This is a genomic window from Alloprevotella tannerae ATCC 51259 (genome assembly GCF_000159995.1).
GTDB lineage: Bacteria > Bacteroidota > Bacteroidia > Bacteroidales > Bacteroidaceae > Alloprevotella > Alloprevotella tannerae.
Genome location: NZ_GG700642.1, coordinates 637738 through 695074, shown reverse-complemented (window position 1 = coordinate 695074; position 57337 = coordinate 637738). Strand labels below are relative to the sequence as shown.

The window sequence follows — 57337 nt, the reverse complement described above, 5'->3', positions numbered from 1 at the left end:
AGGCAACGTCGAACGCGTCTCGTATTCGCCCTACGCGGCCGGCATCTTCGGCTATCCCTCATCGACAAAGCAGGGGACAGTGACGTTTAATATGTCGAACAACTTAGAGATGAAAGTCAGAAGCGACAAGGATTCGACCGGCGTGAAGAAGATTAGTCTTATTGACGAACTGGGCGCCTCGCTCTCTTACAATCTGGCGGCGAAAGAGCGCCCGTGGAGCGACCTCTCAACTCGTATCCGCTTAAAGTTGACCAAGAGTTATACGCTTTCGCTCGCAGCCGTTTTTGCCACGTATGCATATGTGTTCAACTCCCAAGGGCAAGTCGTTACGGGCAATCGAACAGAATGGAGCTACGGTCGCTTCGGGCGCTTCCAAGGTATGAGTCAGAACCTCTCTTACACTTTCGACAACAACACTTGGAAAAAGCTTAAATCCCTTTTCCGCAAAGGTGGGAGCAACGATTTCGCATCAGGCAACGATAAGCGCGAGGAAGAGAAAAGCGAGAAACCGAGTGACGCCAACATCGATCCGACACTGCGCGACTTAGATAAGAAGGGGCAAAAAGTAAAGCAGAATGCAAAGGTCGATCGCGACGGTTATATGGCCTTTTCGATGCCTTGGTCGCTAACGATCTCTTACGGCGTAACGATGTACGAAAACCGCAAGCGCCCGATCAACACGCGCCGGATGCGCTATCCCTATGGTTTTACGCAGACGCTCAATGCTTCGGGCTTCTTGCGCATAGCCGACGGCTGGAATATCTCATTCTCGACCGGCTACGACTTCAATTTCCACCAACTATCTATGACAACGGCTTCCATCTCGCGCGATCTGCACTGCTTCGAGATGAGTTGTAGCGTCGTCTTGCGCCCTTATTCTTCGTTCAACTTCACCATCCGCGCCAAGGCCAACGAGCTGGCCGACGCCTTGAAGTGGGATAAGCGCAGTTCTTATTCGACCAACGTCGAATGGTATTAAGCCCCTCGCCCGCTTTCTTCAGTTGACGTATTTTCCGATCTTATGCAGCGTCGTAAAGGCCTATACCGTGCGCCTCGCAACGCCAACTACCAATACACATCCCTATGCCACTGATCTCTAAGGTGCACCACGTTGCCATTATTTGCAGCGATTATGCCCGCTCGCTCCGTTTCTATACGCAGGTCTTAGGTTTAGAAGTGCTGGCCGAGCATTATCGCGCTGCGCGCCATTCGTATAAGACCGACTTGGCCTTAAACGGAGAATACGTCATCGAACTTTTCTCCTTTCCCTCTCCACCTCCTCGCCCCTCTTATCCCGAAGCCGCCGGCCTTCGCCATTTGGCTTTTGAAGTGACAGACCTTGATGCGGCCATTCGTAGGCTCGACGCTTTCAATGTGTCCCATGAGCCGGTGCGCATCGATGAGTTTACGGGCCGCGCTTTCGTCTTTTTTGAAGACCCCGACCATCTTCCCATTGAGTTTTACGCCGCTGAGCAAACGTAAAACTCCAATCGTAATCTCCTTATCTGTATGAAATACGCCGCCGCCTGTTCAATTAAGGCGGCGCTCGCATTTTTAATAGATACCCTCAAGGCTCAACCGCCTGCAAGTGCTTTCTCAACAAACGAGTAGAGGAGCGGGCGGTAGCACATACTGACTATTGACGGCAAACCCTTAGGGATGCGTGGCAAACAATAGAGAAACAAAGGCTGCCGGCGCAACTCCTCATTGTTTGCTGCCACCAAACAATCGTTTGCTGCCACCAAACTATCGTTTGCTGCCGCCAAACTATGGTTTGCTGGGAACAAACTATCGTTTGCTGCCACCAAACCAACCGCTGATGCAGGCAAAGTAGACCGAAAACAGCCCTCGTGCGCTAAATCCTTGTCAAAGTATAAGATGCAATGTGCCGCAGACGAAAAGTAGAGCGGAGCAGGTCTCCGCTTTTGCGGGAAAAGCATCTCGCTCGCTACTTTTATACGGAAAAAACTGCGTGCTTCTTTCCATAATTGCCAAAGAACGTGTATATTTGTCGTGTACTTGGCCGCTCACAGCAAGAGTTTTGCGGCCAAAGCTTGCGTATGGCGCGGCACAGCTTGCCTCCCGACGCAAGAAAAGCGTACCCTCGTACGCGCATCCCTTGCCGGAACGAATCCAAAATAACATTATAAGTATGACACTTATTAAATCCATCGCCGGTTTTCGCGGAACGATCGGCGGAGAAACGGGCGATACGCTCAATCCGCTTGACATCGTAAAATCCGTGACGGCTTTCGCAATGCTTCGTCGCCCCTTGGTGGGACAATATGAAAATAAAATCGTCGTAGGGCGCGATGCGCGCATCTCCGGAGAAATGGTCAGCCACTGCGTTTGCGGCGCGCTGCTCGGTATGGGCTTCGACGTCGTTAATATCGGCCTCGCCACAACACCTACGACCGAACTGGCCATCACGGCAGAGCACGCTGCGGGCGGCATTATTATTACGGCGAGTCATAATCCGCGCCACTGGAACGCGCTGAAGTTTATGGATGAAAACGGCGAATACATTGCGCCCGAAATTGCCCACGAACTGATTGCTTTAGTGGATCAAACGGACAAATTTGTCTATGCTGACGTGGACCACGTAGGCCATTATTATGAGAAAAACGACTACAACCAATATCATATCGACCTGATCAAGCGCTTGAAGTTGGTGGATGTCGACGCTATTCGCAAGGCCAATTTCCGCGTTTGCTTGGATACGGTCAACTCTGTGGGAGGTATTATCCTGCCGCAACTGCTGGAGCAACTCGGCGTGAAGGATGTGACGATCTTAAACGGGGAGCCGACGGGCGATTTTGCGCACAACCCCGAGCCTTTGAAGCAACACCTCGGCGAAATCTGCGGCTTGATGGCCAAAGGCGGCTATGACATTGGCCTCGTCTGCGATCCTGACGTCGACCGCTTGGTCTTCATCCAAGAAGATGGCGAGATGTATGGTGAAGAATACACACTTGTGACCTGCGCCGACTGGGTTTTGCAGCACACGCCGGGCAATACGGTCTCCAATCTTTCATCTACGCGTGCCCTGCGTGACGTTACGCGCCAATATGGTGGCACATACGGCACCGCTCCCGTGGGCGAAGTCAACGTCGTTATGAAGATGAAGGAGATCAATGCCGTCGTTGGCGGCGAAGGCAATGGAGGTGTGATTTATCCGGAAGCACATTATGGACGCGATGCTTTAGTGGGCATCGGTTTGATGTTGACTTATATGGCTAAAACCGGCAAGAAGGTTTCTGAAATCAGGAAGCAATTTCCCGAATATTTTATTTCGAAGAGTCGCATAGACCTCCAACCCACCACAGACGTAGACGCTATTCTTGAAAAGGTGAAAGAGATGTATAAAGATCAAGAGATCACCGACACTGACGGCGTCAAAATCGATTTCCCAACGGAATGGGTGCACCTGCGCAAGAGCAATACGGAGCCGATTATCCGTGTTTTCTCGGAAGCAGCTACGCCCGAAGCAGCCGAAGCGTTGGGCAAGAAGATCGTAGAAGTAGTTTTGGCGATGGCGAAGTAAATTTGCCGTCCGCTATGCTGCGCCGCGCGCTTCACTGATAAAGTGCCGCCGGCTGCGGAATAGGAATGGCTAAAAAATAGGCCGAAGAAAGTAGTGCAAACGCTGCACCCGGCTTTCTTCGGCTTTGTTATTATATAATGTGTGCCCGCCTTCGCAAGGCGGATCTGAACGATCGGCGCGCTTAGTCGATGCTGAGCGTTTGTAAAGGCGTACCGTCGAGCAAATGGATCGTCACTTGTCCGTGCTCATACGAGGCGTAGGTCTTCGGATTTCCGCCCTTCGGAAACGTCGGACTGCCGGCGTTGCAAATCAGTCGGCCCTCCGCATCTTTCTTCAAAACCTGCAGGTGCGTATGCCCATAGAAAAAGGCCTCAAAACCACATCGCGGTAGTTTCCCCTCATTATATATATGTCCGTGCGTAAGAAATAGTCGCTTCCCTTCGTCGACAAGTAGCACGTAATCGGACATCAGCGGAAAATCTAAAAGCATCTGATCAACCTCACTATCGCAATTGCCGCGCAAAGCCACGATGCGGTCGGCCAAAGGATTGAGTCGCTCGACGATGGCTTGCGGGTTAAGCCCCTCCGGCAAGCCGTTGCGCGGCCCGTAATTGAGTATGTCGCCCATCAAGCAGAGCATATCGTAGCGGCCCGCGTCAAACTGCTGCAATACGGCTTCCAAAGCCGGCAGCGAACCGTGAATATCGGAAACAATCAAGTATTTCATAATTGCAAAGATAGAGATAGAAGGCGGATTAAGCGGCTTCAGCCAAGCGGAAAAAGCGTGGAATACTTTTTCGATCAATGCCGCGCAAAAGAAAAAAGAAGCGCATAAACCGTAAGTTTGCTATAAAAATGAAGCTATCGGAGGCGAGCTTCACGCCCGTTGTTGTATTTTTGCAGATAGTTATGGAATTTCGCACGCCGGTAGACTTACCACTCCAAAAATTAGCGCTGACGCCTCGCAATCGCGTCCTGCTGCTGGGTTCTTGCTTCTCCGATGAAATCGGTAGGCGCTTGGCGGCTGAAATGGATGAGGGTTGTGTGCTGATTAACCCCTTCGGGACGCTCTATAATCCGACTTCCATACTGCAAGCCTTGCGCGCGCTGCAAACCAACCGACTTCCGGAAGGCCATCTCTTTAAGGGGCGTGACGGACGTTGGCGCAGTTGGGCTTTCGGCGGTAAATGGGCGGCCGATACACAAGCCGAATGCGAAGCGAAAACAAGAAAAGCGCTGCAGCAAGCCGTAGCTTTTTGGCAACAAGCCGATACCGTATTTATTACCTTCGGCACGAACCACGTCTATCATTTGAAGGCCGATGGGCGCAGCGTGGCCAACTGCCATAAAGAATTGAGTTCGGCTTTTGAAGAGCGTTTGCTCTCCGTCGAAGATGTGGTCAAGGCGTGGCAAACTTTCTTCCGCGCTTTGCCGAGTGCGACGCCCCGCCGCTTTGTCTTTACCCTGAGTCCGTATCGCTATATCAAATACGGCCTGCACACCGATAAATTGAGCAAAGCCACGCTTCTCTTAGCCATAGATCGCCTCTGCTCGCCCGCGAATGACGCCGCGCCGACCGCCGCGCCGTGCTTTTATTTTCCCGCTTACGAGATTGTGAACGATGAATTGCGAGATTATCGCTTCTACGCGCCGGATATGCAGCACCCTTCGGAGCAAACGGCCGATTATATCTGGGAAAGATTGAAGGATTGGAGCTTTGCACCCGCCGACTTTGACCGGATGCGCCAAAACCTCAAAGCGTATAAAGCAGCTTTGCATCGGCCGCAAACGAAATAACGATTTGAAGAAGACTTTACTGAACAAGATAATACCCAAGCATTATGCACTATACCTCGGAACAGATCACAGCGCTCATTGACGCGCATCGGTTTGGAGCCAACTCCGACAAAAATATTGATTGGCTTTTGACGGATAGCCGCTCTTTGGCCTTTCCTGAAGCTACGCTTTTCTTCGCTTTGCGCTCTCAGCGCAATGATGGCCACAAATACGTGGCAGATCTTTACCGCCGCGGTGTGCGTGATTTTGTGGTGAGCGCTTTGCCCGACGATTATGCGAGTCGCTTCCCCGCTGCCACCTTTTATGTGGTTGCAGATCCCTTGAAAGCGCTCCAGCATTTGGCCGAATGCCACCGCCGCCGCTTTGATATTCCCGTCGTAGGCATTACAGGCTCCAACGGAAAGACCATTGTCAAAGAATGGCTGTACCAACTGCTATCACCTCAATTGGTTGTCACGCGCTCACCGCGCTCTTACAACTCGCAAGTGGGCGTTCCGCTATCCGTTTGTCTGCTCAACGCGCAAACTCAATTGGGCATTTTTGAAGCCGGCATCTCTCAGCCCGGCGAAATGTCCGCTTTGCGCCCCATTATTCAGCCCCGCATCGGCGTAATGACCAATACTGGCCAAGCGCATCAAGAGAATTTTACCTCCCTCGAAGAAAAATGCGCGGAGAAGTTAAGCTTGTTCAAAGACGCCGACGTACTTATTTACGATGCCGACGATCCTGTCGTTGCCGAAGGCGTGCGCCAAGCCTCTTTTGCCGGCGATCAGCTCGCTTGGTCTCGCACGAAAGATGAAGGCCCGCTCGTTATTCGCAAAGTAGCGCACGAAAGCGAGCGCACACACATCACTTACGCCTACCTACAACAAGAAAGCGACTTCTTTATCCCCTTTACCGACGAGGCTTCCGTGCAAAATGCCATCCATTGCTTGGCCGTTTGCCTCTACTTGCACGTAGATGCCGCCGTTATTGCTCAGCGTATGGCCCGTTTGGAGCCGGTTGCGATGCGCTTGGAGGTGAAACAAGGCGTTCGCGGCTGCATTCTCATCAACGACAGTTATAATTCCGACGTCAACTCCTTGGATATTGCGCTCGATTTTATGCAGCGCCGTCCCGACAGAGTTGGTATGCGAAAGACTTTAATCTTAAGCGATATCAGCCAGAGCGGCATGCCGCGCGAGCAACTTTATGCGCAAGTGGCCGAGATGGTAAATCGCCGCCGCGTGGACCGACTTATCGGCGTCGGCCCCGACCTTTCGGCGATGCAGGACTTGTTTAAGATCGACGCCGTCTTTTATCCGACGACGAAAGCCCTGTTAGAGAGCGGAAAAGTCGGCCGTTTACGCAATGAAATGGTACTGCTCAAGGGCGCGAGAGCTTATAATTTTGAGGCGCTTACCGAACTCCTTTCGCTCAAGGTGCACGAAACGATCCTCGAAGTCGACTTAGCGGCCATCGCGGCCAACCTTAATTACTTCCGAAGCTTTATGAAGCCCGAGACGAAGATAGTTTGCATGGTCAAAGCTTCCGCTTACGGCGCCGGAAGTGTGGAAATCGCGAAAACCCTACAAGATCGCGGCGTCGATTATCTGGCTGTCGCCGTAGCCGATGAGGGCGCCGACCTGCGCAAGGCCGGTATTACGAGTAATATCATCATCATGAATCCCGAGATGTCCTCGTTCAATACCCTCTTTGCCTACGATTTAGAGCCCGAAGTCTATGATTTCAGTTTGTTGGAAGCCCTCATCCGCGCCGCCAAACAGCAAGGCATCACCAATTTTCCGATCCACATCAAGCTCGATACGGGTATGAAGCGCCTCGGCTTTGATCCACTCCACGATATGCCGGCCTTGATCGATCGCCTCCACCATCAAGCCGCCTTGATCCCGCGCTCCGTCTTCTCTCATTTTGTGGGCAGCGACAGTCCCGCGTTCGACGCTTTCTCCGATCATCAATTTGAACTCTTCGACAAAGCCTCGCAGCAGTTGCAGGCTGCTTTTTCGCATAAGATCTTGCGCCATATCTGCAACAGCGCCGGCATCGAGCGCTTTCCGCAGCGCCACCTCGACATGGTCCGCCTTGGCCTTGGCTTGTACGGGGTAGATCCTATCGACAATCATATTATCAATAATGTGACGACGCTTAAAACGACCATTCTCCAAATCCGTGATGTGCAGGCCGGCGAGACCGTCGGCTATAGTCGAAAGGGCGTCCTCGAGCGCAATTCCCGCATCGCCGCCATCCCTATCGGGTATGCCGACGGACTGAATCGCCATTTAGGCAATCGGCGTGCCTACTGCTTGGTCAATGGCCGGAAGGCCTATTACGTAGGAAATATTTGTATGGACGTTTGTATGATCGACGTCACCGACATTCCCTGCAAGGAGGGCGATAGTGTGGAAGTTTTCGGCCCACATTTGCCCATCACGGTCTTGAGTGATGCCCTCGAAACGATACCTTACGAGATACTGACGAGCGTTAGCAATCGCGTAAAGCGCATCTATTATCAAGAATGATTGCATGTTTGACTTGACAAAATCGAAATGCTCTTTTTAAATAACGCAAACAAACGGAAGGAAAACGTATCTTATGGCGCACAAATGCGTCGTTTCGCCGTATCTTTGCATTACACAAGAACTAAATATAGAGATAAAAAATTGATTCAACCGCATGTTTGCTTAACCATAGCAGATATGCGGTTAATCATTTTCTGTGCTGAACCGGCGCAGGTGCCTTGCGAACCGACAAAAAGCGATCAAGGCGTCGCAAACGCTGACAATGCATTTCCTTTAACCAATTATCAACGAAACCATACTGAAAATGCACATTCATCCAACTGAAATACGACTCTCCGACTTGCGTTTTCGCGCTTATCATGGCGTGTTGCCGCAAGAGCGCGTTGTGGGCAACGACTACTGCGTCAATCTTTCTCTGACGTTGAGTGCCGTAGCCGATGCTACCTACACGGATCAACTCGAGGGGACGGTCAATTACGCCGAAGCCTACCAAATCGTACAGGCCGAGATGGCCGCTCCGTCAGCCTTGCTCGAGCACGTGGCGCAGCGCATCCTGACGCGCCTTTTCAATCGTTTTGATCTGGTGGAGAAAGCCGCCGTCGAAGTGATCAAAATCAATCCTCCGTTCTCTGCCGACGGCGCTAAAGCAGCCGTTTGTCTCACTGCCACGCGATGAATCCCTTAGACATTATATATAAGTACTATCCGGCCGACGACCCCTTGCGACGTTTGCTTTTGAAGCACAGTCGGCAGGTGGCTGATAAGGCTTTAGCCGTTTGCGAGCGCCACCCAGAGTTGCAGCTCGACCGACAATTGGTCTATGAAGGGGCTATGCTCCACGATGTGGGTATATTTCTGACCGACGCACCCGGCATTTTTTGCCACGGCAGCGAGCCTTATCTCTTGCACGGACGTCTTGGCGCCGAACTGATGCGTAAGGAGGGACGCGAAGATTTGGCGCGCATCTGCGAACGTCACACCGGCACGGGGTTAACGGCTGAAGACATACGTCGTCAGGGGCTGCCACTACCACTTGAAGACTTCCGGCCGGAGACGGAAGCGGAAAAAGTGATCTGCTATGCCGATAAATTTTTCTCGAAAAGTCACCCCGACGCGGAGAAGACCGCAGCCCAAGTCGTGAAGAGCTTGGCTAAGTTTGGCCCAAAAAGTCCGGCCATCTTCCAGGCGTGGGACGAGCGCTACGGCTGACGCTCTTTCGCTGGCTTCCGGCTTCAACGGCGTTGATGCAGCGGCATTTCGGTGGCGATCAGCGCTTCCATGCCGTCTGCAAACCTTCGCAGCATGAAGTTGCCATCCGACTGGTGGCCTGCAAAAAACCGAGTGGCGACATCACGTCCCCACTCGGCCATACCCTAAAATTATTATCGTATAAAAATATGTTGCCTGCGTGCGTCAGTTTTCCTTTATCTGACGCGGCATTTTTATTTTGCTCTTCTTTCGTGCAGCGCCGCCTTGATCTGCTCTTCTATTTCTTCCGTCAACTCAATGTTGTCGGCCAGCAAGCGCTTGAGTGCATCGCGTCCTTGGCAGAGTCGGGTTTCCCCATAGCTGAACCACGAACCACTCTTTTTGATGATTTCCAATTCGACGCCCAGATCGACGATCTCACCGATGTGAGAAATGCCCTCACCAAACGTAATTTCAAATTCTACCTTGCGGAACGGCGGTGCTACCTTGTTCTTTACGACCTTCACGCGTACAAGATTGCCGTAGACGTGGTCGCCATCTTTTAAGCTGGTCGCTTTGCGAATGTCTAAGCGCACGCTGGAGTAGAACTTTAAGGCATTGCCGCCCGTCGTCGTCTCCGGATTGCCAAAGGTGATGCCGATCTTCTCGCGCAACTGGTTGATAAAGATGCACGTCGTGTTGGTCTTGCTGATCGTAGAGGTGAGTTTGCGTAGCGCCTGACTCATCAAGCGGGCCTGCAAGCCTACCTTGTTGTCGCCCATGTCGCCTTCTATTTCCGCTTTCGGCGTCAGCGCCGCCACGGAGTCGATCACGATGATGTCAATGGCTGAAGAGCGAATCAGTTGGTCGGCGATCTCAAGCGCCTGTTCGCCGTTGTCCGGCTGCGAGATCAGCAATTCACTCAGATTGACGCCCAATTTTTCCGCGTAGAAGCGATCAAAGGCGTGTTCAGCGTCGATAAAGGCCGCGATGCCGCCCCGCCGCTGCGCTTCGGCTATGGCGTGGATGGCCAGCGTCGTCTTTCCGGAGCCTTCAGGACCATAGATTTCGATGATGCGGCCCTTGGGATAACCGCCCACGCCGAGAGCGTCGTTGAGGGCTATGCTACCCGTCGGGATGACTTCAATATCTTCGACTTCCTCGTCGTCTAATTTCATAATAGAGCCTTTGCCAAAATCTTTCTCAATCTTGGCCATTGCGGCCTGCAAGGCTTTGAGTTTCTCGCTCGCACCTTGGTTTGCTGTATCTTCTTTTTTAGCCATTGTCGGTTGATTTGCTGATGGTAAATGCCTGATTTTATCTTTAGATAATGCGGCAAAAATATTTCGCAAATTTAAGCTTTTTCCCTTAGTCGGCCAAATGTATTTGCCCTTTGCGCTGTTAAAAATGCCGCCCTTTTGTTTTCCTTTTCTTCTCTTTTTTCCAGCTGCCGCCTGCTTTGTCCGCCCGTTTCCCCGCGCCTATTGGCGTCATAGCGAGTGGCCTTTTGCGCCCGTCTTTGTCCGGATTTTGCGTGCGCGCGCTTCGCTTGCAAAGGGCTTTGCTTTGCTGTTTTTGGTTTTTCATCACGATAAAAAGTACTTTTCATCGTGAGCGTACACCTTTGCGCTCGTGATGAAAAAGGTCTACGCTCACGATGGTACAAACGTTTGATGCGACTTGGGGGTGGCGCAGTGGGAGCGGGTGCGACCAAATTCGATAGCGGAAACTCGGAAAGTGGTTCTCTTGTCGTTTAGAGATAGGGGGAGGCTGTGTGCGGCGGGACTTAGGCTGAGGGGGTACGGAGGTAGGGCGGGAAATGTAGAAACAACCGGTCAACAATGGACATTTCTCTTTTTCTCTCTTGCTGCGTGGGCAAACGAATTTGATATTTATTGGATGCTAACTGCCAATTTGTCAGGCTTATTACGTGCGGCATAAAGTTTGGACAGAGGGTAGTAAAACTAAAAAAGAAAGACGATATGAAATTTGATAACTTTACAATAAAAGCGCAAGAGGCCGTTCAGCAGGCGCTGAACAAGGCCGAGCGTGGTGGGCAACAGGCTGTCGGCACGATACACTTGCTGCTCGGCGTGTTGGAGGTCGGCGAAAACGTGACGCAATTTCTCTTCGGAAAAATGGGCGTTAATCTTCAGCAGGTCGCTCAGAATGCTACGCAAGAGGCAGCGCGTCTGCCACGCGTCAGTGGCGGAGAGCCTTATTTAGATAGAGAAGCCAACGCGGCTTTGACCAAGGCCGTAGACATTGCGAAGCAGATGGGCGATAGCTTTGTGGGCCTTGAGCCTATGCTGTTGGCGCTGCTCATAACGCCGAGCAGTACGGCGCAATTGTTGCGCGATGCCGGCTTGACGGAGGACGGACTGAAAAAAGCGATTGGCGAACTGCGCGGTGGGCGGAAGGCTACGTCAGCTTCGAGCGAGGAGACGTATCAAGCATTGGCCAAATTTGCACGCAACTTGGTCGAAGAAGCGCGCAGCGGAAAGTTGGACCCCGTGATAGGGCGAGATGAAGAAATTCGGCGCGTATTGCAGATTCTGAGTCGGCGTACAAAGAATAATCCCATCTTGATTGGTGAGCCGGGAACGGGAAAGACGGCCATCGTTGAAGGCATTGCAGAACGCATTGTCAGAGGTGATGTGCCTGAAAACTTGCGCGAGAAGCAACTCTTCTCGCTCGATATGGGCGCATTGCTGGCCGGCGCTAAATATAAGGGCGAGTTTGAAGAGCGCTTGAAGAGTGTGGTCAATGAAGTCGTTGGCTCGGATGGCCGTATCATTCTCTTTATCGACGAAATCCACACGCTTGTGGGCGCCGGTAAAGGAGAAGGAGCGATGGATGCCGCAAATATTTTGAAGCCGGCGCTATCAAGGGGCGAGATTCGTACGATCGGCGCGACGACACTTGAGGAGTATCAAAAATATTTTGAGAAGGACAAGGCGCTTGAAAGGCGTTTCCAAACGGTAACTGTGGACGAACCAAGCACAGAAGATGCGATCTCGATTCTGCGTGGACTCAAGGAGCGCTACGAAAACCACCACAAGGTGCGCATTCAGGACGACGCCATCATTGCTGCCGTGCAACTTTCGCACCGTTACATCTCGGATCGTTTCTTGCCGGATAAGGCGATTGATTTAATGGATGAGGCGGCTGCCAAACTGCGTATGGAGCGCGATTCACAACCGGAAGAGTTGGATGAAATCACACGCCGCTTGCGCCAATTGGAGATTGAGCGCGAGGCCATCAAACGCGAGAATGATGAAAATAAGTTGGCGCAACTCAATAAAGAGATTGCGACGCTTGAAGAACGCGAGAAAAATTTCCGGGCAAAATGGGAAGGTGAGCGCGAACTCCTGAATAAGATCCAAGAAAATAAGAAGGAGATGGAGCGCCTTAAGTTTGAAGCCGACCGCGCTGAGCGCGAAGGTAATTATGAACGCGTGGCCGAAATTCGCTATGGCAAGTTGCAGGCGCTACAAGCAGAGATCGATAAAATCCAGGAAGACTTGAAGCAGCGACAAGGCAATGAGGCTCTGGTGAAAGAAGAGGTGACGGCCGACGACATAGCCGACGTTGTCAGCCGATGGACCGGCATTCCCGTCAGTCGAATGCTGCAAAGCGAGCGCGAAAAGCTTGTGCACCTCGAAGCCGAACTGCATCAGCGCGTAATCGGACAAGATGAAGCGATAACGGCCGTTGCTGACGCCGTTCGTCGTAGTCGGGCGGGCTTGCAAGACCCTAAGCGTCCGATTGGTTCGTTCATCTTTTTGGGTACTACGGGCGTGGGAAAAACTGAGTTGGCTAAGGCTTTGGCAGAATACCTCTTTAATGACGAATCGCTGATGACGCGGATTGATATGAGCGAGTATCAGGAAAAATTCAGCGTCTCGCGTTTGGTCGGAGCGCCTCCGGGATATGTAGGCTACGAAGAGGGCGGCCAGTTGACCGAAGCTGTGCGCCGCAAACCTTATAGCGTAGTTCTTTTCGATGAGATCGAGAAAGCCCATCCCGACGTCTTCAATATTTTGCTCCAAGTGCTTGACGACGGCCGCTTGACCGACAATAAAGGACGCGTGGTCAACTTTAAAAATACCATCATCATCATGACTTCAAACCTTGGGTCGGGGTTTATCCAAAGCAAGTTTGATGAAATGCGCGGGAAGTCGGAAAGCGAGCAAGAACATCTGCTGGACGAGACAAAAGAAGGCGTTTTTGAGATGCTAAAGAAGACGATTCGGCCGGAATTCCTCAATCGTATCGACGACATCATTATGTTCCAGCCGCTGAAGAAAGAAGAAATCCGTCTTATCGTCCGTTTGCAGGTTGCCGCGATCGTAAATCGCTTAGCCGAACAAGGCATTTCGCTGCAAGTAGATGACGATGCTATCGCGCAAATTGCCGAAGCCGGCTTTGATCCGGAGTTTGGCGCGCGCCCTGTGAAGCGTTCGCTGCAGCGTTTGTTGCTCAATGATTTGAGTAAGTCTTTGCTGAGCGGCGCGATCGACAAGAGCCGCCCCATCCGCGTTCGGGCTGCGGGCGATGCCCTCTCTTTTAGCAACGACTAAGCCAACAATAAAGCGGCCGCGCCATTACGTTTCGACGTTTTGGCGCGGCTTTTTTTGTGCTTATCAAGCACTTGAACGCCTTTCGGAAGCGGAATTGACGCGCCTCGGGATTTATTATTCAAGCGGCGCATCGAGAAACGCCGGCGAAATGCGTAACTTTGGCTCCACTTATCGGCACAATGAAACTAAAAGATCGACTTCTTTTGAAGATACGCAACGGAGAGGAATTGCAGCGTTCAGCCCAATTTCGCCTGATCGCCCTCCTCGGTTTGCCGGCCATTTTAGCGCAGTTTTCTACGATTGTGATGCAATACATCGACGCTGCCATGGTCGGCCGCTTGGGCGCAGATCCGGCCGCCGCCGTCGGGATTGTGACCACTACGACTTGGCTTTTCGGCGGCCTATGCTTTTCTGCTGCGACGGGCTTTTCCGTTCAGGTTGCCCATCAGATTGGTGGCGGCGATTTTCGCGCTGCCCGCGACGTGCTGCGTACGGGTTTCAAATGCGTCCTGCTACTCAGCGCCGTCCTCTTGTTGGTGGGCTGCGCCATTAGTGGCGCTCTGCCGCGCTGGCTACGCGGCGACGCGTCGATTCATGCCGATGCCACGGCCTATTTTTTTATTTTTAGCCTCGGCGTTCCCTTTATTCAGCTCAATTTCTTGGCCTGCAACGCCTTGCGAGCCGCCGGCAACGTCGCGGTGCCCACTTTGCTCAACATTCTGATGTGCGTATGGGACGTATTGCTCAACTGGCTGCTGATTTTCCCTTCGCGCGAACTGACTTTCTTTGGTCTGCAAATCCACGTGCCCGGTGCTGATCTCGGCGTGACCGGCGCTGCTTTGGGTACGGCCATTGCCGAAGTGATTACGGCCCTTTCCATGACGTATTATTTGTGCTGTCGCTGCCCCGATTTGCATATTTTTAAGCGTAAGGAGCGCCCCGTCCTGACGGCCTCGCGCATCTTGAAGCGCGCCTTTCGCGTGAGTTTGCCGATGGCGCTGGAGCGCGCGGTGATGTGCGGTGCACAAATCCTTTCGACTGTGATTGTAGCCCCCTTGGGCAATGTGGCGATAGCTGCCAATTCGTTTGCCATCACGGCCGAAAGTCTTTGCTATCTGCCGGGCTATGGTGTAGGCGATGCCGCTATTACGCTCGTCGGACAAAGCGTGGGCGCCGGTCGCAAAGAGTTGACTTACAGTTTCGCCCACTTGACTACTTGGACCGGCATAGCCGTCATGACGCTGATGGGCGTTGTTCTTTACGCAGCTGCGCCGCTGATGATGGCCCTCTTTACGCCGGATATGGAAGTGCAAACTTTGGGCGTCAGCATTTTGCGCATAGAAGCCTTTGCCGAGCCTATGTTTGCGGCGTCCATCGTCGTGTATGGCGTCTTCGTAGGTCTTGGTCGCACGATCGTGCCGGCGGCTATGAACCTTTTTAGTATCTGGGCCGTCCGCCTAACGCTGGCTGCCCTGCTCGTAGACTCCTATGGGCTGCGCGGCGTGTGGATTGCGATGTGCGTAGAGTTGTGTTTCCGCGGACTCATCTTCCTCGGCTGGATGCGCCTGCGGGTAAAGAAAGTTTGACGCGCTACGCTACTGCCGACCTCCTCCACCTTGCCGCTCCTTTTGTCCTTGGCGGGAATGCTGCCGCCTATAGCGTTGCTTTTTAGCGCTCGATCTGTTTGCTCCCCGTCTGGATTTTAATAACGCACGGCGCATGTGTTTTGTAGCATATTCTTCTGAAATAGACGGATATGCTTCGCTTTTTATGATTTACTCGCCGTGGTAAATCATAATCTTTTGGTTACATTATTTTTCAACAAATTTCATTCATCTTTAAGGCCGGATTCGTTCGCTTGGAGCGGCCTTTTTCCTTGCCTTGTGCCCGTCCTTATTTCGTTTGCCGGGAGCAAACGATGGTTTGGTGGCAGCAAACGATAGTTTGGTGGGAGCATACTATTGTTTGGTGGCAGCAAACGATAATATGACGCGTTGGCAATGCGCAAACAATAAGTTTTATACCTTGAATATCAACTTGTATGCGTATTTGTGTGCGCCGCTGAAGGCGCAGTGAGGGTAGCGACGAAAGGGTAGATAAAGCAAAGCGACCCGCTGCAGATGCTTGGTCTGCAAGGGGTCGCTCCGGAAACGGTATAATTGCTTTATGCTTATCGTCTTACTTGACGTAGACTTTCTTGCCGTTGATGATGTAGAGGCCTTGTGCGGGCTGCGCGTTGGCCGGCAAGCGTTGACCGTTGAGCGTAAAGATTGTCGTCTTCATTGTCCGGCCTTGATTGATAGGAAGACTGATGCCCGTGAGGTCGTGCTCAGAGATGTTGGTAAATTCTTTCCACTGTTCGGCAGCTGCATATTGATCTTTGTAGCCGCGGGGCACCTTTAGTTCGCAAAGGTTTTTATCTACACCGTCAAAGACGCTAACGCCCATCGTCTCTCCTTGCACTAAAGGTTCGTTGCGCAAGCACGTGATGCTCTTGAGCGCCTTGCAGCGGTCGAAAGCGTGGGCACCGAGTTGCTCCAAACCTTCAGGAAGCGTGATCTCACTGAGCGATGTGCAACCATTGAAGGCTTCAGCATCGATGCCTTTCAGACCTTCGGGCAGCGTGATGGATTTCATCGGGGCACAATCGCTAAAGGCCCACGTGCGGATAAACTCGACAGAGGAGGGGATTGATACTTCCTTCAGCGAGGTGCAGCGGCTGAACATATATTGTTTGATCTCAGAAATGTCGGCCTTGATGATGGCCTTTTCCAGCGCAGTGCAGTTGTAGAAAGCATAGTCGCCAAGTTCCGTAACATTTTCCGGTACCGTTACTTCGCGCAACTTCAGGCAGTGGCCAAAGGCTACAAAGCCGATGCTTTTCAACGTGGAGGGAAACTTAACGGTCTCTACGGCATTGCAAAGGAAGAACGCAGCCGGTGTCACTTCAACCGTTCCCTCGGGCACTTCATAGTTTGCTGTGCGCATATTGGGAAATGATAGCAGCTTTTTTCCGCTCTTGTCGAAGAGAACGCCGTCGATGTCTTTCAGCATCGGGTTTTCGGGGTCGACCGTAATGCGCTGCAGTCCTGTGCAAGAGAGAAAGACTTGGTCGCCTAAGCGCCCTACGTTAGCCGGAATGGATACTGACGTGATCTTTCCGCATCCGCCGAAGGCGTTGTCGCGAATGGCACTCACGTAATATTGCTGTCCTTGGTGCTCCACCTTATTGGGGATCACGATGTCGCCTTCGAGCGGATTGTTGTAGAACGAGCCGTTGGTCTTTAAGAGTTCGTCGAGCTCGGGTGTAACTTCTACCGTATGCTTTCCGGCATCTGTAATTTTGTAAAAGAGCTTGCCTTCTTTGAAGTCATAGTTCTTTTGCTGCGCACATACCTGCATAATAGACAATAGCAGGAACGCAATGATGGGTAAAGTTCTTCTCATAGTGTGTTTGTTTGTACAGCTTGTGGCGGTGGTTGATTGTGGGTTAAATGAATACATTATTGTAGGGCGCCTATCAGCGGGGTTGCTCCGCTGCGGCGCGCGATTATTCAATAAGTTTGATGTCAAGACCCTGGCGCGCGAGCGACTCGACAACCTTTCGGACTGCTTCGTGATGAACCGGCGCAATGTCGAGCTTGCGCAAGTCGATTGTTGGCAGTGCATCAGCTGCGTGTAAGTCCTTTTCCGTAACCGGTGCGATGATCATACCAACGGCGGCGGTGCTGTTGGTGATCGGGTCGATCAAGATGAAAGAGCCAGTCGGCTTGTTGCTGTCGTAAGCATCAAAGAAGAGGGGTTTGGACGTCTGAATCGCGACGCGGGCGATCTCGTTGAGGTGCAGGGCCGTCACAGCGCTATGCTCCATCGTGTTGACGTCGATTTTGTAGTCGATATGATCAATGCGGCAGCGCGTCGTGTTAGTCGTCTGCTTCAGATAATACGACTTCTTGGGGTCGTTCATTGCTTCTTCGTCCATCCATACCAGCATTGTCGAGAACGTGCGGCCTACAAAAGGAAGATTATCGGGATGTACGAGCATCTCGCCGCGACTTACGTCGATCTCGTCTGTTAGAACGAGCGTCACACTTTGAGGCGGGAAGGCATAATCTACATACGCTTCTTTCGCACAGCCTTTGTCGATCGTCGGAACAGAGGGCGCGTAAGGCTTAACAATGCGCTTGATGCGCGAACGCTTGCCCGAAGGCAGCGCACATACTTCATCGCCGACGCGCACTACGCCCGAAACGACTTTTCCGCAGAAGCCGCGGAAGTCTAAGTTGGGGCGCGAGACGTATTGCACGGGAAAGCGAAAATCTTTTAGGTTATGGTCGTTGCCAATATGGACGTTTTCTAAGAATTCGAGCAAACTCGGGCCGTCGTACCACGGCGTGCGGTCGCTCTTTTCTACGACATTGTCGCCCTCTAAGGCGGAGAGCGGAATGCAGGTCACATCGTCTAAGCCCAAAGGCGTGGTAAAAGTGCGGAAATCAGCAACAATATCCTTAAAAACCTTTTCGTCGAAAGCGACCAAGTCCATCTTGTTGACCGCCAAGACAAGGTGGCGAATGCCTAAAAGGGAGGCGAGAAACGTATGGCGCCGCGTCTGCGTGATAACGCCGTTGCGCGCATCTACTAAAATGATTGCGAGGTTAGCCGTAGAGCCACCTGTGATCATATTGCGCGTATATTGTTCGTGCCCCGGTGTATCTGCTATGATAAACTTGCGCTTGTTGGTCGAGAAATAGCGATAAGCGACGTCGATCGTGATGCCTTCTTCGCGCTCAGCCTTGAGTCCGTCGAGCAGGAGTGCATAGTCGATGTGCTCGCCCGCGTTGCCGACGCGCTTGCTGTCGCGCCGGAGCGCGACGAGTTGGTCCTCGTATAATTTCTTGCTATCAAAGAGCAGGCGGCCTATGAGCGTAGATTTTCCATCATCGACAGAGCCGGCGGTCAATAGGCGCAGTTGGTCTTTGCGCTCGTCTTGATCGAGAAAAGCTTCGATAGAACTTTGTGTCTTGCTTATATTATTGGAAGGATTGCTGTGCATGGTGCTTCTGTTTGTTAGATTGTTGCGCTTGCGTCTTTGATTTAGAAGTAGCCTTCGCGCTTCTTCTGCTCCATCGACGCCTCTTGGTCGAAGTCGATCACACGCGTCGTGCGCTCACTCTTGTTGGTCGTCATCATTTCTTCTACGATCTTTTCTATCGTATCAGCTTCGCTCTCTATGGCTCCCGTCAGCGGCCAGCAGCCTAAAGTGCGGAAGCGCACCTTGCGCATCTCTATTTTATCGCGATACTTCTCCGGAAGACGCTCGTCGTCCGGCATAATCCATTGCCCATCTATGTTGACAACGGGGCGCTCTTTTGCGTAATACAAAGGCACGATAGGGATCTTCTCTAAGCGTATGTATTGCCATACATCCAGTTCCGTCCAATTGCTCAAAGGAAAGACGCGGATGCTTTCGCCTTTGTGGATACGCGTATTATAGATGTCCCAGAGCTCGGGCCGTTGATTCTTCGGATCCCACTGTTGAAACTCGTCGCGAAAAGAGAAGATACGCTCTTTGGCGCGCGATTTCTCCTCGTCGCGGCGGGCGCCGCCGAAGGCTGCGTCAAACTCGTATTCTTTCAAACCCTCCAGCAGCGCTTGGGTCTTCATTAAATCCGTATGAACTTTAGATCCGTGTGTAAAAGGACCTACGCCGGCTTGAAAGGCTTCGTCGTTGCTTTTGACAATTAGTTGCCAACCGTGCTCGCGAGCGTAGTTGTCGCGAAAACTAATCATCTCCTTAAACTTCCACTTTGAGTCAATGTGCATCAGCGGGAAGGGCGGACGGCCCGGATAAAAAGCCTTTTCTGCCAAGCGCGCCATAACGCCCGAGTCTTTCCCGATGCTGTAAAGCATTACCGGGTTTTCGAATTCGGCAGCTACTTCGCGGATAATGTGAATGGCTTCGGCCTCTAACTCTTGTAGGTGGCTGAGGCTGTAGGATGCTATAGTTTGGTCGTTCATCTTGTTCGTTCGTTTGTCGTGAGCACTTTCCGGTAGTCTTTCTCTTTAGTTGTGTTGTTATGCGTCCTTGTTGTTGCTTTCCGGCCCTGCTGTTGGCGGACAGGCCAAGTCGAGCAGACGTTGAAGGCAAGTAGAAAAGTCGAGGCGCGAAGTGTCTAAGGAGAGTGCCGGATGTAGCGGCGCTTCAAAAGGCGCAGAGATGCCCGTGAAGTTAGGAATCTCGCCGCGGCGAGCGCGAGCATATAAGCCTTTCACATCGCGCGCTTCGCAGACTTCCAATGGGGTTGAAATATAAACCTCTTTGAAATGCTCCCCGCCAATGATCTCTTCGGCCATAGCACGCATAGCCTGCGTCGGACTGATAAATGCTGCTATCGTAATAATGCCGGTATCGACGAAGAGTTTGCCAACTTCAGCGATACGGCGAATATTCTCGCGGCGGTCTTCGGCGCTAAAGCCTAAGTTGCTATTCAGTCCCGTGCGGATATTGTCGCCATCGAGTAGTCGGCAGAGGCGCCCCCGTTGTAAGAGTTCGCACTCTAAAGCCAAAGCCAGCGTAGTCTTACCCGATCCGCTTAGGCCCGTAAACCAAAGCATCACGCCGCGCTGTCCGAGTAAGGCCTCATAGGCAGAGCGGTCGGCCATCTTGTCGAAGACGGGATAAATATTCTTCGTTGCGTCCATATTGTAAGCGGATTGACGAGCTGTAGTTTTCGGCAAAGTTACAAATTTTAAGTACACAAGATACCAGCTTTGCGTAATAATTCTGAAGAAATAATGCACATAAACCTCGACTTGTGCTGACGGATTGCCGCGCTTTTCTTGGGCGCAATTATACAAATGCTGCGCTCGTGGCGGAAAATGGCGTCAAGCGGATTCTTTTTTTCGTTTTGTGGCGCTTGTCGTAGGCAAATAATTCGTATTTTTGCCGATGATTTATTATTATCATCATACAATTTATCTTATGCAACACACAGACAAGACGCTTTGGCAAGTCGTAAAAGGATGTTTCAACGCCTTGCCTTATAAAGAGAATGAGGAAGAAATCATACAGGACATTAGTAGAGGTGTCACGTTTTACGGCGCAAACCTTTGGATTCTCGTCTTTGCGGTCTTTATTGCTTCGCTGGGCTTGAATGTTAACTCGACGGCCGTTATTATCGGCGCCATGCTTATCTCTCCATTGATGGGCCCGATTGTCGGAATGGGACTCTCCGTAGGTATTAATGATTCAAGGCTCTTGAGTCGTTCGCTGAAGAATTATCTGGTAGCTACAACCATTAGTGTGATTACAGCGACCATTTATTTCTTGCTTACGCCGCTGACCGAGGCACAATCTGAACTGTTGGCGCGCACTTCGCCCACGCTCTACGATGTACTGATTGCGCTCTGTGGCGGGGCTGCCGGCATCTTGGCACTCTCTGTTGGAGAAAAGGGCAATGTAATTCCGGGTGTAGCCATTGCTACAGCGCTTATGCCGCCACTCTGCACGGCCGGTTATGGCTTGGCTATGGGCAACTTCTCTTTCTTCTTCGGCGCTTTTTATCTTTACTTTATCAATACGGTCTTCATCGCTTTGTCCACATTTGTCGGTGTGAGGATGCTGCGGTTTCGACGTAAGCAGTTTATTGACGCTGCTCGGTTTTCAAAGGTGAAGAGATACATCATAGGCATTGTCGTGCTTACGATGTTGCCCGCGGCCTATATGACGGTTCAGATCATTCGCGAGAGTGTGTTGGATAGCAATATGCGAAAGTTTACAAAGAACGAGTTAACTTTTAAGGGGACGCAAATACTTTCACGGAAAATAGATGAGAAGACTAAACAGCTCAATATCGTAGCCTTGGGCAGCCCCATTACTTCTGAAGCTATAAAGCGAGCACAAGCGCGCTTGGCTGACTACGAATTGGGAGCTTATCGCTTGCACATCATTCAAGGCGCTCATTCAGAGAGTTTGCTGTTGAGCCAAGCATTTCAGCAGGGCGCGGGTCGAAGCGATGTCGACAATCAGAAGTTGCTTATGCAGGCCGAGCAAATCAGTCGCTTAGAGGGACTACTGCAAGGCTATGCGAAGTATAGTCAATTGGGCATAGACATTCGCCACGAAGTAAAAGCCGTTTATCCCGCAGTAGCCAGCATCAGTTTGTCGCGTGTTACGGAAGCACGCACTGATACCTCTTCAGCTCGCCAATACGTCTTGGCCGTAGTGGGAAGTCCTAAAGGCTTGGATAAGACAGAGCGAAAGCAGTTGCAAAACTGGTTGAAAGTGCGCACAAAAGCCGACAGCCTGCGCCTGCTCATTACACCATAACGCTATAATAATACGTACAATGACGATGCGACGGTGCACTTTATGCCGCCCGCTTATTGTGCTGATGTTCTGCTTGGCGAGTCTGTCCGGCTTAGTTGCACAAGTTGCGCCGCCTACGCCTGCGGATACGATTCCAAGTGCGATTATGTATCGCATCTCGGGCAAGGGTTTGACGCAACCTTCCTATCTTTTCGGGGCGCTTCACGTCTTGCCCCACGAGTTTGTTACTCGCAGTCGTGCTTTTATGAACATTGCTTCCGGCGTTGATCGTATTGTTACGGAAGTCGACGTTCGTCAGTTGGAAGCGTTTAATCGGAAAAATGAAGCTGCGTCTAAAGCACTTATGGAGCAGTTGCTTCCGCACATTACGCTGCCTGCCGACAGTCAGTTACAAGTTGTCTCGCCCGAAGCTTTTCATCTGGTCGATTCGCTCATTCATCATTATCATTTGGAGCATTATATCAGTGGCGCTGACTCTTGTTGGTGGCGTTACGATCCGGGCGTCATAGCCTTGCCTATGCAGCAAATGGCCTTATATATGTTTAAGGCAATGGGCTACGGGCGGATGGGAATGTCGCCTGAGAGTAAGTCGCAAGTGATAGATCTTTATATGGGCACTTTGGCCGATAGCCTTCATAAAGAATATGCACAGTTGGAATCGCTCGAATATCAGAAAGAAATGCTGCCCTCGCTCATTATGGACTTTAGCGAGGTAAAGATCGATTCTACCTTTCTTAGTAATTTCCGCACCAATATAGCATCGATGGGTAATGTCGCGGAGCGGGCCAAACTATTACTTGTTGTTCTGAGCGCATTGGAGAATTCTTGCGCAGATTGGGAGCGTCTCTTGACGGCTTATATGGCGCAAGATAGCCGACGTGCAGTCGAAGTAATGGTGAAGAGTAATGGCGAGGCTATAGATCAGGCGGCAGAAAAGCTCCAAATCTCTCCTCGCAACAAAAGATGGCTGAAAGCGATGCGGCCGATGATGAAGCAGAAGTCTACGCTCTTTGTCGTCGGTCTCTTTCACCTTACGGGCGTTCCCTCCGATCAGGGCATCCTCGAAGCGCTCCATCAGGAAGGCTATACGATCGAAGCTGTGCGACTCTGAAAGATCCTCGTCGATTTGTAGCCTCTAAAAAAGATTTAGAGGTACATTAATGTTATCCCTTTGTCACTATTCTTTCAATAACTTCTCCGGGTGCTTTAACTCTTCTATAAGTTTGTCGACCATCGTGCAAGGTTTGTGGTTTGCGTAGTCTGTGCCTTTATATAATGTGCGTAGTTTCTTAGCATAACGTATGGCTAAGCCCTCACTGCCATGTTGTTGAAGTAAACGGTAAATGTTGGGGTTGCCTTTCTCATACTCGAAGTTTGTATCTCCCATTTTCTTTCTAAAGAACTTTTGAAGCTTTTCAATATAAGCGTTGCGTTCAATGCCTGTGTCAAGATACTCGAAATGTAGATTGTACCATAGTTCAAAAGCTTCATTGGTCCAGGCACATTGGAAGCCCAACTTCTTTGCTTTCCTTATGGCTTCGTTGAAATCATTAAAGTTATCCTTATCAAATACAAGCCACACGCGATCAAAAGCCATTGCGTTCTTACGTTCTAACTCTTGCTTTATTGCTTGTGCTCTGTCAACCAAGGCTACCGTTGCCCGACCTTCGCCTTCGATGGTTACTTCGCGAACAGTAGAGGTGTGGTCCTTAATAAGCGCTTCAAAATAATGTGGTTCTGTCTTCGTACCTTCACAGACGATTAAGAATCGTACAAGTTTCTTTCGCGTTTTCTCCCTGCGCTTTTGGGAGGCCTTAGCTTTTCGTCGTTCTCGCTTTAGCTTTGCGATTTCTTCCTTTCTCGAATATCCCATAGCAACTCCTATTTCCCGATAAAAGGAATAGCACCATAACGTCCGCGAATGTAATCGCGCTTAATGTCGCGATCGTTGCGAATCTTCTTTCCCTCTTCATCTTTGAACTCAACAAGTGAGTAGATGTCTGTAGACTCTACCTTATCCTTCTCTGCGAACCAAATTTGGTCGCGACGAATAATATCTAAGTCAAGTAGATTGGTGTCGTGTGTAGCAAAGATAAGCTGTGCGCCGTGCTTGTTCTTCTCCGGATCCATAAAAAGGAGTACGATATTTCGAGTCAAAAGCGGGTGAAGTTTCGCATCCAATTCATCTATGATGAGTATTTTCCCTTCTTTCAAGGTGTTGAAAATCGGGCCGGAAAGCTCTATTGCTTTCTTAGTCCCCTCCGATTCCATTTCATCTTTGTAGAATTTGCGTTCACCAATCACTTGTCCGTTCTCATCATAAATGTTGTGAGTGGTTGTCGATTCAATGATAGTGCCTTCTGCTAAGCCCTTTTCCAGCTCTGCTTTTATCGGATCCGGTGTATTATCCAATACCTCTTTAGGTATATTGGCTTTCTCTACCGAGAAACGAGAAAAACCTAGTTGCAATGTACTGAAGAAGTTCAAAGCCTCATCAGCTCCTTCTAAATGTTCTAAAAACATTTTTTTTGTAAAGTCTACATAGCGATCATTGTTTATTCCTGAGAGGGGATAACATTGTCCGAACCAGCCCATTATTGAGTTGGATTTCTCACCCTTTAGCTGGGCTACAAGTGAGAGGAATAATCGATTTGAGTTAGTCAAATCCTCTTTTCCCATACCCTCTGGAAATCTTGTTGGTGAGACTGCTATTGCATCTCGTGAACGTACAAAAAGCTCATACTCTTTTTCGCCAAACCGTTTTTCATACAACCATTCAGAGATAATAGTAGTGTCGTTATATTCAAAGCCGTAGCGATAAAGGGCTTCACCTTTAATGAATTGTATTTCAAATGATGTAGGCTGCGAATTAGAGTTCTCGTCCAAGGCAAAAGGATCATAGGGAAGTGTATCACCTACATTCAGACGCACGGAATGTTCGATGATGTATCGCATAAAGGCAATTGCTTGAATGAGGTTGCTCTTGCCGCTGGAGTTTGCGCCATAAAAAATAGTTAGGGGAAGTAAGTTGTATTTATTATTTCTGATCACAGATGCTTTATGCTCCTTTATGGAGCTTGCCTCCATGCTAAAAGTGCGTTCTTGCTTAAAAGAACGATAATTTTTGACGGTGAAGTTAACTAACATGCCTCAAATATTTTTTGCAAAGATATGATGGATTCTCTTCGCTGCCTATTAAATATGAGAAAAAAACTCATATTTGTGCACCCAGTTGTATTTTTTACCCAAAAAGGAGAGGGTACGTTAAATTGCACGTATTGAAAAGTGCTGTTCTCCTCAAGTTCGTGCAAATTAGGAATAGTGGAGACGGATTGTCAACTATGGCTGCTTGGCGAGTGGGGATGAGAATTGATGGGGAAATAAGGAGAGCAGGAGCGAACCTTAGGGGGGATGTCCACTTGTATGAGCATTGCTTGATGGCGGATAGCGGGAGAGTGCTTGCGGGAACGGAGCGAGCGCGGGCGAGGTGCGTGGGCGTAAAAATTAGGTGCGGTGATCGTTTTTGTTGCAAGCGGTTGGTGTAAAAAATCCAAGGTTGCGGATTTTAATTCTAAGGCTTGGGAGGTTTTTTTCAAGGCTTGGAAATTTTGTCCCAACGGTTCGGGCAAAGTTGGGACACGCTTTTCGCTGAAACAGATAGGTTTGTCGATTCTCTTGGAAGGCTTGCGTGGTGGGATGATAATACATATCTTTGCCTTTGCTAATAGGCCGATGGCGGGACGCATAGCCGTGGGGAGGCTGGGCCGCTTTATTCGTCAAAAGTGTGTGCTGCCTACGCGCTTACTGCTGTTTGGGCGGGCGCAGCAGACGCGCCGCTTGTGCGGTTTTTGCGGTGCGGGTGCATCAGGCCTATGAGCAGAAAGACAAAGTGTATATGTGAAATAATGAATTTGCAGTATATGAAAAAGTTTTATTTAAGTCTGGTTTTAGCAATGCTCTGTGTGTTGGGTTTGGAGGCACAGACGCCGGCAGAACTTCGTGTGCAGTTTGCTCAATTGATCCAAACCTATCAGAAAAAGTTGCCTAAGAAATATGATAACGGTGTGAAGATAACGCAAGTTGAGGTTACAGACAACGACTTCGTGATGTATATAGATGTGCCGGACGAGCAGGTAGGCGATTTTGAGCAGTTTAAGACCATGCTTTCGCTTTATAAGGGTAATTTTGTGAAGATGCTGTATGAAGCGAAGGATGCAGAGGTGGCGCTCTTTGCCAAAACGGGCTTGAATCTGAAGGTGAACATAAGAGCAATGCCCTCCAAAAAGGAGACTGTGTTTGCGATGACTGCCGCCGAATTGGAACTGGCGAAAGGCTTGTCTGTGAATCCTGATCAGCTTCCTTCGATCGTTGAAGAGATGAGGAAAACATTGCCTCAAGAATGGGGCGATGGGCTTTCGCTGACAGATCTGTATCTGGAAAAGGACAATCTGGTGTATAAGATTAAAACTGACGAATCCGTTTTAACGATCAATCTTTTGAATATGGTGGATGATAAAGACGGCGAGGATGTGATCAAAACTATGGTGCTGAATGAAATAACAATATCGGGAGATGATGGCGTGAATGCGTTTGCGAACACGCTGATCCGGGCCCACTTGGGTATAAAACTGGTGTTTTGGAGTGATCAGTCGGTCAAGCGGGTTACGTTTTTTATATCTCCTGAAGAGATTGAAAGCCAAGTGAATGCAATGCGTTGAGTCGGCGCTACTTGTTTTATTGCTACTGTGTGCGCTTTCTTGAACAAAGCCGCTTGATTTTCGAGGAGATTCAAGGATAAAAAATGCCTGCTTCCTTAAAGAAGCAGGCATTTTGCGTATGGGGTCGTGGGGTTATTGCACGACTTTAATCGTAGCCATATTATCCATATCTGTGGGGTCTGTGCCCGCATAGACACGTAAGGTTCTGCCGGTGCCGCCTTGCTTGGGTTGGGCAATCAGCGTGAACTTATGCTCTCCTTTTTTGGCTTTGATGGTAAGCCATTGATAGGTGACGTTCATTGAGTCGCCGTCTTGTTGAATCTGAGCAGCTTCGCCGTCTCCGTCATCGTCTGCTATACCTAACAGATAAGGGGAATCATTGCCTTTAATCTCTTTGCTGCCTCCGGCATTACTGAAGTTTACGTTGCTCGGATAGCCATAATTGCTTGTCTTTCCGCAGCCGGCAAAAAGTAGCGGCAGGGTGAGGAGTAAGGCGAGGAAGGCTCCTCTTGTTTGCTTATTGGGTTGATGCATAATGTTTGTTTTTTTAGAAACGAGGTCTCGTTTACTGTACAACTTTGATTTCAGCTTCACTATCCGTAATGGGGGCGTGAACGTAAAGCTTCCTACTTTTACCCGACTGTTTGGGAGTGGCAATAAGTTGGAGTTTGGTGTCGCCCTTCTTGGCTTTGATGGTAAGCCATTGGTAACTTACAATCATTGAATCGCCAGCGGCACCAAATACTTTACTTACTTCTCCACTCCCATTGTAATCGCGTATTTCGATAAGATAAGGGGCATCATTTCCTTTTACTTCTTTGCTGCCTCCGCTCTTGGTCAGAACAACTTTGCTTGGATAGCCATAGTTGCCCGTTTCGCCGCAACCGGTGAAAAGTAGCGGCAGGGTGAGGAGCAATGTATACAATGTCTTTTTCATATTATTAAGATTGATAGTTTGCCGTTTTGTCGGTTGTCTTTATTTGACTATTGCTCTTTTCTGTCTCGAGCAATGCGGGGCGTTATGAGCGTAAGGTGCTGCAAAGATAGGCTTAATGTTTACATTAAAGCGCTATTTCTTCCTTTTTTTGTGGTAGGGTTTATTTATTTAAGTGGAATGTTATCTCTCCTTATACATACTCTGATAGATAACAAGAGGTTAAAGGCTTAGGCAAAGCATAGTCCATAGCAATAGCTTAGCGCTTGTACGCTCAGGCGGGTGGCAAAGCATCTTCTCGGCCGTAAGTGCCGCGATACTGAGCCGGCAGAATGATCATCAAGTTGCGCGCCGTAAAGTGACGCTCCAACTGTTCAGGCATTCGCGCAAAGTAGTTTTGATAAGAAAGCGTCCCCGGCCGCGCAATGATAAAGACGGCCAAATGGCTTTCGCGCGTTTGTATGGCTAAGGGCAGGAAGTTGTCCCAATCGGTATACTCATTATACGTAGCCTGCAAGCTATAGCGCTGTTTTGCCCAGAAGATTTTCAACGCTCGCTGCGTATGCTTGCCGGCGTGCACGTTGATCCGACAGCTCAACTGCCCTGCCAATTGGGCAATGTGGGCGGCCCATTCCGCGAAGCCCGGTTCGTATTCCGCATTGTCCGGAACAAAGAGTTGCAAATGGCGAATCGTGTTGGGCGAAGACAGCGGACGATACACGATGATCTGCTTGTCGACGGCGCGGAAAAGGTCCGTGGCCAAGCGACCAAAGAACTTCTCAAATAAGTGCGCCTTGTGGTGAAGTCCGATCATCAGCGCATTGGCATCCGCCTCTTTCATCGAGTGAGAAAGCCCGCTGACGATGTTGACCGACCACCGACTGCGCGTCTGTACGTGCACATTGGCCGAGGCCGCTATCTGCGCCGCCCTTTCAAGGAGTTGCAGGCCTCTTTCCTGCGCATTGGGCTTGTCGTCTCTGATGATATTGACAGCCGTGATGAGCGTCCGTTTCTGCGTAGAGCGGAGTAGTAAAGCCATATTTATCAAAGGCTCGACCGTCGTCGGATTACTCAAGGCGATGAGCATATGCGGCTGCACCGTATCGGGGCGGGCGGGCGCTTCCTCCGTGTCTAAGGCCAACTTGCGCGCCGAGCGCTCCGTGACGAGCGAACTAATGAGGCAAGAAACCAAGATCAAGAGCATCGTCCCGTTTAAGACCTGCTCGTTGAGCAGTCGGCTGCCGTCGGGCAGATGTATCTCGTAGCCCACAATAACAATAGCCAAGGTGGCTGCGGCGCGCGCATTCGTCAGACCGAAGAGTAAAGCTCCTTCCGTTTTATGCAAGTGATAAACCCGCCGAACTACGCGTGCGGCCAGCCATTTGCCCAGTGTGCTGACGATGATCATAACGAGGGCGATCTTCACGGCCTCAATACTTTTCAGCGCGCCGACGTCTACAATCATTCCCACACCGATGAGAAAATAAGGAATGAACAAGGCATTGCCGACAAATTCGATGTGCGTCATCAGCGGACTCGTGGCCGGAATGTGTTTGTTGAGAGCCAAGCCGGCTAAGAAAGCACCCAAAATGCCTTCCATTCCGACAAACTCCATCAAGCCTGCACCTAAGAAGACGAGGCTTAAGACAAATATATATTGTATGACGCCCTCGTTGAAACTTCTAAAGAAAAGGCGGGCGAGCATCGGGAATAAGAAGACGATCGTGGCACCAATAGCTATCGTCTTTAAGACTAACCAAAGGAGAAAGAAGTCGGAATGCGCCTCTTTGAAAGATCCGCCTACGACGGCCAGCATTAAAAGCGTCAGCGTATCAGCTACGATCGTACTGCCTACCGCGAGATTGACGCTCTCGCGCCGCGAAAGGCCATAGCGCAAGATGATCGGATAAGAAACCAGCGTGTGAGAAGCATACATCGCCGACATCAAAACGCCTGCGACGACCGAAGCACCTAAGATGAGCGTATTGGCGCCGAAGCCTAAAGCTATCGGGATAATGAAGGACAGCAGGCCGAAGACCAAGGCTTTGTAGCGTATCTTCCACAGATCTTGCAAGTTCATTTCGAGCGCTGCGAGAAACATAATATAATATAGTCCCACTTTGCCGAAGAGCTCAAAACTGCTATCGCGAGCCAAGATGTTGAAGCCGTGCGGGCCGATCAATACGCCGGCCGCAATCATTCCCACAATGGCCGGTACGCGCAGGCGCTCCAAAATCATCGGCGCAATCAGAATGATGCCGAGGACAATGAAGAAAATCCACGTGGGGTCAGTGATGGGTAAAGGGATCATATATATAATGTATGGTCTGTGTCGCGAGAGGGGAAGCCCTAAGTTTGCTCGCTCACTTGGCGAGAGACTTGCCTGCTTGAGCTAAGTCCTATTCGCCCACTTGAAGCGAAGTGCATAGTTCTTTTTTTGTGTCTACTAAAATGCGCAGCGCACAGCCGAACCGCCAAAAGTTGCCGAAGCTTTCCTTTTGTTTGTCGGAAAGAACGCTCGCGGCCTGTTATTTTTTGCAAAGTAACGAATTTTCTTCCGCATAATAAGGTCTTTCGCCCTAAAATCTCTAATTTTGCCGACAATACGACGGAGCATTTATCCTTCCGTCTTCTGAATAGTAGCATTTCCTTTCAGAAAAGGACATAACAAATTAGCAAACGAACAATATGCGAGTAGCAATAGTAGGCGCCAGCGGCGCTGTCGGGCAAGAGTTTTTGCGAGTCTTGGCCGAGCGAAACTTCCCCGTAGACGAACTCCTTCTTTTTGGCTCACCAAACAGTGCGGGCCGAACCTATACTTTCAAAGGCCGCGATTATGAAGTGAAACTTCTGCAAGAGAATGACGATTTCCGCGGCGTGGATGTTGCCTTTGTCTCTGCCGGCGGCAGTGCTTCGAAGCGCTATGCCGAGACGATTACCAAGCACGGTGCCGTGATGATCGACAACTCCAGTGCCTTCCGTATGGAGGACGATGTTCCCTTGGTCGTGCCTGAATGTAACGCCGAAGACGCTTTGACTCGTCCACGCGGCATTATCGCCAATCCCAACTGCACTACCATTATTATGGTCGTGGCTTTGAAACCGATTCAAGCCCTATCGCCGATTAAGCGCATCCGCGTCTCTACCTATCAGGCCGCATCGGGCGCCGGAGCAGCTGCGATGCAAGAATTGCAAGAGCAGTGTCGTCAAGTGCTCGACGGGGAGGAAGTAAAGGTCGATAAGTTTCCCCATCAGTTGGCTTTCAATATGATTCCGCAAGTCGACGTCTTCACCGACAACGACTACACTAAGGAAGAAATGAAAATGTATTACGAGACGCGCAAGATTCTCCATTCCGACGTGAAGACCAGCGCTTCCTGCGTTCGCGTCCCCAGTCTGCGTTCTCACAGCGAGAATATTTGGATAGAGACCGAAGCGCCTGTCTCCGTCGAGGCTGTGCGTAGCGCTTTGTCCGCTGCGCCGGGCATCACCTTAGTCGATGATCCCGCTCACGGGCGCTATCCTATGCCGCTTGAAAGTGCCGGTCGCGACGACGTGTATGTGGGCCGCATCCGTCAAGACCTTGCTGATCCCTGCGGACTCACCTTGTGGCTCACGGGCGATCAGATTCGCAAAGGCGCAGCCCTCAATGCTGTGCAGATAGCCGAGTATTTGATTAAAGTAGGACAATTAAAATAATCCCTATCATAAGGATACAACAAAACGCCCACCGGAGCAGTTAGCTTTCGGTGGGCGTTTTGTTTTGCTTATACCGTAAATTGCCTAAAACGGCCAAAATATCGGCACGAGCAGAATCGTAATGACCAAAGCCAAGATATTGAGCGGGAGGCCTACGCGTGTAAAATCAGCAAACCGATAGCCGCCCAAGCCTTGCACGATCAAGTTTGTTTGATAGCCGATAGGCGTAGCGAAACTCGTAGATGCGGCGATGCAAATCGTGATAAAGAAAGGCGTCGGACTAACGCCCATCTTTTCGGCAATGGATAAAGAAATTGGAAAGATCAAGGCTGCTGCCGCGTTGTTGGTCATCAATTCTGTAAACAAGTCGGTGATGATAAAAATCACGGCCAGCAAGATTAAAGGCCCAAACCGATCGGTCAGCCCGATGGCAAACTGCGCGATGGCGCCGGCGAGTCCGGAGTTAAGCATTGCCTTGCTGATGGCAAAGGCCCCGGCTATGGTAATGAGAATATCCCAAGAGATAAATTTCGTATACTTCCTTGGCGGATAGATATGAAGCCAAGCCATTAAGCAGGCTACGACTGCGGCGAAGAAGAACATATCCGGCCGGAAACTGCCGCCGGCTTCCCCCTTATTCATCTCGCCCAGCGTTGCGCCGATGATCATTGTGATCAGCAAGCCCAGCGCCGTCCATCTCTTCCAACGCGCCATCTTTGGTTCCGTCTCCTGTTCGCCGGAGACCATTAAGAAGAAAGAAGAATCGCCCCAGTTCTCCATAAAGTTTCGGTCAGCCATCAATACGACCGTGTCCCCCTCACGATAATTCAACTTGCGCATATCCCGCATTAAGATCGTCTTACCTCCGCGCGATATTTCTATGGGAAAAGCCCCGTATTTCTTTTTGAAATCGAAGTCGAAGACCGATCGTCCGATTGCCGGAAAGCGCGCCGACAGAACCACCTCTATACGCTGAAGATCCTTGCCCTTGAAATTACCCGCGTCGGCCAAGTTAATCGGCTCGCGCGCTTCGGGAAGCAGTCGATCACTAAAGAGAATCAAGTAAAGCAATCCGAAAAAGGCGATAAAGATGCCCACCTTTCCAATCTCAAACATCGAAAAGCCCGGAAAACCTGCCTCCGTCACCAAACCATCTACCACCAAGTTGGTCGATGTTCCGATCAGCGTGCACATACCTCCCAGAATCGTGGCGTAAGAGAGCGGAATTAAAAATTTCGTAGCCGACAAATGCTTTTGTTCCGCCCAGCGTTTCAGCATCGGGGCGAAGATAACCACTACCGGCGTATTATTCAGAAAGGCTGAAATAAAGGCTACGAAAGGCAAGGATAAGAGTTGGGTGCGCTTAACCGAAGTATGGCGTTTGGGCAATATATGCCCCACAAACTTCTCCAAGAGTCCGGAGCGCCTCACCCCTTCACTGATAAGGAAGAGCAAGGCTACCGTCATCAAGCCCTTGTTGGCGAAGCCCTCCAAGAGTTCTTTCGTGGAGAGTAGTCCGCCACAGTAGAAGACGACAGCCCCTGAAGCCATCACCAATCCGGGGCGCAGGCGGTCCCGTACCAGCGTGGCAATGATGCCGACCAATACTAAGATGGCAAAGGCTATCGGGTGAGCCATATCAGCTCTTGCAAGTTACGATAAAATCAGGATTGCGCAGATCGGCCTTGTTATAGACGAGCGGCTGGTGGCGTTCCGTGTCGACCACCTCTCCGCCGGCGGCCCTTACGATCGCATCGCCGGCTGCCGTGTCCCATTCCATCGTAGGCGCGAAGCGCGGATAGACGTCGGCCGATCCCTCTGCCACGCGGCAGAGTTTCATCGAACTGCCCGCAGATATTAAAGACAAGTCCGGATGGTCTTTGCGCAGCAAGTCTATGTAAGCCTCCGTTTCGCCGGAGAGGTGAGAGCGCGACGCTACAACCACGAAACCCTCGTGTTGCTTTTCAATGGGCAAGCGTTGCGCTGCACGAATAAGTTCCTCTTCTGATTTAGCGACGGTCACGTCGCCCACTTTGAATGCCCCCATCCCCTCCATACCGAAATAAAGCGTATGTGTTACCGGCAAGTAGATGACGCCGGCCATCGGGCGTCCGTCTTGCACCCAGGCGATGTTGACTGTAAATTCGTCATTACGTTTTAGAAATTCCGAAGTCCCATCCAGCGGATCCACGACCCAAAGGCCCGGCCAATTCTTACGCTCTTCATAGTCGGGAAGTGGCCCTTCTTCGCTCAGAATGGGGTGTCCCGTGGCGTGCAAGTGTCGCATGATAATATCGTTGGCGCGTCGGTCGGCAAGCGTGAGTGGCGTATGGTCTGCTTTCTCTTCTATTTCCCAACCTTCAGTGGGTTGAGCATAAATCTCCAATATAGCTTTACCTGCTTCAAGCGCAGCCGGAAGAGCCGCGCGCAGGAAACCGGTCGGATTGTACATAATGAATGGTTTTTTGGTTCCGCAAAATTAACTCAAACTTAACAAAAAACCAAGCCAATGACGTGGTATTATCGCCCTTTCTCTGCTGATTCTTCGGCTTTTAACGGAAGATTTTCGCGCACAATGCGAAAACAGTAAATAAACATTAAAATATAAGGGTGCGTTACTTATGTTACGCTCAGCCGGTCGCGCAGCCAATACCTTTGCCGGCAAATAAAGATAAGGAGGTTAACAATGAAACAAAACATTTCCAAGTATGCTTCGCGAACGGTAGGCGAAATCGTGGCTGACAACTATGCTGCGGCTGACGTGTTTCATCATTTTGGAGTCGATTTCTGTTGTCACGGCGCTGACAACTATCTGGAGGCGGTCGGCAAGGCCAATGCCGATCCTGAGCGTGTAGCTGCCGCACTTGATGGCTTGCATGCGCAGCCGGGAACGTCCCCCGATTTTAAGCAATGGCCGACGGATTTATTGATAGATTACGTCTTGAAGATCCATCATCGCGGCATTCGTCGCGACGGCCCTGAGATGCTTTCGCTGATGCACAAGGTTGAGCAGGTTCATGCTGAAAATCATCCCGAGTTGCACGAAGTTGCGCGGCTGCTCGAAGGCTCTTTGGAAGCACTTGAGGAGCATTTGCAGAAAGAAGAGCAGGTATTGTTCCCCTACATGTATGAAATGTATGCAGCCATCGCGCGGGGCGAGCGCCCGATGCCTTTCCATTGCGGCTCGATAGCTATGCCTATCAACGTGATGGAGGCGGAACACGACGGCGAGGGTGAGCGTTATCGCCACATTGCGGCGCTGACGAACAACTATACCGCGCCGGCTGACGCGTGTGCCTCTTATCGGCTTTTGCTCGACAAGATTAAGACTTTCGAGGCCAATCTGCACGAGCACATCCATTTGGAAAACAACATCATTTTCCCGGATGCCATAGCCGTCGAGGCGGCATCTGTGGCCTGAATATACGGGCTTTCAGTCCTTTTCTTCGGAAAGGGGCAGAGGCGAACGGCGGAGTCTTGCAAGGTGCTCCGCCGTTTTTTTAATTGCGCGGCGAAAGGCGAAGGTGACGTCTTGAAAGGCACACTCCGATGTTGACTTTTTTACGGCGCGCCGTGCGCAACAAACGGCTCCCGGCGCAACAGCTGAGTTTTTTATCACGACAACAAAGGTTTGCGCTCGTGATAAAAAAGGCTTCATTTCGTGATAAAAAAGGTTTCACCTCACGAGCGTAAGCGCAATAGGCGGGATGGGCGCGCTTTTCGCCCACTTTTCGTTTCTCCAAAATCAAACGCCATGCCGTGCAACGCTGACCGAGATCGCGGCTCTTCGGCTTTTGCACCCACAGTTTCGCAATTTATCTGTATTTTTGCCCATTGTTAGCGTATGGTTACTGATCCTTTATACTTCCCATCCACGTTGCGCGGGAGCGTAGACTTGTCCGGCTCAAAGAGTTTGAGCAATCGGGCACTCATCATCGCGGCCTTGGCGGATGGAGATTATACGCTGCAGGGCCTTTCGCAAGCTGAAGATACGCGCCTGTTGGCGCAAGCACTGCAAACGTCGGCCGCGCAGGTCGACATACGAGGGGCAGGTACGGCGATGCGCTTCCTGACGGCTTATTATGCCGCCAGCGGCGGAGCGCACTGCCTTACGGGGAGCGAAAGAATGAAGCAACGGCCCATAGGTCCGCTTGTAGAGGCGCTCCGCAGCCTCGGTGCTGACATAGATTACACGGAAAAGGAAGGCTTTCCGCCCTTGCGAATTCGTGGGCGGCAGCTTCGCGGCGGCTGTTTGCACTTATCGGGTAGTGTAAGTTCGCAGTATGTTTCGGCACTCTTACTCATTGCCCCTTATTTATCAAGTTCGCTGCGCCTCCGCTTGGAGGGAACCATCGTATCGCGCCCCTACATCAATATGACTTTGGCCCTGATGCGCCACTTTGGCGCCCAAGCCGGATGGGAGGCGGAAGATACGCTCATCGTAGCGCCTGCGCCTTATCAATCGACGGCCCGGTATCGGGTGGAAATCGATTGGAGCAGTGCGGCTTGCTGGTACGAAACTGTCGCTTTAGCGACCGACCCCGCCGCCCGCCTGCTCTTGCGCGGTCTGCGCGAGGAGACGTGGCAGGGGGATGCGCGCGTGCAAGATTATTTCTTGCCCTTGGGCGTCAAAACGACCTTTTGCGCCGAGGGGGCTGTGTTGGAAAAAACGGAGATGCAGTCGGGCGCAATCGTATTTGACCTGAGCGGACAGCCCGACTTGGCGCAGTCGCTCGTGGTGGCGTGTGCCGCTTTGCAACGCCCGTTCCGCTTCACGGGTTTGCAGACCCTGCGCATCAAAGAGACCGACCGCTTAGCCGCTTTGGCGAGGGAGTTGGACAAACTGGGAATAACCGTGGCGGTAGAAAACGATGAATCCATCCGCTCCGTGACTTACGCTTCCGCGCCTGCACACTTGCAGCCCGTGGCTACGTATGAGGACCATCGCATGGCATTGGCCTTTGCCCCTTGCGCCTTGCGCTTTCCCGGTCTTCAGATTGCCGAGCCGGCAGTTGTGAACAAGTCTTACCCGGGCTTTTGGGAAGCCCTCCAATCTTTGTTGAAATGACCGTACTTCTATATGCTTTGCTGGCGCTCTTCGGTTTTGCGGCTTTGTTTGGCTTATATGATTATTACAAACAAAGGCGCGGGCGGAGCGAAAATGCACCTTCGGAGCCGAAAACGCAGCAGCCGCAGCGGGCGGCTTGCGGCTTGACGGATGTATGCACGATGAACTGTGCGCTCGCTGCGCCTCAGGAACCGGCAGAGTATTATGACGATGAGGAATTAGACGTTTTCAAAGGCATTCGTTCGGATCAATATACGGCTGAACAGACAGCTGCTTTTGCAGAAGTGCTGGATACGATGCTGAAAACGGACGTGCACGGCTGGCTACGCTCACTGCACAAACGCGGCATCCAATTGCCGGCAACCTTAAAACCAAAGGCGCTGGCTATTGTTCGCGAAGTAGGGCCCGCGCACGCTCGATGATCGTATCGTAACTGCGGGCGTAGTCGGCCGAACTTATGTCGACTTTGACGTCCGGACGGATGCCGCCTTCGGTCGATAGGCCTTCGGCATCATACATTGGGCAGGCGGAGAAGCGCAAATGCCACCCGTTGGGCAATTCTGCATTGAAAGGCAGTCCGGCGCCGCCCCCCGTCTGATCGCCTACAACCGTTACGTTCGGCAAACCTTTAAGAAAGGCTACAAAACTATTGGCGGCGCTGAACGTGCGTCGGTTGGTGAGGATGCAAACTTTCTTCTGCCAGCGCAGACCTGCGAAGGGGCGGATGGTGATGGGGCGCATCGCGGAGAAATCTTTGTGTCCTTTGCCCGTTTTGTGCTGTATAAAAGCGCGCACCATAGGCTCGTTGAAAAAAAGTGAAGCCAATTGCTCCGCCGAGGTCAGCATTCCGCCGCCGTTGCTGCGCACGTCTATGATCAATCCGCGGCAAGGGCCGAGCGTTTTCAACATTTCTGACAGATTTCCATTGCCAAAGGCGTAGTCGAACGTACTGCAGCGGACGTAACCTATGTTGTCGTCGAGCACACGATAGGCCAACGAACTGCCTACGTAGTACTCGTCGGCGCGCCCCAAGTATTTATGCAGCAGAGAATCGCTGAAGTTCATCGGAAAATTGTCGTACCAAGCGCCGTAGCGATTCACGTTGTGCGCCGCCGAGAGGTTGACGTGCCCATCGCGGAGTTCGTTGACCATTTTTCCCAACACTTCAAATAATTGGCGCGACGTCATTCGCTCATTGATCATCGGCGTGTAGCGGGCGTGGACCTCATTCCAATCCAAACCAAAGCTTTTTTGCTTCTCTTCAAAAAAGCAATAATGTTCATCCAACGTCTTCCAGCAGGATTCAAAGTTGCCGCGGCGCGTATCGGAAGGTACTTCCTCCGTAACGCAGCCCGCCGGCGTGAAAGCAAGTAAAAGCCACAATCCGGCGGAGGCGAGTGGGCGCAAACGGCGGCGGAGTAGGGCGCAAGGGGGAAAGAAATGGCGCAAACAAAGAGGTGTTTTCATTTGACTACGTATATATGGCGCGTATATCCGATTAAAAAACGGTGATTCCAGGCGTGATATTTCAAACCGTTGACGCGGCGTTGGTGAATGTCGGCCTCGTAACCGATGGATAAGCGGGCCTTGCGGAAAGGTAAGGATAGGGTGGTGGTCCATCGGACCTCCGGCGCGTTGCCCGGGAACGTGACGCGCACATTCTTGTCGTAGTGGCCGAGCGAAAAGATCTCATAATACGATTGCCCATAGTTGGGAGAAAACATCAAACCCACCAGCGGAAAATCTGCTTCCGTGCGGATGCGTATCGGTTTGTTGCCGACGCGGAGCGTGTACTCCGCGAGTCCCGTTGCGGCGAAGGCCACTGCAGCTCGTCCCTGCGCAGGATTATTTCCGTTGCGCGTGTTGTAAGTAAAGCCCGTTTGACCTTCCAATGCGCCGCCCGCGGCAAAGCGCCAACCCGTATAGAGCGAAAAATTGTAGAGAAGGGCGCCGCTTCCGCTAAGTAAGGCGTCCCATTCCTTGCCGTTGTCGGTGGGCGAAGCGAGATAGGCTGCGTGAAGCGAATATCGGGCGCGCACCGTCCAGCGTTGGGCGCCGAAATGCGTAAAGCGCTCGGTGCGAAAACTTGTGCCCATCGTCGTACCTTTATATGCCAAGGGCGAAAGATAAGTGTCGAGCAAGTTTTCACCGCCTATGCTAAACAGCCACTGATGTTCCGTCGTGCGCGGCGCAGAGAGGCAAATAAAGCTGCCGGAGAGTGCTTCCGCAATAGCGGAGTCGTACGGCGTTTGCGCCGAATCTGCTTGCACAGGATTTTGGGCTGAAGCGCCGAACGCCAAACTTGAAAGCCAGCCGATGATGATTGAAGCAGCCTTAATGCGCTGCGATTTTATCCTCATTTGATTTGTTTTTGCGCCGACGAGGTCCGGCGGCGGCCGTCCTTAGACGCATGTATATATGTCTGTAACTTAAAATGCCGGGCTTAATCCTCGTTCTCCTCTTCCTCGGCTTCGTTCTCGTCTTCTTGCGCCTCAGGCGTCTTCTTCCAGCCTTTGTAAACGAGGAAACAAACGATGAGAACGGCAGCCGTTAGTAGTACGTAGCCAATTTCGTGACTGTATTTCGTGGCCAAAGTAACGACATCCTCCGGCGTTTTGAGGTCCGTGAAGCGATAGATGGCCCATCCTATGATGGCCAAGATCGTATTCCAAGCCCCCGCACCTAAAGTCGTGTAGAGCAGGAAGGGGCGCAGCTTCATTCCGGCTAATCCGGCCGGAATGCTGATCAATTGGCGCACGGCCGGCACCAAGCGCCCGAAGAAGGTCGACGCCTTTCCGTGGCGGCGGAAGAAATCTTCCGCCTTCTTCACGCCGGCTTCGTCAATCAAGAGTATGTGGCCGAAGCGCGAGCGTGCAAATCGATAGACCAAAGGGCGCCCCAGCCATCGCGCCAGATAATAATTGATTAAAGCACCTATGTCTGCGCCGAGCGTAGCACTGATAACGACGCCCACGATGTTCATATCCGGATCCGTCATCGCCTTCCACGCAGCCGGCGGAACCACAACTTCCGACGGGAAAGGAATAAACGAGCTTTCGATGGCCATAAACAACGCCACGACCCAATAATTAAGGTGCGCCAACACCCAAGCAATGATTACTGAAGAGTCCATTTCTATAACTTTTCGTAGTTCCAATGTTCAACAATGTCGCCCCAGTGGCGATTAACGAGCGCTACCGTCTCCGGCTTATACGCATATTTATTCTTTTGATAGCCTTTCTTAGCGTCCGTGTATTGTTTGATAGCCGCCTGCGCTTCTTCCCAGCCCGGTATGCTCAGCTTTTGATAAAGCATCTCCGTCTGTGCATAGGCGTTGCTTTCAAAATCTTCAAAGCGGAGTTCCACTAAATTTCCCGCAGGTATGAACGCTTTTTCCGACTGATACTTTCTGTGCAACTTCTCGTAGACATAGAGAATATTATCGACCAATTCTGTTTCCGCGATGTCCTGCAACTGCAGCGGGCGTATCGTATTGGTGAAGAAAGAGCGTGTAGATTCAAAAACGGTGTAAGGGTTGCGCATCAGATAGATAAACTTCGCGTCGGGAAACATACGTACCAGTTCGCGAACGCGGCCCGTGTGCGGCGGATTCTTTGAAAGAAACTGCGTGCCGCCCGTATTCCAAAGACTGATCTTAATGATTTTCACGAACGTCTCCTCAAATGTGCGCAGCTCCTCCTCGCTAATATTTTCGAAGCACAAGAAGCGGTCGGCATATTCGCGCATTCGCTGCGGCAAAAACCAGAAGTTGTAATACGTATATGGCATCATGTTCGTCATCGTAAACTCCTCCTCTTGCGGCAAGTCGACTGCCAGTTCCATATTGTCTGTTGGCCGATGCGAAGGCATTAACCACGACATCGTTTGTTTGAAAAACGACTGCCCGAACATCATCAAATGCGGAAAGACCGTTTGATACGTCGTATTGTAGCCAAAATGTTTGTCGCACGAGAGTACGTTATGCACAAACGTAGTTCCGCTTCTCCAATGACCAAGGATGAAAACCGGCGCGTGTTCCAACGGCTTTTCGGCCAACTTCTTTTGGAAGCGCTTCTCCTGCAGCGGAGCCAGCAAAGAGAGGAGTCGGCAGACGGCTTTCGTCAACCGATATTTCGTGCGATAGTGCTTACCTATGTCTTGCCCGTTGGTGATTGCTTGAAAGGTTTTCCAATCTGCTCCAACAAGATTGTTGACCGGCAGTTTACTAAATTCGATAAGTCCCATATCAATGTTGTATATGCGATGCGTACATTAACGTTGCGAAAGTACAATATTCTTTTCGTTTTTTCCGTGTTTCGTATGCCATAATACGATGTCCGGCTTGGCTTTCTGCCCCTTTCGCGCGGCGCCGTCTTGGCCTGACTTCGGCAAGCGGCGGACGGTTTTTTCTTTCGTCCGCATAGTATGTTCTATTGTTTGGTCGGAGCAAACCATCGTTTGGTGGGAGCATACTATGGTTTGGCGGCAGCAAACTATCGTTTGGTGGGAGCAAACGATCGGCGTTTCTGTAAGATGAGATAAAAAGAGACGATATTGTTTGCTTGTTTTAGAGGAGAAGACGTTGATAAAGTGGTATTTAGCGGTGAGCTGTAGCCTTTGTCGGAAGGCGGGTAAAGACTTCGTGAAACTGCGCTAAGCACTGCGCGCACCAGCCTGTGCCGCTACCCATCTCTTTCGCGACCTACGCATTTTCCGTCCAACCAAATACGACTATGGCCGCACCGTTTGGCGCGCTTTTCGCGCACGCAGCATCAAACGGAGCGGCCGTAGCCTAAAAAAATAAATGAGTGGCCGACGATTTGTCGGTCGATAAAACACGCGAACTTACCCTTCGCGCTGCATTTCGGCTTCTACGCGATTCGTGAGGTCTACAAATTGCTCGACGGAGAGTTGTTCGGGGCGCATCGTCAGCGGGAGGAGAAAATCCGTGTGATCCAAAACCTTGTTTTGCTCGTTGTTCAATTGCGCAAACAAGGGTTTCAAACTCCCGCGCAGCATCTTGCGGCGCTGATTAAAACTCGTCTTGACCACTCGGCGCAAGAGTTGCTCGTTGCATCCGCAGTCGGTCACGTCGTTTCGCGTCATGCGCACCACCGCACTGCGCACTTTGGGCGGCGGATTAAAGACATGCGGCTCGACCGTAAAGAGATATTCGACACTGTACCAACGCTGCAGGAGTACGCTCAAGATGCCGTAAGCCTTCGTCCCCGGCGGGGCAGCGATGCGCTCGGCCGCCTCCTTCTGAATCATACCCGTGCAGCAAGGAATGTAGTCTTTGAAGTCGAGCATCTTAAAGAAAATCTGCGAAGAAATGTCGTAAGGGTAGTTGCCCGTCAATACAAAAGGCCGGCCACCAAAGACCTTGCTTAAATCCATCCGTAGAAAGTCCTCGCCTAATATGTTGTCGGCGAGCGCCGGCCAACGATTTAGCAAGTAGGCTACGCTCTCGCGATCTATTTCCACGACCTTCGTCTCCCGCCCCTTGGGTAGAAGAAACTGAGTCAGCATCCCCATACCCGGTCCTACCTCCAAGACGGGCAGATCCGGGCAGGCGTCGATCGTATCGGCAATGGCTTGCGCCGTAGGTAAGTCGGTCAGAAAATGTTGTCCAAGATTTTTTTTCGGTTTTACTGCGCGCATCTTGTAGTTTTTTGTTTATCTTCGCAATTGCAAAGATAGCGTAACGCGGGCAGTGGGCCAAACTTTGCCGAAACCTTTCTGCCGGCGCTTTTTGCTACGCCTTCGTGCCTTTAATAAAGAATATAAAAACAGCAGATCGCTTCCGTTGAAATTATTGCAAAACATATTGAAGATCGTTTTGCCCTTCTTGTTTGCGCTGGGCATCCTTTGGTGGATGTATCGCGGGACAGATTGGCAGGCCTTTCTGTCTTCCGTTTTGCATGATATGAAGTGGGGCTGGATGCTCTTCTCCTTCGTGTTCGGCATCTTGGCGCAGCTCGTCCGCGCTTGGCGCTGGCGTATGCTTTTAGCCCCCATCGGTGAACGGGCACGGCGCCGCAGTTGTGAAGATGCCGTCTTTGTCAGTTATGCTGCGAGTCTCGTCGTTCCCCGTTCGGGCGAAGTGTTGCGCTGCGGCCTGCTGAAGCGCGCAGACGGCGTCTCCTTCTCCAAAGCCTTGGGCACCGTCTTTACTGAGCGCGTGGTCGACTCTCTATTGATTGTCCTTTTGACCGTCGCGGCCTTCTTTTGGCAAGTGCCGGCCTTTAAGAGATTTCTCGATGAGACAGGTATGGACCTGCGAAGCTTTCTCGGGCGCTTCACGGAGACGGGCTATCTCGTCACGATCGCGTGCATCGTAGCCGCCGTTGCGTTGGTACTGACGCTCGTGGCCCGCTATATGAAAAAAGGCAAGAAAGTGCTCAAGAATCTGTGGGCCGGCGTGAGTTCGCTGCGCAAGCTAAGCAACCTGCCGCTGTTCCTCTTTTGGAGTTTAATGATCTGGGCCTGCTATTTTCTCCACTTTTATCTGGCCTTTTTCTGCTTCGACTTTACCGCAAACATACCGCCGGCAGCCGCCTTCCTGATCTTTTGCATCAGTACGTTTGCCGTGCTCGTCCCGACGCCTAACGGCGCCGGCCCTTGGCACTTTGCCGTTAAAACAAGTTTGGTCCTTTATGGCGTGGCTGCAGGCAATGCGATTCTCTTTGCGCTCGCAGTGCATACGATTCAAACCGGGCTGGTCGTCGTCTTAGGACTTTGGGGCTGGCTCTCTACGACTTACTTACAAAAGAAACGAATACAATCAAATAAACCCTCTAACGCTTAAACACAATAGATTATGAGTGAAATTAAGAACCTGGCGCCAAAAGCAATTTGGCATAACTTCTATCTTCTGACGCAAGTGCCGCGCCCCTCGGGCCACTTGGAAAAAATTCAAAAGTTCCTTCTCGATTGGGCAAAAGAACGCAATATTGAGGCTTTCCAAGATAAAGCCGGCAATATCATTATGCGCAAGCCCGCTACTCCGGGTATGGAGGATCGCAAGATCGTTACGATGCAGGGCCATATGGATATGGTGCCGCAGAAGGCTAAAGACTCTAAGCACGATTTCTTGAACGATCCGATCGAAACTTGGATTGACGGCGAATGGGTCAAGACAAAAGGAACGACACTCGGCGCAGATGATGGTATGGCTGTAGCGGCAATTATGGCCGTTATGGAGGACGATACGATTCCGCACGGCCCTATCGAAGGCTTCATTACTGCCGATGAAGAAACGACAATGTATGGCGTAGACCATATGGATACGGATACGCTGACGGGCGAGATCCTTCTCAATCTTGACGATGAGACGGAAGGCGAAATGATTATCGGTTCGGCCGGTGGCGTAAACCAAACGGCAAGAATGGAGTATCAGGAGGTAGACGTAGATCCTGAAGACGCAGCAGTGAGCGTTAATATTCACGGCTTGCTTGGTGGCCACTCAGGCTTGGAGATTAACCTGGGCCGCGCGAATGCTAATAAATTGATGGCGCGCCTCGTGCAAGACGCGATTGCTAATTATGCAGCACGCTTGGCTACTTGGTATGGCGGCAATATGCGCAACGCGATCCCGAATGAGGCTGAGGTCGTATTGACTTTGCCGAAGGAGAACGTGGAGGCCTTTAAGGAGGAATGCGTTGCCGAATGGCGCGATACGTTTAAAGCTGAATACGGTTTCGTTGAAGAGAAACTCGACGTAGAAGTCTTTGATCATGAGTTGCCGAGTAAACTTGTTCCGGAAGAAATACAAGATAATCTTGTAGACGCCATTTATGGTTGCCACAACGGCGTGTTCCGTTTCATTCCGGAGACGCCGCATATTGTGGAAACTTCTTCTAACTTGGCTATCATTGAGATTGGCGGCGGTAAAGTATTCTTCAAGATCTTGATTCGCTCAAGCCGCGACTCTATGAAAGAATGCTTGGCAGAAACCTTAGGCAGTATCTTCTCAATGGCCGACTTGAAGGTCGAACTTGATGGCGATTACCCTGCTTGGCAGCCTAATATGAAGAGCGAGATTGTAGAGTTGATGAGAAAGATCTACAAGGAGCTTTTTGGCAATGACAACAATGTAGAGGTAATTCACGCCGGCTTGGAGTGTGGCATTATCGGTAGCAAATATCCTAAGATGGATATGGTCAGCTTTGGGCCTACGCTTCGCTCGCCGCACACCGCTAACGAGCGTTGCCACATACCGAGTGTAGATAAGTATTGGGTGTTCTTGAAGGAAATCCTTGCACAGACGCCTAAGAAATAACCCTGTTGATGCATTGTGCCTCCTCTTCGGCTTTCGGCGAAGAGGAGGCGTTTTTGCCTTTTGGGGGTATAAGAATTTGTAGAACCGATACTCATTGTTTTTGATATAGTGAAAGAGGAACGAAAATCAACTGCCGTCGACGACGCTATGGAGTTGGATACTGAACAAATGCTTCCGCCTTTTGATACGCAAAACCTTGCCGATGAAAAGCAGAAGTTAAGCGCGAAAACTTCGAATCTTGTTGCTGATAAACAGAACTCGCGCAAAAAATGGCTAAGGCTGGGCAGCGGAATACTCGTGGTTGCTATCGCTTTGGCGCTTTATTATTTTGATCCTGCACGCTATGAACTGGCCCCCAAATGCTTTGTAAAATGGGCAACAGGCTATAGTTGCCCCGGGTGCGGCCTTCAGCGCGCGGCGCACGCAGCCTTTCATGGGCATTTTTCAGAGGCCCTGCATTATAACTTCTTCTTTCTTTTTTCTCTTCCTTATTTGATGCTTGTCATCCTGAGTGATTGGATTTTGCGTGGGGAATCAAAGCGAAAATTGCAACGTCTGACGCATAATCCTAATTGGCTTAGGCTTTATATCGTGCTGTTTTTTGCGTGGTGGATTCTGCGCAACATTTTCGGCATCTAAGCTCAATATACGGAAGCCCCTTAACAGTTGTCTGCGAGCATAGTTTTTCTTTATGATTGACTATAAAGTAGTCATAAAATGACATTTACTTCTATGATAGCTGCATATTTGGTGGGTCTTGTAAGTGTTTTATGAGAGTTGAAAAAGCATACTTTGCAAGTACAACTAAAGGGCATCGCCATCGTTCTTCCCGTGTGCAATTAAATTTGCCTTTTCCAACAGGCAAGTAAGATAACAACTTATCAATTAAAAACGTACAACAACAAGCTCTTAGGCTTGATGTTTTCTCGGACGAGTTTATAAGATTTGATCATAACGCGCAAAACATCCCCAACAAGCCCTTAGGCTTGGCCCTTCAGGGTTTCCGCCGGCGGGCGTTGGCTTGTTTTGAAAGACCAACCCTAAGGGGTTGACAATACTGCTACTTGCTGATGCAGAGTTGACGCTTTGCGTCAACACTGCCCTACCAAAGGACTAACCCCGATGGGGTTATTGGTGGACGAAACCATGCGGAGTTTAGGTAGATTTAGGTAGAAATTCACCACATTCATAAGTGCGGACGACGGCGATGGGGTTATTTGGTAGGAGAGGTTGCGCGGAAATGATGCAAACTCAAGTGGAACATCTGACACGCATACGTGTTATTGATCCCAAGACAATTATAAACTCAAACGACAACCTGCAAAACTTTCCCAACAAGCCCTTAGGCTTGGTCTTTTGGCAGGGCAGGCGTTGGGGCGAAGCGCCAACCCTGCCATAGTTCGCCGCAAAATGCAACCCCTTAGGGTTGGTCTCTCAAAACCGTCCACATATAGGCGTGTAAATACACAGATAAACCCAAACCACCAAAGCTCACTCCCGCACCACAAGCCCTTAGGCTTGGTCTTTTGGCAGGGCAGGTGTTGAAGCGAAGCGCCAACCCTGCCATAGTTCGCCGCAAAAATGCAACCCCTTAGGGTTGGTCTCTCAAAATATCCGCATATAGCCGTTTGTATATGCTGATAAATCAAACCACCAAAGCCCACCCCTGCACCACAAGCCCTTAGGCTTGGTCTTTTGGCAGGGCAGGCGTTGGGGCGAAGCGCCAACCCTGCCATAGTTCGCCGCAATGTGCAACCCCTTAGGGTTGGTCTTTCTAAATATCCGTATATCAGCTTATAATCAAGCGATTATTGTGCGTTTTGGTCGGCTCGGCGAAAATGCTTACCTTTGCATACGCAAGGGCGAGGAGTGCTCTTGGCTTAATTATTCACCAATTAAATCTATACCACAATGATTAAATTCGTTATCAGAGCGAAGAAAAATCCGCTCAAGAGAGATCAAGTGAAATTTTATCCGCAGATGGCGCCGGGCGTGCCCGTGATGTTGCGCACGATTGTCGGGCGCATCGAGAAACGTTCGGGCGTATCTTCTGCCTCCGTCAAGGCGGTGTTGGATGCCCTGCAATATGAGATTCTCCAAACACTTGCGGACGGTAATTCGGTTCGCTTAGGTGATCTCGGTTCTTTTCGCCTGACGATGCACGGCGAGGGCGTAACGACGGCGAAAGAGGCAAAGGAAAAAGGCGCAAATCTCATTAAGCGCGTGAGCGTGCGGTTCACGAAAAGCAGTACGATGCGTATAGCCCTCGACAAGCGCAACTTAATCTTCGGTGCGCAGGACGATATCCGGAATGCGAAGTAGGTAAAGATGGCGACACAACTTAGTGCCGGCAAAAATCACAAGTAGCAAAGGCCGCGTTTCCCACTTTGGGGGGCGCGGCTTTTGCGTACCTTGTCGAAAACAGGCCGTTGATCGGTCGCGCAGGGATAGGGATTGGTCAAACTTTCACCTATGATCGGAAAAATTGTCTTAGGTGAAAGTTAAAACGGTCTTATAGGCAAATTAAAATTGTCTTATAGGAGAATTTCAACGATCATAAGTGAAAGTTTGGCAAGGGTGCGGAGATGAGTGAATCGGAGTGCATAAGGCGGTGTTGTTTTGTAGCTGAATCTTCGATGAAACCGTGCTTTTTTGAACTTTTTCGCCGTTTTTAGATTACTTTTTGCGTGTTCTCGTAAAAGTGTGAAGCGTCCTTTACTCGTAAAACGGCGTGTTTTTGAAAGACCAACCCTACGGGGTTGTCATTTAATCTTTGATTTGATGCAATGTTGATGCACAGCGTCAACACTGCCCTGCCAAAAGACTAACCCCGATCGGGTTATTGGCGATCTTTTTTGGGGGATGGGAAGCGGGGATGGGTGAGGAGGTTCTTTTGTGGCTGAATCTTCGATGGAACCGCGGTTTTTTGAACTTTTTCTTCCTTTTTAACTGTGTTTTTTGACGTGTTTATTACGAGAAAATATCTGAAACTTGGTCATTATTTTGAGCTTTTAGGGGCGGCATTGACGTATGGCAGTTGCGTCTTTCAACCTGAAAAATGAGTTGATATGTGCTTTCCGACAGGCGAATGATTAGCCATAAATACCTGATTATAAGAATAAAGTATTGTATATAAGGATACATGCAAGGGTGATGGGAGGAGTGGCGGACGAAAGCGCAGGAAGACGGAAAAAGTAAGTTTTCCTGTGGCTGTTTCATTGGTTGCTTTGCTTTGAAAACGGATCGGAAGGTCCCAAAAAAGGTTTAGATAAGTTCCAAATAAGAGCAAAAAACATTTTTTCGCGTATCTTCCGCAAGGTGTCGATATTTTTATGTATTTTTGTTCTTTTTCAATGACTTATGAAAAGCCCATGTCCGATTAGAGCAAGTCGGGGAAAATAAAAATGTCCGATTAGAGCATATTTTTGTCCGATTAGAGCAAGTCGGTTTGGGGTAAATCGTCCGAACTTTGCAAAAAACAAAGGGTAAACAATGGCTGATCGGCATAAAACGCAAAGCAGGTACAGCATAGACGCATAACACATTGTAATCATAAAACGATGATGAAACAAGCAAGATCTCTTTCACTCTGAGTCGGGGAAAGGACTTCCTACGGAGGGGCAGGTGCTCTTTCCAAGGAAGACGAAGAAATTATCAGTCGGGCAACGAGTTTGCCGGACAACAAGTATTATTCAATTTTAAGGCCCGAGCCTTCGACACGGTCTTGCTCCGAGAGGAGATGTAACAGGGAGGCACAGAAACTATGAAACAACATTTACTTAAGAACACCTACGCGGCGATCGTCGCGCTGTTTATCGGAATGATGGTCCTGCCCACCACAGCGCAGGCGCAAAGTATCGCAAAACAAGCTCTCAAGAGCAGCAGTGGAGAAATGCCGATAACCGGCAACAAAATCAAGACGGCATCTGCCAAAGCTTCCGTAAGTTTTCCTTTGTTAGAAGGTTTCGAAAGTGGTGAAATACCTGATGGCTGGACTTTGATAGACGCCAACAATGATGGAAGGAACTGGCAAGTATTGAACAACGATTTGGTGAGACCTAAGTCGGGCAAATGTGTTATCTGCAGCTTCTCAGACGAGTATGAGATTCTTAATCCGGATAACTATCTTATCTCTCCGAAGATTTCCGGGGCAACCCAACTGATCTATTGGTTTTCTCTGAATCCTAAATATCCTGATGATCGCTATCAGGTACTCGCATCGACTACCGGTAAGGATATTTCCGATTTCACGATAGTGTTGAAAGACGAGAAACCTACCGATCTGAAACCTATCGAGGAAGGTGCGGATCAGTCAGAGTGGATTAAGCGCACGCTGCAGCTGCCTGTCGGCACGAAATATATTGCGTTCAGACACTACGACAGCAACAAGAGCGGGGAAGGCAATTACATTTTGCTGGACGAGATAACGATAGATGGTAAAGTAATAAACTACGCTCTCAATATTGCCGGCACACAGGTAACTTCTGCCAATTGCGACGATCTCTCTGTAATTGACGGCGTAGAGGGTAAGGTAAGCTACGACCACAGCACCAAGACCCTTACCTTAGACAACGCCACGATTAAGAACAGCGACAAAGTGGCCATTTCTATTAGCCAGACAATGAACATCAAGGTGGTAGGAAAGTGTAAAGTCGATGCGGGTGACCGTACAGCAATCGCCTCAACTGAACCGTTCCGTATCTATAGCGAGCGAAACGAACTTGACGACCAATGTCTCGATGTGGTGAGTGGCGACTGTGCTATCTTTATGAACCATACCAACCTCATCATCGAGAACTGTACCGTTAATACCAAGGGTACCGGCTCCGGAGGCGTGGGCATTGCGGGAAACTATTCCGAAGACAAATCCACGCTCACCATCAAAGGCGATTGTACGCGTGTAACGGCAGAAGGCAAGGGCGGCTCCATTTGCTCCATCGTAAAGCTTACCCTCGACGGCTGCGCCGTTACTCAACCTAAAGGAGCAGCATTTGATGCCTCGCTGCAAGGCGTCGCACTCAACGGAGAGGTGGTAACGAGCAAGGTGGTGATTGAGAAAACCCCGTCTGCCATCGAATACGTTACGACAGATGCGCTCGCAGCCAAGCAAGGCATCTACACGATTAGCGGCGTGAAGCTCAACGGCGAAGTAGAAGACTTGCCGAAGGGTATATATATTGTGAATGGAAAGAAAGTGGTGAAGAAGTAACCTTGTAATGAGTGGTGGTTGATGATCAACAACCATTACACCTAAATAAAACCTTCCGCGCCACACTCTTGAGGGGCGGAAGGTTTTTTATAAATGCCAGCATAGGTCGTTTTGCCGGAGTCTGCAAAGTGCTTGTAAAGTTTGCGTGTCGGTATAAGAAGCTTACCGGAGTTGCTTAGACGAACTCCTGATAGTTCCTTATACCGCACTCACATAGATTTTCTTTTAAATCGAAATTCATTCCTATCGAATCTAAGTCTACATCTACTATATATAATGTGAGGACGTCCGATGAGGCTTTGCGTTTAGTATTTCTTGGAGTGAAGCGTGATGATTGGGATAATCATTTCTTCCATAGATATACCGCCGTGCTGGAATGTGCCTTTATAATACTGAACGTAGTAGTTGTAATTGTTCGGATAGGCAAAGAATTTGTTGCCTTCAGCAAAAATATAGTTCGAAGAAAGGTTGGGGCGCGGCAGTCCGTACTGTTCCGGGTCGCGCATCTCAAATACTTCCTTTTTATTGTAGCCCAAATTTTTGCCTACCTTGTAGCGAAGATTTGTGTTGACGTTCTTATCGCCGACAACCCTTATCGGAGCGTCCACGCGAATGCTACCGTGATCGGTGGTGATGAGTATATCGTAGTCTAAGGATGCAAGATATGTGAAGAGATCCTTAATAGCCGTGTGCTTGAACCAACTTAGCGTGATGCTGCGATAGGCCGCCTCGTTAGAAGCCAGCTCGCGAACCATTCGAGACTCCGTGCGGGCGTGACTAAGTATGTCGATGAAGTTGATCACTAAGACATTCAGCGGTGCGTGAGTCACTTTGCGGAACTGACCTAAGAAACGATCGGCAGCAACAGAGTCATTTAATTTGTGATAGTGGAATACTTCACGCCGTCTGAAGCGTTCCATTTGTCGCCGAATCAGCATTTCTTCATTTAAGTTCTTGCCCTCTTCCTCTGATTCCTCAACCCAGAGTTCGGGATACATTTTTCTGATTTGTTCCGGCATTAGTCCGGCGAACAAAGCGTTGCGTGCGTATTGCGTAGCCGTAGGCAGGATGCTGAAGTATAGGTTTTCTTCGATGTCATAATCCTCTACGAGTTCCTGACTAAGCATACGCCACTGATCAAAGCGGAAGTTGTCGAGTACGAGTAAAAAGACTTTACGCCCTTTGCTTAAGCGCGGGAAAACGTAGCGCTTAAAAATGTCCGGGCTAATCACGGGGCGCGTCTCCGCGTTGTTGACCCAATCCTCGTAGTGCTTGCGCACGAAGCGCGAGAATGTCAAGTTAGCTTCTTCCTTTTGTTGTTGCAGCAACTCGTTCATTGCACTGTCCGTCTCCGACAGTTCCAGCTCCCAATAGACCAACTTCTTGTATAATTCTATCCATTCTTCCGGCGTCGAAGAGTCGTTCATTTGCGCCGCAATGTTGGCGAATTCCTGCCGGTAAGAAGATTGCGTCACCTCTGTGACGATCTCCCGCTGATGAATGTTCTTTTTCAACACGAGCAAGATCTGCATAGGGTTGACAGGCTTCAGCAGATAGTCGGCTATCTTTGCGCCGATGGCCTGATCCATTATGTCTTCAGCCTCGTTCTTCGTAACCATAACGACGGGGACGTTAGGTTGCACCTCTTTAATGCCCGCCAGCGTTTCCAAACCTGAAAGTCCGGGCATATTCTCGTCTAAAAGAATGAGGTCATAAGCATTTTTGCCACACAAATCTATGGCATCCGTTCCGTTGGAGCAGGTTGTGACATCGTAGTCCCTTTTCTGCAAAAATATAATATGTGCGTGGAGCAAGTCTATCTCATCATCGATCCACAATAAGCGTCCCTGCGTCATCTTAGTTTCCTTTTATATTATTGTTATCGCCGTCTGCGCGCTTCTCCACAAGGATTAGCGCATCCTTGACGGCCGTTACTTTGATCAATGTCCCTTCTTCAATAAATCCGGAAGCCGATTTGACTTCCACATCTGCTCCGTTGATGCACGCATTGCCTATCAATGCGAGTCGCGTGAGGGCTTTTCCCTTGTCGCCGGGTTTTACGGAGAGTTGCGCCGGCGTAGCATTCGTTCCGTCTATGTTCGTGTGGAGTGACAGGCGCTCAATCGTGCGCGACTTGGCCAACCAACGAAAGAAGAACAGTACGACAACGATAGATCCAAACAAAGCCAGCGTAGCCCAGAACGCCCCATAATAATAGTAGACCAACGAATCGGCGATCACGACACACACCGTGGCCGCAATACCTGTGATGCCGAAGCCCGGAACGATGAAAGCCTCAATCGCAAATAAGACTAAAGCGAGCAGCGCAAAAATGATAATGAGCAAAAGGGGAGACATATCGTAAACTTTTTATTTGTTCCAACTGAAGCGTTCAAACCATCGGTCGCCTGTCGCGCGTTGACGTCAACTGCCGGCGCACCGCGCATTTAATAAGCTTCGCGATATTTATTTTCATCCTTATCCTCCAATACGGAGAGATAAGAAGTGTAGCGCGAAGGCGCCAGACGATGCTCTTCCAACGCTTTTAAGACCGCACAACCCGGCTCGTGCGTATGCGTACAATCATTAAAGCGGCAATCGTGTGAGAGTTCGAAGATCTCTCGAAAGTAGTGCGCCACTTCCGCACGCTCCATATCAAACGTGCCAAAGCCTTTAATGCCCGGGACGTCAATCAAAGCGCCCCCTTCCGGCAATTCATATGTTTCGCTGAACGTCGTTGTGTGCATTCCCGTCTCGTGGGCTTCCGAGATGGCCGCCGTTTTGACGTTTGCCGTTGGGATAAAAGCATTGAGCAGCGTACTCTTGCCTACGCCCGAATGGCCGGCGAGCAAGGATAGTCGGCCTCTTAATTGTTCTCTCAAGGCCGGCAGTCCGTCGCCCTCGGTTGCCGAGACACAAAAGCAATCATAGCCTATCGCACGGTATAAAGTCGACCAATAAGAGAGCGTTTCGCGCTCCTCCGGCCCCAAGTCGTCCGTCTTGTTAAACACGATTAAGACCGGCACGCGATAAGCTTCGGCCGAGGCCAAGAAGCGATCGATGAAGGTGGTCGACGTTTCGGGGCGCGCTATCGTAACAAGGAGCAAGGCCTGATCAAGATTGGCCGCCAAAATCTGACTCTGCTTCGATAAGTTTGAGGCCCGGCGAATCACGTAATTGCGCCGGTCGTCGATAGCGTTGATGAGCGCCGTCCCGTCGCCCGTTTCTACGATCGTCACCCCATCGCCCACGGCGACAGGATTGGTAGAGCGAATACCCTGCAAACGAAATTTTCCTTTCACCTTACAAGCTACGATGCGTCCATCGTCAGTGCGGACATCATACCAGCTGCCCGTGCTGCGCACAACTATCCCGTGCACTATGCCTATACAGTCATGATTTCCTTGTTCTTTTCTGCGAGCAAGGTATCTACTTGTTTTACTTTGCGGTCGTGGATTTTCTGCAAGTCAGCTTCCGCATCCTTTTCAGAATCTTCGCTCAAGCCGTCTTTAAGCGCTTTTTTCAGCTTATCGTTGCCCTCGCGGCGCGCATTGCGAATCGCCATCTTCGCCTCTTCTCCCTCTTTGTTACACTGCTTAGCCAGCTGTTTGCGGCGCTCTTCTGTCAGTGCGGGAATAGCCAGTCGTATTACCTCGCCGTTATTTTCGGGCATGATGCCCACTTCAGAGTCAATAATAGCCTTTTCGATCGGCGCAAACATACTCTTGTCCCAAGGTTTGATCGCAATCGTGCGAGCATCGGGCGTCGTGATGGCAGCCACGTTGTTGAGGGGTACCATTGAGCCGTAGGAGTTTATACGTATAGCGTCCAAAATATGCACATTGGCCCGCCCGGCGCGTATCTGTGCCAGCGTTTCTTCGAGGTGCATCACGCTCGCATCCATCTTTTTCTCGCAGTCGGCGAGACATTTTTTTACGTCGAACATATTTATAAGTATATGATGATTTATTGGGCGAAGATACTGATAATATCCGATTTTGCAATCTTTACAAGGTAAAAATCTTTTGCAAGGCTACATTTCGTTTTGCTTGGCTGCGCTTCAGCTCGATTCGCACTCGGAGATAGGAGCGTGGGGCAGGGGTAGGGTAGTTGCCTCGTGACGTGTGGCAAGGCAAGTTTTGTGTGGCTCTGTACTACAAAATAATAGCCTCTTGTGTACATTTGTAACCTGCTGACTGATGCCTCCACACGCTAATCAATATATGGCGGGGCGAAGCGAAGACTTTGAAACGCTGCCCACTCTGTTCGGCATTTTGAGAGCTTAAACTGTAGGGGCGTATGTCGCAAATGAAAGTTTGAAGGGCGTATTTCCGCTTACATCGTAAAGCATTGCGTTCTATGCCGACCGCCCCTTGTCCGCGCAAGACGCTTAAGATATGGCGACAAGTCCAAATCGAAGTGCTAAAGCCAAGGAAAATGAGGGCAATGATCTGATGAAGTGAGTTGCAAAACGGGGTTGCTCATTGTTTGGTGGCACCAAACTATCGTTTGCCGGCACCAAACAATGGTTTGGCGGGAGCAAACAATGGTTTGCCGGGACCAAACGAAACGAGTGCAGGGATTTCGCATCGGCGTTTGTTACCTTTCTGTGGCATTTCCTTGTCCGGAGTGAGTTAGTTTTCCGACTAAAATGCGTAGAAAATAATGTCTGCCGGCGGCCGCTTGTGGCCTACTTTCCACATAAAATGAATGGGCTGACGGTGAGTGAGTTTTCGAGGTCGAAAAAAGCCGCTTCGCCGCTCTCTTTTTTCGTAAACTTACTTGCAAGCAGACCCTTTGCGCCCTTTTGTTAAAAGCTTCTTGATTTGATTGACAAATTAGCGAAACCACACCACAAAAAAGATAAAAAGCATGTGTTTCCCTTTGCTCGTCACTCCTTATCTTCTATCTTTGCACCTTGTATTATCATAGGCATATTTCACATTATGAAGAACTATTCTATAGCAGCCCTGCTGTTTTCGCTGATCTTCCTCTTTGGAAGTTGCGCCGGAGATCTGGGTAAAGACGAAGATAACAATGCCGGCGATTGTATTATTACGAACGTACAGCTTGGCGGTGTGAAGCGTCCGCAACATAAGCGCACTGCAAAGGGAAAGGATACGGTCGTCATTGCGATGCTGGCCGGCGAACGCTTTCCTTTCAGCATTGATCAAGCGAACGGGCAAATCTTTAATATAGACTCGCTGCCGGGAGATGTAGACGTCTCGCGCACGCGCTTTGCCAAGATTTCGGCTACAGGCTCGCTGAGTGTCCAGTCGCTGATTTCGGGTAAAGATACTGCATTCGTGTTGACCGATAGCTTGGACTTCCGCCAACCGCGCGTGGTCACTGTCTATGGCCGCGACGGCGTTTCGCGGCGTAAATATACGTTGAAGATCAACGTGCATAAGGAGGCCGGTGATTCTTCTACGTGGAAGCAGCTCGTCAGCGGCAACTCGCTGCTCGCTTCGGCCGAGGTGAAACGCGCATTCTTGGTGAATGGCGAAGTATACTTGTATGCGCTGGTCGGCTGGCAAAACTTCCTGCTTAAATCTCCGCTTACCGATCTTTCCAATTGGACGCAGACGGCCATTTCCGATGGTAGCGTTTCTCCCGCTTCCATACATTATTATAATGGAACCTTTTATGCTACGCGCGGAACGTACGTGGTGAGCAGTACGGACGGCCTGACGTGGTCGCCAATGGGCAATGTGCAACCGATTGCGCAGCTCTTAGCCGTCGGTTCACCGGGCTTTGTGGGGCTCACGAGCGGCCAATTGTATAGCAGTACGGATGGTATAAATTGGACAACTGACAATATGGATACGCCAAGCGAACTGCCCGATGCGGAACTTGACGGACTGGCCCTGCAACCACAAGAGGGGAGCAACTTTGACCGCTTTCTGCTGGTAGGACAGCATGGTGGTGCCGCTCGTGTCTGGACGCGCTATATCGATAAAACGAATGCGGAAGTTTTTCCTTGGTTGTATCTCATCACAGATGCCGGTAACAAGCAGCCTTGTCCCGCATTACGCAACATTACATTGCAACCTTATGCTGACGGGGCCTTACTCGTTGGCGACGGAAACGATGGTAAGCCGGCGCCGTTTTACTTGACGGAAGACGGCGGGCGCACTTGGAATCCGAATGCTTTGAAGCGCCCCAATGATATTGCGGCTACGCATAGCGCGGCTTTAGTGGTTGGTGGCGAAGTGTACTTATTCTGTAGCGGTAGTGGCAATGTCTGGAAGGGCAAACTCAATCGCGCTGCTTGGACAAAGCCACAATATAGCTTTACGAAAGGAATACGATAATACATGCTAAGACACACGTTCCTCCTGCTGTGCTGTGCGCTCCTCCCTTTCGGATTGTCGGCGCAGGATGACGATAACTTCTATCGCCTGGAATTGGGCGGTGGCGTAGGTATCGGCTTCGGCTTGAACGATGTCAATAGTAAATTCTACGGACAGAGCCAAGTGGCGGCCGGATTGTTGGCGCGCTTTCCGCTCAATCCGCGTATGGCGATAAAATTGGGCGCTAATTATTTCAAGCTTTCCGGATCGACGGATAAAATCAATGATTTCTATCCGCAAAATCCTGCGGTGTCGGGGCCGGGGCGCCTTATATATAAGATGAGTGGCGACTTGTACGACTTCGCAGCTTTGTATGAGTTGCACTTTCTTCCGTACGGCTGGCAGCAAGGCTATCAAGGCTTTAGTAGAGTGACGCCTTACATCCAGCTGGGCTTGGGCTTTACATACAGCACTCCGGACAAGGCGTTCACCGCTAACTTCCCTATCGGCGTAGGACTGAAGTGGAAGTTGAGCAATCGCCTCAATGCCGGCGTGGACTGGACTTTCCGCTTCACGCCTTCAGATCGCTTGGATGGTTTGGCGGCCCCTCATGGCATCAAGTCTACAGAATTTAGGAACAAAGATCATTACAGCTTGACGATGTTTACGCTTACGTATGATCTGAACCCGAAATGTCCTAACTGCAATAAAGATTGAATCAATGAGCTATAAAGCGCAAATAGATCCGAAACGCATCCCAATGCACGTGGCAATTATTATGGACGGCAATGGGCGCTGGGCTACCGCACGCGGATGGGACCGCAGCGTCGGCCATCAACAGGGCGTCGAAACGGTGCGCCGGATTACGACGGCGGCTTCGGACTTGGGGGTTAAATATCTGACGCTCTATACTTTTTCGACAGAGAATTGGAATCGTCCGCCGGAGGAAGTGGCGGCGCTGATGTCGCTGATCTTTACCTCGCTTGAGGAAGAGTTGTTTATGCGCAACAATGTCCGCCTGCGAATTGTCGGAGATCTTGAGCGGCTGCCTGAAGATGTGCGCACTTCGCTCGAAGATCTTACTGCGCGCACTGCGGAGAATAGTGGGATGACTCTCGTCTTGGCTTTAAGCTACTCAGCACGCTGGGAGATAACAGAAGCCGCGCGGAAGATTG

52 protein-coding genes (2 of these 52 running past the window's edge) are annotated in these 57337 nt (G+C 50.5%); 27 read left to right on the top strand and 25 right to left on the bottom strand.

Translation table 11 applies throughout. The features are described 5' to 3' along the window. From GCWU000325_RS02930 to glmM, 4 genes are all read left to right on the top strand, one after another. Positions 1 to 979 carry the 3' portion of a putative LPS assembly protein LptD gene (locus GCWU000325_RS02930; RefSeq protein ID WP_154646559.1) on the top strand. 1907 nt of this gene lie to the left of the window's left edge, so the window shows 979 of its 2886 coding nt (coding positions 1908-2886); the start codon falls outside the window, past its left edge; it ends in the stop codon at positions 977 to 979. A gap of 104 nt (positions 980 to 1083) precedes the next feature. Next, positions 1084 to 1482 (top strand): SMU1112c/YaeR family gloxylase I-like metalloprotein, encoded by a 399-nt coding sequence (gloA2, locus tag GCWU000325_RS02925; RefSeq protein WP_040598815.1) that lies wholly within the window; start codon positions 1084 to 1086, stop codon positions 1480 to 1482. A gap of 181 nt (positions 1483 to 1663) precedes the next feature. Next, positions 1664 to 1834: a hypothetical protein gene (locus GCWU000325_RS12145; protein ID WP_169303809.1), complete on the top strand. Its 171-nt coding sequence runs from the start codon at positions 1664 to 1666 to the stop codon at positions 1832 to 1834. A 318-nt stretch (positions 1835 to 2152) separates the two neighbouring features. Further along, positions 2153 to 3544 carry a phosphoglucosamine mutase gene (gene glmM / locus GCWU000325_RS02915; RefSeq protein ID WP_006254558.1) on the top strand — a complete coding sequence of 464 codons (1392 nt, stop codon included), beginning with the start codon at positions 2153 to 2155 and terminating at the stop codon, positions 3542 to 3544. A 181-nt stretch (positions 3545 to 3725) separates the two neighbouring features. On the opposite strand, the gene yfcE is transcribed toward glmM, so the two are convergent. Next, positions 3726 to 4271 (bottom strand): phosphodiesterase, encoded by a 546-nt coding sequence (yfcE, locus tag GCWU000325_RS02910; protein WP_040599230.1) that lies wholly within the window; start codon positions 4269 to 4271, stop codon positions 3726 to 3728. A 128-nt stretch (positions 4272 to 4399) separates the two neighbouring features. On the opposite strand from yfcE, the gene GCWU000325_RS02905 reads away from it, so the two are divergent. The 4 genes from GCWU000325_RS02905 (at position 4400) to GCWU000325_RS02885 (ending at position 9069) form a co-directional block, all read left to right on the top strand. Continuing rightward, the gene (locus tag GCWU000325_RS02905) at positions 4400 to 5341 is read left to right on the top strand and encodes a GSCFA domain-containing protein (RefSeq protein WP_169303808.1); all 942 of its coding nucleotides are present in this window, start codon (positions 4400 to 4402) and stop codon (positions 5339 to 5341) included. Between the two features lie 44 nt (positions 5342 to 5385). Next, positions 5386 to 7860 carry a bifunctional UDP-N-acetylmuramoyl-tripeptide:D-alanyl-D-alanine ligase/alanine racemase gene (locus GCWU000325_RS02900; RefSeq protein WP_006254555.1) on the top strand — a complete coding sequence of 825 codons (2475 nt, stop codon included), beginning with the start codon at positions 5386 to 5388 and terminating at the stop codon, positions 7858 to 7860. Positions 7861 to 8164: 304 nt separating this feature from the next. After that, a complete protein-coding gene (gene folB, locus GCWU000325_RS02890; protein WP_006254553.1) occupies positions 8165 to 8536 on the top strand; it encodes a dihydroneopterin aldolase in 372 nt (123 codons plus the stop codon). Next, the gene (locus GCWU000325_RS02885) at positions 8533 to 9069 is read left to right on the top strand and encodes an HD domain-containing protein (RefSeq protein WP_006254552.1); all 537 of its coding nucleotides are present in this window, start codon (positions 8533 to 8535) and stop codon (positions 9067 to 9069) included. The genes folB and GCWU000325_RS02885 overlap by 4 nt, the downstream gene beginning before the upstream one ends. A 23-nt stretch (positions 9070 to 9092) precedes the next feature. Here the strand turns inward: GCWU000325_RS02885 and GCWU000325_RS12140 are convergent, their stop codons facing one another. From GCWU000325_RS12140 to GCWU000325_RS11890, 3 genes are all read right to left on the bottom strand, one after another. Then, entirely contained in the window at positions 9093 to 9230 is a 138-nt protein-coding gene (locus tag GCWU000325_RS12140) for a hypothetical protein (protein ID WP_006254551.1), read from the bottom strand. A gap of 72 nt (positions 9231 to 9302) precedes the next feature. Next, a complete protein-coding gene (recA, locus tag GCWU000325_RS02880) occupies positions 9303 to 10331 on the bottom strand; it encodes a recombinase RecA (RefSeq protein ID WP_006254549.1) in 1029 nt (342 codons plus the stop codon). A gap of 71 nt (positions 10332 to 10402) precedes the next feature. Beyond that, entirely contained in the window at positions 10403 to 10657 is a 255-nt protein-coding gene (locus GCWU000325_RS11890; RefSeq protein ID WP_006254547.1) for a hypothetical protein, read from the bottom strand. Positions 10658 to 11030: 373 nt separating this feature from the next. On the opposite strand from GCWU000325_RS11890, the gene clpB reads away from it, so the two are divergent. Together clpB and GCWU000325_RS02865 are read left to right on the top strand one after the other, a co-directional pair. Then, positions 11031 to 13631, top strand: a complete 2601-nt coding sequence (clpB, locus tag GCWU000325_RS02870) for an ATP-dependent chaperone ClpB (protein ID WP_040599226.1) — start codon at positions 11031 to 11033, stop codon at positions 13629 to 13631. A 179-nt stretch (positions 13632 to 13810) separates the two neighbouring features. Then, entirely contained in the window at positions 13811 to 15217 is a 1407-nt protein-coding gene (locus tag GCWU000325_RS02865; protein ID WP_006254542.1) for an MATE family efflux transporter, read from the top strand. Between the two features lie 592 nt (positions 15218 to 15809). Here GCWU000325_RS02865 and GCWU000325_RS02860 read toward each other — a convergent pair. From GCWU000325_RS02860 to cysC, 4 genes are all read right to left on the bottom strand, one after another. Further along, entirely contained in the window at positions 15810 to 17078 is a 1269-nt protein-coding gene (locus GCWU000325_RS02860) for a leucine-rich repeat domain-containing protein (protein WP_006254540.1), read from the bottom strand. Positions 17079 to 17181: 103 nt separating this feature from the next. Beyond that, complete coding sequence (cysN, locus tag GCWU000325_RS02855) at positions 17182 to 18684, bottom strand: sulfate adenylyltransferase subunit CysN (protein ID WP_006254539.1); 1503 nt, start codon at positions 18682 to 18684, stop codon at positions 17182 to 17184. A gap of 41 nt (positions 18685 to 18725) precedes the next feature. Further along, on the bottom strand, positions 18726 to 19649 hold the full coding sequence (gene cysD, locus GCWU000325_RS02850) for a sulfate adenylyltransferase subunit CysD (RefSeq protein ID WP_006254538.1): 924 nt from the start codon (positions 19647 to 19649) through the stop codon (positions 18726 to 18728). Between the two features lie 57 nt (positions 19650 to 19706). Further along, a complete protein-coding gene (gene cysC / locus GCWU000325_RS02845) occupies positions 19707 to 20333 on the bottom strand; it encodes an adenylyl-sulfate kinase (RefSeq protein WP_006254537.1) in 627 nt (208 codons plus the stop codon). A gap of 280 nt (positions 20334 to 20613) precedes the next feature. Here cysC and GCWU000325_RS02840 point away from each other — a divergent pair, with 280 nt between their 5' ends. After that, positions 20614 to 21960, top strand: a complete 1347-nt coding sequence (locus GCWU000325_RS02840; protein WP_006254535.1) for a TIGR00341 family protein — start codon at positions 20614 to 20616, stop codon at positions 21958 to 21960. 19 nt (positions 21961 to 21979) lie between these two features. Further along, the gene (locus GCWU000325_RS02835) at positions 21980 to 23071 is read left to right on the top strand and encodes a TraB/GumN family protein (RefSeq protein WP_154646558.1); all 1092 of its coding nucleotides are present in this window, start codon (positions 21980 to 21982) and stop codon (positions 23069 to 23071) included. 66 nt (positions 23072 to 23137) lie between these two features. Here GCWU000325_RS02835 and GCWU000325_RS02830 read toward each other — a convergent pair whose 3' ends face one another. Both GCWU000325_RS02830 and GCWU000325_RS02825 read right to left on the bottom strand, forming a co-directional pair. Next, complete coding sequence (locus GCWU000325_RS02830; RefSeq protein WP_006254533.1) at positions 23138 to 23833, bottom strand: RloB family protein; 696 nt, start codon at positions 23831 to 23833, stop codon at positions 23138 to 23140. A gap of 8 nt (positions 23834 to 23841) precedes the next feature. Next, positions 23842 to 25107 (bottom strand): AAA family ATPase, encoded by a 1266-nt coding sequence (locus tag GCWU000325_RS02825; protein WP_006254530.1) that lies wholly within the window; start codon positions 25105 to 25107, stop codon positions 23842 to 23844. Between the two features lie 366 nt (positions 25108 to 25473). Here GCWU000325_RS02825 and GCWU000325_RS02820 point away from each other — a divergent pair, with 366 nt between their 5' ends. Next, complete coding sequence (locus tag GCWU000325_RS02820; protein ID WP_006254528.1) at positions 25474 to 25836, top strand: hypothetical protein; 363 nt, start codon at positions 25474 to 25476, stop codon at positions 25834 to 25836. 44 nt (positions 25837 to 25880) lie between these two features. Next, positions 25881 to 26678: a hypothetical protein gene (locus GCWU000325_RS02815; RefSeq protein ID WP_154646557.1), complete on the top strand. Its 798-nt coding sequence runs from the start codon at positions 25881 to 25883 to the stop codon at positions 26676 to 26678. Positions 26679 to 26810: 132 nt separating this feature from the next. Here the strand turns inward: GCWU000325_RS02815 and GCWU000325_RS02810 are convergent, their stop codons facing one another. The 3 genes from GCWU000325_RS02810 to GCWU000325_RS02800 all read right to left on the bottom strand — a co-directional run bounded on the left by GCWU000325_RS02810 (position 26811) and on the right by GCWU000325_RS02800 (position 29923). Beyond that, positions 26811 to 27212 carry a hypothetical protein gene (locus GCWU000325_RS02810; RefSeq protein ID WP_006254526.1) on the bottom strand — a complete coding sequence of 134 codons (402 nt, stop codon included), beginning with the start codon at positions 27210 to 27212 and terminating at the stop codon, positions 26811 to 26813. 31 nt (positions 27213 to 27243) lie between these two features. After that, the gene (locus GCWU000325_RS02805) at positions 27244 to 27615 is read right to left on the bottom strand and encodes a hypothetical protein (protein WP_006254525.1); all 372 of its coding nucleotides are present in this window, start codon (positions 27613 to 27615) and stop codon (positions 27244 to 27246) included. 271 nt (positions 27616 to 27886) lie between these two features. Further along, positions 27887 to 29923, bottom strand: a complete 2037-nt coding sequence (locus GCWU000325_RS02800; protein WP_006254523.1) for a cation:proton antiporter — start codon at positions 29921 to 29923, stop codon at positions 27887 to 27889. 377 nt (positions 29924 to 30300) lie between these two features. Here GCWU000325_RS02800 and GCWU000325_RS02795 point away from each other — a divergent pair, with 377 nt between their 5' ends. Continuing rightward, positions 30301 to 31311 carry an aspartate-semialdehyde dehydrogenase gene (locus GCWU000325_RS02795; RefSeq protein ID WP_006254521.1) on the top strand — a complete coding sequence of 337 codons (1011 nt, stop codon included), beginning with the start codon at positions 30301 to 30303 and terminating at the stop codon, positions 31309 to 31311. A gap of 84 nt (positions 31312 to 31395) precedes the next feature. Here GCWU000325_RS02795 and GCWU000325_RS02790 read toward each other — a convergent pair whose 3' ends face one another. Together GCWU000325_RS02790 and cysQ are read right to left on the bottom strand one after the other, a co-directional pair. Continuing rightward, positions 31396 to 32949, bottom strand: coding sequence for an SLC13 family permease (locus GCWU000325_RS02790; protein WP_006254520.1), 1554 nt, complete (start codon positions 32947 to 32949; stop codon positions 31396 to 31398). Between the two features lies 1 nt (position 32950). Further along, positions 32951 to 33763 carry a 3'(2'),5'-bisphosphate nucleotidase CysQ gene (gene cysQ / locus GCWU000325_RS02785; protein ID WP_006254519.1) on the bottom strand — a complete coding sequence of 271 codons (813 nt, stop codon included), beginning with the start codon at positions 33761 to 33763 and terminating at the stop codon, positions 32951 to 32953. Between the two features lie 234 nt (positions 33764 to 33997). Here cysQ and ric point away from each other — a divergent pair, with 234 nt between their 5' ends. The 3 genes from ric (at position 33998) to GCWU000325_RS02765 (ending at position 36801) form a co-directional block, all read left to right on the top strand. Then, entirely contained in the window at positions 33998 to 34732 is a 735-nt protein-coding gene (gene ric / locus GCWU000325_RS02780; protein WP_006254518.1) for an iron-sulfur cluster repair di-iron protein, read from the top strand. A gap of 423 nt (positions 34733 to 35155) precedes the next feature. Beyond that, positions 35156 to 36379, top strand: coding sequence for a 3-phosphoshikimate 1-carboxyvinyltransferase (locus GCWU000325_RS02770; protein ID WP_006254516.1), 1224 nt, complete (start codon positions 35156 to 35158; stop codon positions 36377 to 36379). Further along, positions 36376 to 36801 (top strand): hypothetical protein, encoded by a 426-nt coding sequence (locus GCWU000325_RS02765; RefSeq protein ID WP_006254515.1) that lies wholly within the window; start codon positions 36376 to 36378, stop codon positions 36799 to 36801. The genes GCWU000325_RS02770 and GCWU000325_RS02765 overlap by 4 nt, the downstream gene beginning before the upstream one ends. On the opposite strand, the gene GCWU000325_RS02760 is transcribed toward GCWU000325_RS02765, so the two are convergent. From GCWU000325_RS02760 to rsmA, 6 genes are all read right to left on the bottom strand, one after another. Next, entirely contained in the window at positions 36764 to 37846 is a 1083-nt protein-coding gene (locus GCWU000325_RS02760) for a S41 family peptidase (protein ID WP_006254514.1), read from the bottom strand. The two genes, GCWU000325_RS02765 and GCWU000325_RS02760, sit on opposite strands and share 38 nt — an antisense overlap. Beyond that, a complete protein-coding gene (locus GCWU000325_RS02755; RefSeq protein WP_006254513.1) occupies positions 37843 to 38739 on the bottom strand; it encodes a DUF3316 domain-containing protein in 897 nt (298 codons plus the stop codon). The genes GCWU000325_RS02760 and GCWU000325_RS02755 overlap by 4 nt, the downstream gene beginning before the upstream one ends. A gap of 83 nt (positions 38740 to 38822) precedes the next feature. Next, positions 38823 to 39512: a DedA family protein gene (locus GCWU000325_RS02750; RefSeq protein WP_006254512.1), complete on the bottom strand. Its 690-nt coding sequence runs from the start codon at positions 39510 to 39512 to the stop codon at positions 38823 to 38825. A 2-nt stretch (positions 39513 to 39514) separates the two neighbouring features. Next, positions 39515 to 40624 (bottom strand): sulfotransferase family protein, encoded by a 1110-nt coding sequence (locus GCWU000325_RS02745; RefSeq protein ID WP_006254511.1) that lies wholly within the window; start codon positions 40622 to 40624, stop codon positions 39515 to 39517. A 27-nt stretch (positions 40625 to 40651) separates the two neighbouring features. After that, positions 40652 to 40801, bottom strand: coding sequence for a hypothetical protein (locus GCWU000325_RS02740; protein ID WP_154646556.1), 150 nt, complete (start codon positions 40799 to 40801; stop codon positions 40652 to 40654). Between the two features lie 423 nt (positions 40802 to 41224). Continuing rightward, complete coding sequence (gene rsmA / locus GCWU000325_RS02735; protein ID WP_006254508.1) at positions 41225 to 42040, bottom strand: 16S rRNA (adenine(1518)-N(6)/adenine(1519)-N(6))-dimethyltransferase RsmA; 816 nt, start codon at positions 42038 to 42040, stop codon at positions 41225 to 41227. Positions 42041 to 42131: 91 nt separating this feature from the next. Between rsmA and GCWU000325_RS02730 the strand changes: the two genes are divergently transcribed. The 6 genes from GCWU000325_RS02730 (at position 42132) to GCWU000325_RS10905 (ending at position 49869) form a co-directional block, all read left to right on the top strand. After that, positions 42132 to 43187 (top strand): lysylphosphatidylglycerol synthase transmembrane domain-containing protein, encoded by a 1056-nt coding sequence (locus GCWU000325_RS02730; RefSeq protein ID WP_006254507.1) that lies wholly within the window; start codon positions 42132 to 42134, stop codon positions 43185 to 43187. Positions 43188 to 43199: 12 nt separating this feature from the next. Next, positions 43200 to 44660: an aminoacyl-histidine dipeptidase gene (locus GCWU000325_RS02725; RefSeq protein ID WP_006254506.1), complete on the top strand. Its 1461-nt coding sequence runs from the start codon at positions 43200 to 43202 to the stop codon at positions 44658 to 44660. 108 nt (positions 44661 to 44768) lie between these two features. Further along, positions 44769 to 45299, top strand: coding sequence for a DUF2752 domain-containing protein (locus GCWU000325_RS10910; protein WP_006254505.1), 531 nt, complete (start codon positions 44769 to 44771; stop codon positions 45297 to 45299). 601 nt (positions 45300 to 45900) lie between these two features. Beyond that, positions 45901 to 46059, top strand: a complete 159-nt coding sequence (locus tag GCWU000325_RS11885) for a hypothetical protein (protein WP_154646555.1) — start codon at positions 45901 to 45903, stop codon at positions 46057 to 46059. Positions 46060 to 46571: 512 nt separating this feature from the next. After that, the gene (locus GCWU000325_RS02715) at positions 46572 to 46982 is read left to right on the top strand and encodes an HU family DNA-binding protein (protein ID WP_006254501.1); all 411 of its coding nucleotides are present in this window, start codon (positions 46572 to 46574) and stop codon (positions 46980 to 46982) included. 1441 nt (positions 46983 to 48423) lie between these two features. Then, a complete protein-coding gene (locus GCWU000325_RS10905; RefSeq protein WP_006254497.1) occupies positions 48424 to 49869 on the top strand; it encodes a choice-of-anchor J domain-containing protein in 1446 nt (481 codons plus the stop codon). A gap of 305 nt (positions 49870 to 50174) precedes the next feature. Here the strand turns inward: GCWU000325_RS10905 and porX are convergent, their stop codons facing one another. The 4 genes from porX to frr form a co-directional block, all read right to left on the bottom strand. Continuing rightward, positions 50175 to 51725, bottom strand: a complete 1551-nt coding sequence (gene porX / locus GCWU000325_RS02705; RefSeq protein ID WP_006254495.1) for a T9SS response regulator signal transducer PorX — start codon at positions 51723 to 51725, stop codon at positions 50175 to 50177. 1 nt (position 51726) lies between these two features. Next, positions 51727 to 52227 (bottom strand): NfeD family protein, encoded by a 501-nt coding sequence (locus tag GCWU000325_RS02700; protein WP_006254494.1) that lies wholly within the window; start codon positions 52225 to 52227, stop codon positions 51727 to 51729. A gap of 89 nt (positions 52228 to 52316) precedes the next feature. After that, positions 52317 to 53249, bottom strand: a complete 933-nt coding sequence (gene rsgA / locus GCWU000325_RS02695; RefSeq protein ID WP_006254493.1) for a ribosome small subunit-dependent GTPase A — start codon at positions 53247 to 53249, stop codon at positions 52317 to 52319. A gap of 5 nt (positions 53250 to 53254) precedes the next feature. Then, positions 53255 to 53815 carry a ribosome recycling factor gene (frr, locus tag GCWU000325_RS02690; RefSeq protein ID WP_006254492.1) on the bottom strand — a complete coding sequence of 187 codons (561 nt, stop codon included), beginning with the start codon at positions 53813 to 53815 and terminating at the stop codon, positions 53255 to 53257. A gap of 1000 nt (positions 53816 to 54815) precedes the next feature. On the opposite strand from frr, the gene GCWU000325_RS02685 reads away from it, so the two are divergent. The 3 genes in view from GCWU000325_RS02685 to GCWU000325_RS02675 are tightly spaced (at most 4 nt apart) and all read left to right on the top strand, a layout consistent with a single transcriptional unit that may run on beyond the window. Beyond that, positions 54816 to 56183: a DUF6242 domain-containing protein gene (locus GCWU000325_RS02685; RefSeq protein WP_006254488.1), complete on the top strand. Its 1368-nt coding sequence runs from the start codon at positions 54816 to 54818 to the stop codon at positions 56181 to 56183. A 3-nt stretch (positions 56184 to 56186) separates the two neighbouring features. Continuing rightward, a complete protein-coding gene (gene porG / locus GCWU000325_RS02680; RefSeq protein WP_006254487.1) occupies positions 56187 to 56879 on the top strand; it encodes a type IX secretion system protein PorG in 693 nt (230 codons plus the stop codon). Between the two features lie 4 nt (positions 56880 to 56883). Then, on the top strand, positions 56884 to 57337 hold the 5' portion of the coding sequence (locus tag GCWU000325_RS02675) for an isoprenyl transferase (protein ID WP_006254486.1). 296 nt of this gene lie beyond the right edge of the window; 454 of the gene's 750 nt are visible here — the first part of the coding sequence; it begins with the start codon at positions 56884 to 56886; its stop codon lies beyond the right edge, outside the window.

Excerpts from the sequence above, each read along its gene's own strand:
- frr (WP_006254492.1), bottom strand. The coding sequence starts at position 53,815 with ATGTTCGACGTAAAAAAATGTCTCGCCGACTGCGAGAAAAAGATGGAT.
- cysC (WP_006254537.1), bottom strand. The coding sequence starts at position 20,333 with ATGGACGCAACGAAGAATATTTATCCCGTCTTCGACAAGATGGCCGAC.
- GCWU000325_RS02750 (WP_006254512.1), bottom strand. The coding sequence starts at position 39,512 with ATGGACTCTTCAGTAATCATTGCTTGGGTGTTGGCGCACCTTAATTAT.
- GCWU000325_RS02755 (WP_006254513.1), bottom strand. The coding sequence starts at position 38,739 with ATGAGGATAAAATCGCAGCGCATTAAGGCTGCTTCAATCATCATCGGC.
- GCWU000325_RS02900 (WP_006254555.1), top strand. The coding sequence starts at position 5,386 with ATGCACTATACCTCGGAACAGATCACAGCGCTCATTGACGCGCATCGG.
- glmM (WP_006254558.1), top strand. The coding sequence starts at position 2,153 with ATGACACTTATTAAATCCATCGCCGGTTTTCGCGGAACGATCGGCGGA.
- GCWU000325_RS02905 (WP_169303808.1), top strand. The coding sequence starts at position 4,400 with ATGAAGCTATCGGAGGCGAGCTTCACGCCCGTTGTTGTATTTTTGCAG.
- cysN (WP_006254539.1), bottom strand. The coding sequence starts at position 18,684 with ATGCACAGCAATCCTTCCAATAATATAAGCAAGACACAAAGTTCTATC.
- GCWU000325_RS02840 (WP_006254535.1), top strand. The coding sequence starts at position 20,614 with ATGCAACACACAGACAAGACGCTTTGGCAAGTCGTAAAAGGATGTTTC.
- ric (WP_006254518.1), top strand. The coding sequence starts at position 33,998 with ATGAAACAAAACATTTCCAAGTATGCTTCGCGAACGGTAGGCGAAATC.
- recA (WP_006254549.1), bottom strand. The coding sequence starts at position 10,331 with ATGGCTAAAAAAGAAGATACAGCAAACCAAGGTGCGAGCGAGAAACTC.
- GCWU000325_RS12140 (WP_006254551.1), bottom strand. The coding sequence starts at position 9,230 with ATGGCCGAGTGGGGACGTGATGTCGCCACTCGGTTTTTTGCAGGCCAC.
- GCWU000325_RS02700 (WP_006254494.1), bottom strand. The coding sequence starts at position 52,227 with ATGTCTCCCCTTTTGCTCATTATCATTTTTGCGCTGCTCGCTTTAGTC.
- GCWU000325_RS02795 (WP_006254521.1), top strand. The coding sequence starts at position 30,301 with ATGCGAGTAGCAATAGTAGGCGCCAGCGGCGCTGTCGGGCAAGAGTTT.
- GCWU000325_RS02760 (WP_006254514.1), bottom strand. The coding sequence starts at position 37,846 with ATGAAAACACCTCTTTGTTTGCGCCATTTCTTTCCCCCTTGCGCCCTA.
- GCWU000325_RS02885 (WP_006254552.1), top strand. The coding sequence starts at position 8,533 with ATGAATCCCTTAGACATTATATATAAGTACTATCCGGCCGACGACCCC.
- GCWU000325_RS02810 (WP_006254526.1), bottom strand. The coding sequence starts at position 27,212 with ATGCATCAACCCAATAAGCAAACAAGAGGAGCCTTCCTCGCCTTACTC.
- GCWU000325_RS02825 (WP_006254530.1), bottom strand. The coding sequence starts at position 25,107 with ATGTTAGTTAACTTCACCGTCAAAAATTATCGTTCTTTTAAGCAAGAA.
- rsmA (WP_006254508.1), bottom strand. The coding sequence starts at position 42,040 with ATGCGCGCAGTAAAACCGAAAAAAAATCTTGGACAACATTTTCTGACC.
- GCWU000325_RS02865 (WP_006254542.1), top strand. The coding sequence starts at position 13,811 with ATGAAACTAAAAGATCGACTTCTTTTGAAGATACGCAACGGAGAGGAA.
- cysD (WP_006254538.1), bottom strand. The coding sequence starts at position 19,649 with ATGAACGACCAAACTATAGCATCCTACAGCCTCAGCCACCTACAAGAG.
- yfcE (WP_040599230.1), bottom strand. The coding sequence starts at position 4,271 with ATGAAATACTTGATTGTTTCCGATATTCACGGTTCGCTGCCGGCTTTG.
- GCWU000325_RS02830 (WP_006254533.1), bottom strand. The coding sequence starts at position 23,833 with ATGGGATATTCGAGAAAGGAAGAAATCGCAAAGCTAAAGCGAGAACGA.
- GCWU000325_RS02800 (WP_006254523.1), bottom strand. The coding sequence starts at position 29,923 with ATGATCCCTTTACCCATCACTGACCCCACGTGGATTTTCTTCATTGTC.
- GCWU000325_RS02835 (WP_154646558.1), top strand. The coding sequence starts at position 21,980 with ATGACGATGCGACGGTGCACTTTATGCCGCCCGCTTATTGTGCTGATG.
- GCWU000325_RS02805 (WP_006254525.1), bottom strand. The coding sequence starts at position 27,615 with ATGAAAAAGACATTGTATACATTGCTCCTCACCCTGCCGCTACTTTTC.
- clpB (WP_040599226.1), top strand. The coding sequence starts at position 11,031 with ATGAAATTTGATAACTTTACAATAAAAGCGCAAGAGGCCGTTCAGCAG.
- GCWU000325_RS02770 (WP_006254516.1), top strand. The coding sequence starts at position 35,156 with ATGGTTACTGATCCTTTATACTTCCCATCCACGTTGCGCGGGAGCGTA.
- GCWU000325_RS11890 (WP_006254547.1), bottom strand. The coding sequence starts at position 10,657 with ATGAAAAGTACTTTTTATCGTGATGAAAAACCAAAAACAGCAAAGCAA.
- GCWU000325_RS02725 (WP_006254506.1), top strand. The coding sequence starts at position 43,200 with ATGAGTGAAATTAAGAACCTGGCGCCAAAAGCAATTTGGCATAACTTC.
- GCWU000325_RS02815 (WP_154646557.1), top strand. The coding sequence starts at position 25,881 with ATGAAAAAGTTTTATTTAAGTCTGGTTTTAGCAATGCTCTGTGTGTTG.
- GCWU000325_RS02745 (WP_006254511.1), bottom strand. The coding sequence starts at position 40,624 with ATGGGACTTATCGAATTTAGTAAACTGCCGGTCAACAATCTTGTTGGA.
- GCWU000325_RS02790 (WP_006254520.1), bottom strand. The coding sequence starts at position 32,949 with ATGGCTCACCCGATAGCCTTTGCCATCTTAGTATTGGTCGGCATCATT.
- GCWU000325_RS11885 (WP_154646555.1), top strand. The coding sequence starts at position 45,901 with ATGATGCAAACTCAAGTGGAACATCTGACACGCATACGTGTTATTGAT.
- porG (WP_006254487.1), top strand. The coding sequence starts at position 56,187 with ATGCTAAGACACACGTTCCTCCTGCTGTGCTGTGCGCTCCTCCCTTTC.
- GCWU000325_RS02715 (WP_006254501.1), top strand. The coding sequence starts at position 46,572 with ATGATTAAATTCGTTATCAGAGCGAAGAAAAATCCGCTCAAGAGAGAT.
- cysQ (WP_006254519.1), bottom strand. The coding sequence starts at position 33,763 with ATGTACAATCCGACCGGTTTCCTGCGCGCGGCTCTTCCGGCTGCGCTT.
- GCWU000325_RS10905 (WP_006254497.1), top strand. The coding sequence starts at position 48,424 with ATGAAACAACATTTACTTAAGAACACCTACGCGGCGATCGTCGCGCTG.
- gloA2 (WP_040598815.1), top strand. The coding sequence starts at position 1,084 with ATGCCACTGATCTCTAAGGTGCACCACGTTGCCATTATTTGCAGCGAT.
- porX (WP_006254495.1), bottom strand. The coding sequence starts at position 51,725 with ATGACGCAGGGACGCTTATTGTGGATCGATGATGAGATAGACTTGCTC.
- GCWU000325_RS02765 (WP_006254515.1), top strand. The coding sequence starts at position 36,376 with ATGACCGTACTTCTATATGCTTTGCTGGCGCTCTTCGGTTTTGCGGCT.
- GCWU000325_RS02860 (WP_006254540.1), bottom strand. The coding sequence starts at position 17,078 with ATGAGAAGAACTTTACCCATCATTGCGTTCCTGCTATTGTCTATTATG.
- GCWU000325_RS02685 (WP_006254488.1), top strand. The coding sequence starts at position 54,816 with ATGAAGAACTATTCTATAGCAGCCCTGCTGTTTTCGCTGATCTTCCTC.
- GCWU000325_RS02740 (WP_154646556.1), bottom strand. The coding sequence starts at position 40,801 with ATGCGGACGAAAGAAAAAACCGTCCGCCGCTTGCCGAAGTCAGGCCAA.
- folB (WP_006254553.1), top strand. The coding sequence starts at position 8,165 with ATGCACATTCATCCAACTGAAATACGACTCTCCGACTTGCGTTTTCGC.